Source organism: Azospirillum endophyticum (assembly GCF_016595245.1).
Taxonomy (GTDB): Bacteria; Pseudomonadota; Alphaproteobacteria; order Azospirillales; family Azospirillaceae; genus Azospirillum; species Azospirillum endophyticum.
Genome location: NZ_JAENHM010000060.1, coordinates 55452 through 110894, shown reverse-complemented (window position 1 = coordinate 110894; position 55443 = coordinate 55452). Strand labels below are relative to the sequence as shown.

At 69.3% G+C, this 55443-nt stretch carries 54 protein-coding genes and 1 riboswitch (2 of these 55 running past the window's edge); of the genes, 23 read left to right on the top strand and 31 right to left on the bottom strand.

From position 1 onward, the window contains the following. On the bottom strand, nt 1-117 hold the 5' portion of the coding sequence (locus JHL17_RS21840; RefSeq protein WP_200196383.1) for a hypothetical protein. 69 nt of this gene lie to the left of the window's left edge; the window shows 117 of its 186 coding nt (coding positions 1-117); its start codon is at nt 115-117; its stop codon lies beyond the left edge, outside the window. A 158-nt stretch (nt 118-275) separates the two neighbouring features. Here JHL17_RS21840 and JHL17_RS21835 point away from each other — a divergent pair, with 158 nt between their 5' ends. Further along, the gene (locus tag JHL17_RS21835) at nt 276-1691 is read left to right on the top strand and encodes an MFS transporter (protein WP_247893726.1); all 1416 of its coding nucleotides are present in this window, start codon (nt 276-278) and stop codon (nt 1689-1691) included. Nucleotides 1692-1696: 5 nt separating this feature from the next. On the opposite strand, the gene JHL17_RS21830 is transcribed toward JHL17_RS21835, so the two are convergent. The 4 genes from JHL17_RS21830 to metX all read right to left on the bottom strand — a co-directional run bounded on the left by JHL17_RS21830 (nt 1697) and on the right by metX (nt 4609). Then, a complete protein-coding gene (locus JHL17_RS21830; RefSeq protein ID WP_200196380.1) occupies nt 1697-2287 on the bottom strand; it encodes a PRC-barrel domain-containing protein in 591 nt (196 codons plus the stop codon). A gap of 129 nt (nt 2288-2416) precedes the next feature. Next, nucleotides 2417-2671: a DUF3072 domain-containing protein gene (locus JHL17_RS21825; RefSeq protein ID WP_200196378.1), complete on the bottom strand. Its 255-nt coding sequence runs from the start codon at nt 2669-2671 to the stop codon at nt 2417-2419. A gap of 76 nt (nt 2672-2747) precedes the next feature. Continuing rightward, complete coding sequence (metW, locus tag JHL17_RS21820; RefSeq protein WP_200196376.1) at nt 2748-3359, bottom strand: methionine biosynthesis protein MetW; 612 nt, start codon at nt 3357-3359, stop codon at nt 2748-2750. Nucleotides 3360-3379: 20 nt separating this feature from the next. After that, nucleotides 3380-4609 carry a homoserine O-acetyltransferase MetX gene (gene metX / locus JHL17_RS21815; protein WP_425599641.1) on the bottom strand — a complete coding sequence of 410 codons (1230 nt, stop codon included), beginning with the start codon at nt 4607-4609 and terminating at the stop codon, nt 3380-3382. 196 nt (nt 4610-4805) lie between these two features. On the opposite strand from metX, the gene JHL17_RS21810 reads away from it, so the two are divergent. Next, nucleotides 4806-5702 (top strand): chorismate mutase, encoded by an 897-nt coding sequence (locus JHL17_RS21810; protein ID WP_200196374.1) that lies wholly within the window; start codon nt 4806-4808, stop codon nt 5700-5702. Nucleotides 5703-5854: 152 nt separating this feature from the next. Further along, nucleotides 5855-6946: a histidinol-phosphate transaminase gene (gene hisC / locus JHL17_RS21805; protein ID WP_200196373.1), complete on the top strand. Its 1092-nt coding sequence runs from the start codon at nt 5855-5857 to the stop codon at nt 6944-6946. Nucleotides 6947-7132: 186 nt separating this feature from the next. On the opposite strand, the gene JHL17_RS21800 is transcribed toward hisC, so the two are convergent. From JHL17_RS21800 to JHL17_RS21750, 11 genes are all read right to left on the bottom strand, one after another. Continuing rightward, nucleotides 7133-8413 (bottom strand): amidohydrolase family protein, encoded by a 1281-nt coding sequence (locus tag JHL17_RS21800; RefSeq protein ID WP_200196372.1) that lies wholly within the window; start codon nt 8411-8413, stop codon nt 7133-7135. Beyond that, a complete protein-coding gene (locus JHL17_RS21795; RefSeq protein WP_200196371.1) occupies nt 8413-9336 on the bottom strand; it encodes an ABC transporter permease in 924 nt (307 codons plus the stop codon). Before JHL17_RS21795 ends, JHL17_RS21800 begins: the two co-directional genes overlap by 1 nt. 6 nt (nt 9337-9342) lie before the next feature. After that, a complete protein-coding gene (locus tag JHL17_RS21790; RefSeq protein WP_200196370.1) occupies nt 9343-10392 on the bottom strand; it encodes an ABC transporter permease in 1050 nt (349 codons plus the stop codon). Further along, a complete protein-coding gene (locus JHL17_RS21785) occupies nt 10382-11950 on the bottom strand; it encodes an ABC transporter ATP-binding protein (RefSeq protein ID WP_200196369.1) in 1569 nt (522 codons plus the stop codon). Before JHL17_RS21785 ends, JHL17_RS21790 begins: the two co-directional genes overlap by 11 nt. Before the next feature lie 17 nt (nt 11951-11967). Beyond that, entirely contained in the window at nt 11968-12978 is a 1011-nt protein-coding gene (locus JHL17_RS21780; RefSeq protein WP_200196368.1) for a BMP family protein, read from the bottom strand. A gap of 304 nt (nt 12979-13282) precedes the next feature. Continuing rightward, entirely contained in the window at nt 13283-13486 is a 204-nt protein-coding gene (locus tag JHL17_RS21775) for a hypothetical protein (RefSeq protein WP_200196366.1), read from the bottom strand. Between the two features lie 16 nt (nt 13487-13502). Next, nucleotides 13503-15209 carry a cbb3-type cytochrome c oxidase subunit I gene (locus JHL17_RS21770; protein ID WP_200196364.1) on the bottom strand — a complete coding sequence of 569 codons (1707 nt, stop codon included), beginning with the start codon at nt 15207-15209 and terminating at the stop codon, nt 13503-13505. A gap of 14 nt (nt 15210-15223) precedes the next feature. After that, nucleotides 15224-15886 (bottom strand): cupredoxin domain-containing protein, encoded by a 663-nt coding sequence (locus JHL17_RS21765; RefSeq protein WP_200196362.1) that lies wholly within the window; start codon nt 15884-15886, stop codon nt 15224-15226. Between the two features lie 82 nt (nt 15887-15968). Then, nucleotides 15969-16226: a hypothetical protein gene (locus JHL17_RS21760; protein WP_200196360.1), complete on the bottom strand. Its 258-nt coding sequence runs from the start codon at nt 16224-16226 to the stop codon at nt 15969-15971. A gap of 206 nt (nt 16227-16432) precedes the next feature. Then, nucleotides 16433-16588, bottom strand: a complete 156-nt coding sequence (locus JHL17_RS21755) for a DUF2256 domain-containing protein (RefSeq protein ID WP_200196358.1) — start codon at nt 16586-16588, stop codon at nt 16433-16435. After that, nucleotides 16585-17460 carry an IclR family transcriptional regulator gene (locus tag JHL17_RS21750; RefSeq protein ID WP_200196356.1) on the bottom strand — a complete coding sequence of 292 codons (876 nt, stop codon included), beginning with the start codon at nt 17458-17460 and terminating at the stop codon, nt 16585-16587. The genes JHL17_RS21755 and JHL17_RS21750 overlap by 4 nt, the downstream gene beginning before the upstream one ends. Nucleotides 17461-17648: 188 nt before the next feature. Here JHL17_RS21750 and JHL17_RS21745 point away from each other — a divergent pair, with 188 nt between their 5' ends. From JHL17_RS21745 to JHL17_RS21715, 7 genes are read left to right on the top strand one after another with little or no spacing between them, the layout of a single operon-like run. Beyond that, entirely contained in the window at nt 17649-18743 is a 1095-nt protein-coding gene (locus tag JHL17_RS21745; protein WP_200196353.1) for an ATP-binding cassette domain-containing protein, read from the top strand. After that, nucleotides 18740-19645: an ABC transporter permease gene (locus JHL17_RS21740; RefSeq protein ID WP_200196351.1), complete on the top strand. Its 906-nt coding sequence runs from the start codon at nt 18740-18742 to the stop codon at nt 19643-19645. Before JHL17_RS21745 ends, JHL17_RS21740 begins: the two co-directional genes overlap by 4 nt. A 7-nt stretch (nt 19646-19652) precedes the next feature. Further along, nucleotides 19653-20447 carry an ABC transporter permease gene (locus JHL17_RS21735; RefSeq protein WP_200196349.1) on the top strand — a complete coding sequence of 265 codons (795 nt, stop codon included), beginning with the start codon at nt 19653-19655 and terminating at the stop codon, nt 20445-20447. A 40-nt stretch (nt 20448-20487) separates the two neighbouring features. Beyond that, a complete protein-coding gene (locus JHL17_RS21730) occupies nt 20488-20778 on the top strand; it encodes a (2Fe-2S)-binding protein (protein ID WP_200196347.1) in 291 nt (96 codons plus the stop codon). Beyond that, nucleotides 20775-22367 carry an FAD/NAD(P)-dependent oxidoreductase gene (locus tag JHL17_RS21725; RefSeq protein ID WP_345773855.1) on the top strand — a complete coding sequence of 531 codons (1593 nt, stop codon included), beginning with the start codon at nt 20775-20777 and terminating at the stop codon, nt 22365-22367. The genes JHL17_RS21730 and JHL17_RS21725 overlap by 4 nt, the downstream gene beginning before the upstream one ends. After that, complete coding sequence (locus JHL17_RS21720) at nt 22367-23485, top strand: NAD(P)/FAD-dependent oxidoreductase (protein WP_211113514.1); 1119 nt, start codon at nt 22367-22369, stop codon at nt 23483-23485. The genes JHL17_RS21725 and JHL17_RS21720 overlap by 1 nt, the downstream gene beginning before the upstream one ends. A 47-nt stretch (nt 23486-23532) precedes the next feature. After that, on the top strand, nt 23533-24594 hold the full coding sequence (locus JHL17_RS21715) for an ABC transporter substrate-binding protein (RefSeq protein ID WP_200196343.1): 1062 nt from the start codon (nt 23533-23535) through the stop codon (nt 24592-24594). 66 nt (nt 24595-24660) lie between these two features. Here JHL17_RS21715 and JHL17_RS21710 read toward each other — a convergent pair whose 3' ends face one another. Further along, the gene (locus tag JHL17_RS21710) at nt 24661-26052 is read right to left on the bottom strand and encodes a class II 3-deoxy-7-phosphoheptulonate synthase (RefSeq protein WP_200196341.1); all 1392 of its coding nucleotides are present in this window, start codon (nt 26050-26052) and stop codon (nt 24661-24663) included. Nucleotides 26053-26345: 293 nt separating this feature from the next. Between JHL17_RS21710 and JHL17_RS21705 the strand changes: the two genes are divergently transcribed. Further along, nucleotides 26346-27707 carry an AmpG family muropeptide MFS transporter gene (locus JHL17_RS21705; RefSeq protein ID WP_345773854.1) on the top strand — a complete coding sequence of 454 codons (1362 nt, stop codon included), beginning with the start codon at nt 26346-26348 and terminating at the stop codon, nt 27705-27707. A 54-nt stretch (nt 27708-27761) separates the two neighbouring features. On the opposite strand, the gene JHL17_RS21700 is transcribed toward JHL17_RS21705, so the two are convergent. From JHL17_RS21700 to JHL17_RS21685, 4 genes are all read right to left on the bottom strand, one after another. Continuing rightward, a complete protein-coding gene (locus JHL17_RS21700; protein ID WP_200196337.1) occupies nt 27762-28664 on the bottom strand; it encodes a manganese catalase family protein in 903 nt (300 codons plus the stop codon). A gap of 320 nt (nt 28665-28984) precedes the next feature. Beyond that, a complete protein-coding gene (locus JHL17_RS21695) occupies nt 28985-29467 on the bottom strand; it encodes a hypothetical protein (protein WP_200196335.1) in 483 nt (160 codons plus the stop codon). Between the two features lie 177 nt (nt 29468-29644). Next, nucleotides 29645-31012, bottom strand: coding sequence for a glutathione-disulfide reductase (gene gor / locus JHL17_RS21690; RefSeq protein ID WP_200196333.1), 1368 nt, complete (start codon nt 31010-31012; stop codon nt 29645-29647). A gap of 104 nt (nt 31013-31116) precedes the next feature. After that, nucleotides 31117-31617, bottom strand: a complete 501-nt coding sequence (locus JHL17_RS21685) for a flagellar basal body-associated FliL family protein (protein WP_200196331.1) — start codon at nt 31615-31617, stop codon at nt 31117-31119. Between the two features lie 464 nt (nt 31618-32081). On the opposite strand from JHL17_RS21685, the gene JHL17_RS21680 reads away from it, so the two are divergent. Then, nucleotides 32082-33206, top strand: coding sequence for a nicotinate phosphoribosyltransferase (locus JHL17_RS21680; protein ID WP_200196741.1), 1125 nt, complete (start codon nt 32082-32084; stop codon nt 33204-33206). 174 nt (nt 33207-33380) lie between these two features. Here JHL17_RS21680 and deoA read toward each other — a convergent pair whose 3' ends face one another. Genes deoA through JHL17_RS21650 form a run of 6 tightly spaced genes read right to left on the bottom strand, consistent with a single transcriptional unit; the run spans nt 33381 to nt 38921 of the window. Further along, nucleotides 33381-34700 carry a thymidine phosphorylase gene (gene deoA / locus JHL17_RS21675; protein ID WP_200196329.1) on the bottom strand — a complete coding sequence of 440 codons (1320 nt, stop codon included), beginning with the start codon at nt 34698-34700 and terminating at the stop codon, nt 33381-33383. A gap of 3 nt (nt 34701-34703) precedes the next feature. Then, on the bottom strand, nt 34704-35531 hold the full coding sequence (gene deoC, locus JHL17_RS21670) for a deoxyribose-phosphate aldolase (RefSeq protein WP_200196327.1): 828 nt from the start codon (nt 35529-35531) through the stop codon (nt 34704-34706). Beyond that, a complete protein-coding gene (locus tag JHL17_RS21665) occupies nt 35528-36361 on the bottom strand; it encodes a purine-nucleoside phosphorylase (protein ID WP_200196325.1) in 834 nt (277 codons plus the stop codon). The genes deoC and JHL17_RS21665 overlap by 4 nt, the downstream gene beginning before the upstream one ends. A 15-nt stretch (nt 36362-36376) precedes the next feature. After that, complete coding sequence (cdd, locus tag JHL17_RS21660) at nt 36377-36796, bottom strand: cytidine deaminase (protein ID WP_200196323.1); 420 nt, start codon at nt 36794-36796, stop codon at nt 36377-36379. A gap of 4 nt (nt 36797-36800) precedes the next feature. Further along, the gene (locus JHL17_RS21655; RefSeq protein WP_200196322.1) at nt 36801-37775 is read right to left on the bottom strand and encodes an ABC transporter permease; all 975 of its coding nucleotides are present in this window, start codon (nt 37773-37775) and stop codon (nt 36801-36803) included. 3 nt (nt 37776-37778) lie between these two features. Continuing rightward, entirely contained in the window at nt 37779-38921 is a 1143-nt protein-coding gene (locus JHL17_RS21650) for an ABC transporter permease subunit (protein WP_200196740.1), read from the bottom strand. 181 nt (nt 38922-39102) lie between these two features. Between JHL17_RS21650 and JHL17_RS21645 the strand changes: the two genes are divergently transcribed. The 8 genes from JHL17_RS21645 (at nt 39103) to JHL17_RS21610 (ending at nt 48798) form a co-directional block, all read left to right on the top strand. Then, nucleotides 39103-39435, top strand: a complete 333-nt coding sequence (locus tag JHL17_RS21645; protein WP_200196321.1) for a (2Fe-2S) ferredoxin domain-containing protein — start codon at nt 39103-39105, stop codon at nt 39433-39435. A 242-nt stretch (nt 39436-39677) separates the two neighbouring features. Further along, nucleotides 39678-40592, top strand: a complete 915-nt coding sequence (locus tag JHL17_RS21640) for a DMT family transporter (protein WP_200196320.1) — start codon at nt 39678-39680, stop codon at nt 40590-40592. 33 nt (nt 40593-40625) lie between these two features. Beyond that, nucleotides 40626-40739, top strand: a riboswitch (TPP riboswitch). Nucleotides 40740-40822: 83 nt separating this feature from the next. Beyond that, nucleotides 40823-41971: an ABC transporter substrate-binding protein gene (locus JHL17_RS21635; protein ID WP_200196319.1), complete on the top strand. Its 1149-nt coding sequence runs from the start codon at nt 40823-40825 to the stop codon at nt 41969-41971. A 4-nt stretch (nt 41972-41975) separates the two neighbouring features. Further along, nucleotides 41976-42848, top strand: a complete 873-nt coding sequence (locus tag JHL17_RS21630; RefSeq protein ID WP_200196318.1) for a branched-chain amino acid ABC transporter permease — start codon at nt 41976-41978, stop codon at nt 42846-42848. Nucleotides 42849-42987: 139 nt separating this feature from the next. After that, entirely contained in the window at nt 42988-44706 is a 1719-nt protein-coding gene (locus JHL17_RS21625) for an ABC transporter permease subunit (protein WP_200196317.1), read from the top strand. After that, entirely contained in the window at nt 44703-45404 is a 702-nt protein-coding gene (locus JHL17_RS21620; protein ID WP_200196315.1) for an ABC transporter ATP-binding protein, read from the top strand. Before JHL17_RS21625 ends, JHL17_RS21620 begins: the two co-directional genes overlap by 4 nt. Before the next feature lie 126 nt (nt 45405-45530). After that, nucleotides 45531-46895: a hypothetical protein gene (locus JHL17_RS37735; protein ID WP_282189344.1), complete on the top strand. Its 1365-nt coding sequence runs from the start codon at nt 45531-45533 to the stop codon at nt 46893-46895. A gap of 61 nt (nt 46896-46956) precedes the next feature. Further along, a complete protein-coding gene (locus JHL17_RS21610; RefSeq protein ID WP_200196311.1) occupies nt 46957-48798 on the top strand; it encodes a chloride channel protein in 1842 nt (613 codons plus the stop codon). Nucleotides 48799-48814: 16 nt separating this feature from the next. Here the strand turns inward: JHL17_RS21610 and JHL17_RS21605 are convergent, their stop codons facing one another. Beyond that, the gene (locus tag JHL17_RS21605; protein ID WP_247893724.1) at nt 48815-49243 is read right to left on the bottom strand and encodes a TIGR02588 family protein; all 429 of its coding nucleotides are present in this window, start codon (nt 49241-49243) and stop codon (nt 48815-48817) included. Between the two features lie 28 nt (nt 49244-49271). Next, nucleotides 49272-50153, bottom strand: coding sequence for a TIGR02587 family membrane protein (locus tag JHL17_RS21600; RefSeq protein ID WP_200196307.1), 882 nt, complete (start codon nt 50151-50153; stop codon nt 49272-49274). Nucleotides 50154-50510: 357 nt separating this feature from the next. On the opposite strand from JHL17_RS21600, the gene coxB reads away from it, so the two are divergent. Genes coxB through JHL17_RS21585 form a run of 3 tightly spaced genes read left to right on the top strand, consistent with a single transcriptional unit; the run spans nt 50511 to nt 54356 of the window. Continuing rightward, a complete protein-coding gene (gene coxB / locus JHL17_RS21595) occupies nt 50511-51416 on the top strand; it encodes a cytochrome c oxidase subunit II (RefSeq protein ID WP_247893723.1) in 906 nt (301 codons plus the stop codon). Further along, the gene (ctaD, locus tag JHL17_RS21590; RefSeq protein ID WP_200196303.1) at nt 51413-53983 is read left to right on the top strand and encodes a cytochrome c oxidase subunit I; all 2571 of its coding nucleotides are present in this window, start codon (nt 51413-51415) and stop codon (nt 53981-53983) included. The genes coxB and ctaD overlap by 4 nt, the downstream gene beginning before the upstream one ends. Nucleotides 53984-53993: 10 nt before the next feature. After that, complete coding sequence (locus JHL17_RS21585; RefSeq protein ID WP_200196301.1) at nt 53994-54356, top strand: hypothetical protein; 363 nt, start codon at nt 53994-53996, stop codon at nt 54354-54356. 117 nt (nt 54357-54473) lie between these two features. On the opposite strand, the gene JHL17_RS21580 is transcribed toward JHL17_RS21585, so the two are convergent. Together JHL17_RS21580 and JHL17_RS21575 are read right to left on the bottom strand one after the other, a co-directional pair. Next, nucleotides 54474-55109, bottom strand: a complete 636-nt coding sequence (locus JHL17_RS21580; RefSeq protein WP_200196299.1) for a peptidoglycan-binding domain-containing protein — start codon at nt 55107-55109, stop codon at nt 54474-54476. 141 nt (nt 55110-55250) lie between these two features. Beyond that, nucleotides 55251-55443, bottom strand: the final stretch of a protein-coding gene (locus JHL17_RS21575; protein WP_200196298.1) for a c-type cytochrome. It continues 998 nt past the right edge of the window; the window shows 193 of its 1191 coding nt (coding positions 999-1191); its start codon lies beyond the right edge, outside the window; its stop codon occupies nt 55251-55253.

Genomic DNA, 55443 nt, shown 5'->3' with positions numbered 1-55443 from the left:
GGTGTTGGGCGTGCCGCGGTTGCCGGCGCCGTCATCGGGCGAGGCGCTGGTCGCCGGCTCGCCGGGACCCTTGTCGCTGCGGCCCTCGGGCGGGACGGGCGGGATGTGCTTGGTCATGGTGGCACTCCTTATGTTGGCTCGCGTTACCCTCCAACAGGAGGGCGGGGGAGGGGTTCCGGACCAGTGAAGACCCACCCGCGCGCTCGGCCTTCGCAATGCTTTCATGCGAAATTGCTGCGACCGCAGGGCGCCCGGCGGCCTTTATGCTGACGGGCATGTCGAACCCCTCCGCGCCGACCCTCTCCTCGCCCCAATCCGCAACCCGCAAGCCGCCCGCCGTGGCGGTCGACGGCTTGCCGATCCCGCAGCGCTACTGGGCGATGGCGGCGATGACCGTCGCGCTGATCATGGCGGTGCTGGACGGCGTGGTCGCCAACATCGCCCTGCCGACGATCCAGCGCGAGTTCGCGGTGGATGCCGCCAGCGCGATCTGGGTGGTCAACGCCTATCAGCTGGCGGTCACCGTCGCGCTGTTCCCGATGGCCTCGCTGGGCGACATCATCGGCTACCGCAAGGTCTACTGGTTCGGCCTTGCGGTTTTCACCGTGGCCTCGCTCGCCTGCGCGCTGTCGCCGAACCTGCCGCTGCTGACCGCTGCCCGCGTGCTGCAGGGCATCGGCGGCGCCGGGATCATGAGCGTCAATCTGGCGCTGGTCCGTCACATCTACCCCTCCACCCATCTCGGGCGCGGCGTCGGCTACAACGCGATGATCGTCGCGGTGTCCTCCGCCGCGGGGCCCAGCCTGGCAGCGCTGATCCTGTCGGTGGCGTCCTGGCCCTGGCTGTTCGCGGTGAATGTGCCGCTCGGGCTGGCGGCGCTGGCGGTGGCGGCGCGGGCGATGCCGGCCTCCAATCCGGCCGGGCACCGGTTCGATTGGCTGAGCGCCGCGCTGAACGCTGCCACGCTCGGCCTGCTGATCGTCGGCTTCAAGGGGGTGGACGGCAGTCAGCCCCCATGGTTGGTCGCGGCGGAGCTGGCGGCGGCACTGGCGCTCGGCGCGACCCTGGTTCGGCGCGAACTGGCGCAGGCGGCCCCCTTGCTGCCGGTGGATCTGCTGCGCCGGCCGGTTTTCGCCCTGACGGTGGTGACGTCGGTCTGCTCCTTCGCGGCGCAGAACATCGTCTTCGTGGCGATGCCCTTCTTCTTCGAGGACGTGCTGAACCGCTCGCTGGCGGAATCGGGGCTGTTGATGACGCCCTGGCCGCTGGTGGTGGCACTGGTCGCCCCGATCTCCGGCCGGATGGCCGACCGCTACGAGCCGACGCGGCTGGCCGCGGTCGGACTGGCCCTCTTCGCCGCCGGCCTCGCCTTCATGGCGCTGCTGCCGTCGGACCCGTCGAACCTGGACGTGGTCTGGCGCATGGCGCTGGCCGGTTTCGGCTTCGGCCTGTTCCAGACCCCGAACAACAAGGTCCTGGTCAGCAGCGCGCCCAAGGAGCGCAGCGGCGGCGCCAGCGGCATTCAGGCCACCGGGCGGCTGCTGGGCCAGACGCTGGGCGCCGCCACGGTCGGGCTGGTCTTCACCGCGATCGGCAAGGCGGACGGCAGCGTGGTGGTGCTGTGGCTGGGCGCCGGGCTGTGCCTCGTCGCCTGCCTGACCGGCATCTTCCGCCGCCGTCCCGCGACCTGACGGGCTTATTGACTGTTGGGCTGCTGGGCGGGCTGCTGGCTTTCGGGGCGGGTCAGCGTCGGCTCGCTGCCATAGGCGAAGGTCGGCGCCTTGGCGAAATCGGCTTCGCCGATGGTCAGCATCGGGCCGTTGGGGCCATTGCCCAGCGTCGCCGCCGGCACCGCCACCAGCTTTTCGCCCAGCCCCAGCACCTCGTTCGGCGCCAGGACGATCCGGTCCACCCGGTCGCCGGTCTGGTCCATGGTGAAATCCAGGATGCGCCCGGCCGGCTGGCCGTCGCTGGTGCGCAGTTCCGTTCCCACCATAGCCCGGGCCTGATCCGGATTGAGGGCGGCCGGCGGCAGGGCGGCGACGGGCGGCGACGAGCCCTGGGCGCCCGTGACCGCGGGGGCGGGATTCTGCACCTCAAGTGACGGGGCTTCGCCGCTGACGCCCGGCGGGGAGGTGATCTGCCCGGTCGCCGGCTGGTCGTCCGGCCGCGGCGCGGTCATCAGCGGCGGTGCGGCGGTGACGCCCGGCGCCGGGGCGGTCTGGGCGAAGGCGGTGCCGGTCAGCAGCAGCGCCGCAGCTGGAACGAGCAACAGGGGGCGGAGCATGGGGGCGACCTTTCCATTCGGATTCGGTATCGCCCTGGTTAACAGCGCAACATGCCATTGGGTTGCCGACAGAGGATCGCATATGGCTCCCTCTCCCGAGGCGGGAGAGGGCATTTGTAGCCACCCTTCTTACTTCCCGCGCCCGGTCTTGTCCTGCAGCGCGTCGATCCGCTTGGACGCTTCCGCCTTGGTCAGGCCATCGTCGAACGATTCGCCGGCTTCCTCGCTGAGCGTCTTCAGGTAGGACGCCTGGGCGCCGGTCATCGGCTCGTCGCCGGTGGTCCAGTCGTCGGGATTCTTGTCGCGGTTGGAGGTGTCTTCGCCGGTCTTCGGATTCTCGTGACCGGCATGGTCGTGGCGATCGGTGGACTGCTTGGTGGTCATGATCCGTGCCTCTCGAAGGGGAACGTATCATGAACAATGGCGAAGGCGGGAAGTTCCCGCCTTCGCCGGGAAAACATCACCCGCCGTTGCGCCGCAACAGGAAGACGCCCTGTTCGCCCAGCAGGTTGGCGAAGCCGGAATGGGCGCGGCTGGCCACCCGGCCGGCACGGTCGATGATGCGGGTCTGTTCGATGGTGATGCCCATCTCCTCGGTCAGGACGACGAAGTCGCGCAGCGTGCAGAAATGGATGTTGGGCGTTTCCCACCACTGGTAGCCCAGCTTTTCCGTCACCGGCATGCGGCCGGTCAGCATCAGCTGGAGCCGCACCCGCCAATAGCCGAAATTGGGGACCGACACGATGGCGCGGCGGCCGATGCGGCACATCATCTCCAGCACGTCGCGCGGCTGCTTCATCGCCTGCAGGGTCTGGCCCAGGATGACGTAATCGAAGGCCTCGGCCGGATAGTCCTTCAGGTCGGCCTCGGCATCGCCCTGGATCACCGACAGGCCATGCGCCACGCATTGCCGGACGCCGTCCATGCTGAGCTCGATGCCGCGGCCGTCGACGTTCTTGGCGTGGGACAGATAGTCCAGCAGGGCGCCGTCGCCGCAGCCGACGTCCAGCACGCGGCTGTTCGGCTCCACCATCTCGGCGATCAGCTTCAGGTCGTCGCGAATGTCCAGCATGGTCGGTCTTCTTGCCCCAATCAGCGCGCGCGGCGGGCGGACAGGCCGCGATGCTCGGCGCAGCCCTCCAGGAAGCCGTGGATGACCTGATGGAACTCCGGCTCGTCCAGCAGGAAGGCGTCGTGGCCCTTGTCGGTCTCGATCTCCACGAAGCTGACATTGGCGGCGACGGCGTTCAGCGCATGCACGATGGCCCGCGATTCCGAAGTCGGGAACAGCCAGTCGCTGGAGAAGCTGGCAAGGCAGAAACGCACCGGCGTCGTCTTGCCCCCCGGCCGGAAGGCGTTCGCCAGCGTGCCCCCGGCATCGGCGGCGAGGTCGAAGTAATCCATCGCCCGCGTGATGTAGAGGTAGGAATTGGCGTCGAACCGCTCGACGAAGGCCGCCCCCTGGTAGCGCAGGTAGCTTTCCACCTGGAAATCGGCGTCGAAGCCGTAGGTGACGGCCTTGCGGTCCTGCAGGTTGCGGCCGAATTTGCGGTGCAGGGCCGCTTCCGACAGGTAGGTGATGTGGGCGGCCATGCGGGCGACGGCCAGACCGGCCTCCGGCTTGGTGCCTTCCAGCAGGTAGTTGCCACCGCGCCAGTTGGGGTCGGCCATGATCGCCTGGCGTCCGACCTCGTGGAAGGCGATGTTCTGCGCCGAATGGCGGGCGGCGGTGGCGATGGGCACCGCGGCGAACACCGATTCGGGATAGGCGACCGCCCATTGCAGCACCTGCATGCCGCCCATCGACCCGCCGATGACGCAGAACAGCTTCTCGATGCCGAGATGCTCGACCAGCAGCTTCTGCGCCCGCACCATGTCGCCGATGGTCACCACCGGGAAGGACAGGCCATAGGGCCGGCCGGTGGCGGGGTCGGCGTCCTTCGGCCCGGTGCTGCCCAGGCAGCCGCCCAGCACGTTGGAGCAGATAATGAAATAGCGGTCGGTGTCCACCGGCTTGCCGGGGCCGACCAGCATCTCCCACCAGCCGGGCTTGCCGGTGACCGGGTGCTTCTCCACGACGAAATGGTCGCCGGTCAGGGCGTGGCAGATGAAGATCGCGTTGGATTTGTCGGCGTTCAGCGTGCCGTAGGTCTGGTAGGCGATCTGGAAGCCGCCGATCTCGATGCCGCTGTCCAGCCTCATCGGCCGGTCCACCGCCAGCCGCACGCGCTTGCCCGGCATGGCCGGGTGGTCGGCGACCGCCGGGTTGACCGGGGACGGGGTGACCAGGGAGGGCTGCGGCGCGGTGGGGGGCGCGGACATGTCGCTTCGGGCCTTCGGAAGCGGTTCCCGGCCTGTGTGAGGCCTTGCGGCGCCTCGGCGGGAACCGTCGGTGAGCTGGGGCGGAACGGGAGGGTATAGCTACGAAGCCGGCCTTCGGAGTGTCAATGTTTTCTTTGATTTCGCGGCGCATGCGGACTACTACTATCCGGCTCTGCATTTTATGGTTTTGTGACCCATGGCCGCCGCCCGGACCCCGCTCGACGATTTGCGCCGCGAGATCGACCAGATCGACGACGCGATCCATGACCTGCTGATGCGCCGCGCCGCCGTGGTGGAGCGCATCGGGGTGGCGAAAGGCAATGGCGTTGCGGACAGCGGCGCCCAGCCCGTGATCCTTCGTCCGGCGCGGGAGGCCACCATCCTGCGGCGCCTGATGGCCCGCCATGCCGGCTCCTTCCCCGCCCAGGTCGTGGTGCGCATCTGGCGGGAGATGATCACCGCCTTCACCCGCATGCAGGGGCCCTTCGCCGTCGCCGTCTATGCGCCGGAGGATCGCCGCGGCTTCTGGGACGTCGCCCGCGACCATTTCGGCGGTTTCGTGCCGATGACCGCCGTCAACACCCCGGCCGCCGCGTTGCGCGCGGTGTCGGAAGGGGCGGCCACCGTCGCCGTCGTGCCCTATCCGGCCGAGGACGATTCGGATCCCTGGTGGCGCTTCCTGGTGTCGGCCGATGCCGGAAGGCCGCAGGTGGTGGCGCGGCTGCCCTTCGGCGGGCGCGGCAATGCCCGCGGCGAGAACCGCGACGCGCTGGCCATCGCCGCCGTCCCGCATGAGCCGACCGGCGACGACCGCACGCTGCTGAGCATCGAGATCGGCGGCGACCTCAGCCGTGGCCGCCTGAAGGATCTGCTGGAGGCCTGCGGCCTGCCGCCGGTCGGCTTCTGCACCTGGCACCCGGCCGGCCATGCCACCGGGATGAGCGGCGGCGGGCCGTCCGTCCATCTGGTCGAGGTCGGCGACTTCGTCGGACAGGCCGACCCCCGCCTCGCCAAGCTGGCGGAACGGTCGGGCGACATCCCGGTGCGGGTCACCGTCGTCGGCGGCTATGCCGTGCCGCTGCATCTGGGCTGATCCGCGCATTCAGGGCGAGCCGGCCGAGCGCCTCCTGCCTTAAGCTGCACCCGCAGTCGGCAGGGTTGGAACATGGTCGCCGGACCTGTTCCACCCTGTTCCACTTTCATCCCAGAAACGCCCATCCAACAGCGTCGGAAGGTAAGCAGACCATGACCCAGCCGAACGGCCCGCAGCCGCGTCCGGGGATTCTCGACATCGCCGCCTATGTCGGCGGCGAGCATCAGGGTCATATCCGTCTCGCCTCCAACGAAGGGGCGCTGGGACCGAGCCCGAAGGCGATGGACGCCTATGCGGCGGCGGCCTCGACGCTGCACCGCTACCCCGACGGCGGGTCGGCGGCGCTCCGCGGCGCCATCGCCAAGCGCTTCAACCTGGATGCCGACCGCATCGTCTGCGGCGCCGGGTCCGACGAGATCATCAGCCTGCTGATCCGCTCCTATGCCGGGCCGGGCGACGAGGTGCTGTATTCGCAATACGGCTTCCTGATGTACCCGATCGGTGCCAAGTCGGTCGGCGCCACCCCGGTGACCGCGCCCGAGGACGGGCTGACCGCCAGCGTCGACAATTTGCTGGCCCGCGTTACCCCGCGCACCCGCCTGGTCTTCCTCGCCAACCCGAACAACCCGACCGGCACCTATCTGCCGGCGTCGGAGGTGGCGCGGCTGCATGCCGGCCTGCCGCCGGACGTCATCCTGGTCATCGACGCGGCCTATGCCGAATACATGAACAAGGACGACTACACCGCCGGCGAGGAACTGGTGGAGCAGTTCCCCAACGTGGTGATGACCCGCACCTTCTCGAAGATCTTCGCGCTGGGCTCCCTGCGCATCGGCTGGTGCTATGGCCCGGCTGGGATCGTCGACGTGCTCAACCGGGTGCGCGGTCCCTTCAACGTGTCGAACGCCGCCCATGTCGCCGGCGTCGCCGCGGTGGAGGACGCCGAGTTCCTCGACCGCTCCCGCAGCCACAATGAGCAGTGGCGCGAGTGGTTCTCCGCCACCGTGCGGGAGCTTGGCCTGACGGTGCACCCGAGCGTCACCAACTTCGTGCTGGTCGATTTCAAGGGCCTGCCCGCCGGCAAGGACGATGCCGAGGCCGCCCGCCAGTTCCTGAAGGCCCGCGGCATCCTGGTCCGCCAGATGCCGTCCTATGGTCTGCCGAGCTGCCTGCGCGTCACCATCGGCACCGAGCAGGAAATGCGCGCGGTGGCCGACGCGCTGCGGGACTTTTTGAAGTCCTGAAGAGGTGCCGTGAATCTCCCTCTCCCGTCCCGGGAGAGGGAAGGGGCCCATGCGGAGCATGGGAAGGGTGAGGGGTTGGGCAGGAAGCCATGTGCTTCGGGATTCTTGGGTCACCCCTCACCCTCCCCACCGCTTTGCGGCGGGTCCCCTCCCTCTCCCGGGACGGGAGAGGGCTTGGACTTAGCTTCACCCCCGGTTCAGCAGGAAATCGACGGTCTCCGGCCGCCCAGGCAGGTCGAGCTTGGCCTGCACCGGTTCGCAACGGCTGACGATCCGGCCGCGGCGCAGGACGAACAGGCGGGCGGCGCGGGTGCGGATCGCCTCCACCGGGCCGCCGGCCTGGAGCACCACCAGATCGGCGTTGCAGCCGGGCTCCAGCCCATAGCCGTCCAGATGCAACAGCTTGGCCGGGTTCACCGTCACCGCATCGAAGGCGGCCTTGATGCCGTCCTGGCCGGTCATCTGGCCGACATGCAGCCCCATATGCGCCACCTCCAGCATGTCGCCGGATCCCAGCGGATACCAGGGGTCCATCACGCAGTCATGGCCGAAGGCGACCGTCAGCCCGGCGGCCATCAGTTCCGGCACGCGGGTCATGCCGCGGCGCTTTGGATAGGTGTCGTGACGGCCCTGGAGGCTGATGTTGATCAGCGGGTTGGCGATCACCCCCAGCCGCGCCTCCGCCATCAGCGGGATCAGCTTGGAGACGTAGTAGTTGTCCATCGAGTGCATGGAGGTCAGGTGCGACCCCGTCACCCGCCCATGCAGACCCAGCCGCTGAGTCTCATAGGCCAGCGTCTCGACATGACGGGACAGCGGGTCGTCGGTCTCGTCGCAATGCATGTCGACCAGCAGCCCGCGCTCCGCCGCGATCTCGCAGAGCAGCCGGACCGAGGCGGCGCCATCGGCCATGGTCCGCTCGAAATGCGGGATGCCGCCGACAACGTCAACACCCATGTCCAGAGCCCGGACCAGCAGCTCTTCGGTGCCGGCTGAGCGCAGGACGCCGTCCTGCGGGAAGGCGACCAGCTGCAGGTCGAGATAGGGGGCGACGCGCTTCTTGACGTCCAGCAGAGCTTCGACCGCCAGCAGGCGCGGGTCGCAGACATCGACATGGCTGCGCACCGCCAGCAGGCCGCGCCCGATCGCCCAGTCGCAGTAGGCGAGCGCCCGCTCGACGATGGCGTCCTGCACCAACTGCGGCTTCAACTCGCCCCACAGCGCGATGCCTTCCAGCAGGGTGCCGCTCTGGTTCACCCGCGGCAGGCCGTAGCTGAGCGTGCTGTCCATGTGGAAATGCGAATCGACGAAGGGCGGGCTGACCAGCCGGCCGGTGGCGTCGATCTCCGCTGCCGCTTCGCCGGCCAGATTGGCTTCGACCGCGGCGATGCGGCCGTCCTTGATGCCGATGTCGATGCCGCTGCGGCCATCCGGCAGGGTGGCGCGGCGCAGGATCAGGTCGAACATCAGCGTTCTCCTTTGCGGTACGGGATCATCAGGGCGCGCGGGTAGGAGGCCCGGCGGGCCACCAGCACCAGCGCCAGGATGCTCAACAGATAGGGCATCATCAGGAACAGCTGGTAGGGCAGGATACCGCCGCTCGCCTGCTGCAACCGCAGTTGCAGCGCGTCGAACACCGCGAACAGCAGGGCGCCCAGCAGCGCCTTGCCCGGCCGCCAGGAGGCGAAGACCACCAGCGCGATGCAGATCCAGCCGCGCCCGTTGACCATGTTGAAGAAGAAGGCGTTGAAGGCCGACAGCGTCAGGAAGGCGCCGGCCAGCGCCATCAGCGCGCTGCCCGCCATCACCGCCCCGATGCGGATGGCGGTGACGTTCAGCCCCTGCGCCTCGGCGGCGGCCGGATTCTCGCCGACCATCCGCACCGCCAGCCCGACCGGCGTACGGTAGAGGACATAGGCGACGACCGCGACCAGCAGGAAGGCGAGGTAGGTCAGCGGCGTCTGGGCCAGGGCACCCGGCAGGGCCAGCGGTTGGAACGGCTCGATGGTCGGCGGGGTGCTGGCCTGCGGCAGGACGAGCCGGTAGACGAAATAGGACAGGCTGGTGCCGAGCAGGGTGACGCCGATGCCGGTCACATGCTGCGACAGGCCGAGCGGCACGGTCAGCGCCGCATGCAGCAGGCCGAGCAGCGCGCCGCAGGCGGCGGCGGCCAGCACCCCGGTCCAGAGATCGGCCCCCTGATAGACCGCCATCCAGCCGGCCATGGCGCCCAGCGTCATGATGCCTTCGATGCCGAGATTCAGCACGCCGGCCCGCTCGCACACCAGCTCGCCCAGCGTGCCCAGCACATAGGGGGTGGCGATGCGCAGCACCGCGGTCCAGAAGGCGGCCGACAGCAGGATGTCGAGGATGATCGACAGGAAATCCATGACCCCTTACCCCCGCCGCAGCCGGTAGCGCGCCAGCAGCCCGGCGACCAGCATGCACAAGAGGCTGGTGGCGACCAGGACGTCGGCGATGTAGTTGGGAACCGGCATGGCCCGGCTCATGGCGTCGGCGCCGACGAAGATGCCGGCAATGAACAGCGCGGCCCCGACGACGCCGATGGGGTGCAACTGGGCCAGCATGGCGACGACGATGCCGCTGTAGCCGAAGCCCGGCGACAGGTCGAGCGTCAGGTAACCCTTCAGCCCGCAGACCTCCGCCGCCCCGGCCAGCCCGGCCAGCCCGCCCGACAGCAGCGCGGTGCGCAGCATGACCCGCGTCACCGGCATGCCGGCGAAGGCGGCGGCACGCGGGTTGGCACCGACCGCGCGGTTCTCGTAGCCCCAGATGGTGCGGGTATCGACCAGCCACAGCAGCACCGACAGGCCGAGCGCGATGGCCAGCCCGGCATGCAGGCGGGTGCGCGCCACCAGCTTGGGCAGTTCCGCTGCTTCGACGACGGGAGCCGACTGCGGCCAGCCCATGCCCATCGGGTCCTTCAGGGCACCTTCCAGCAGCAGCGACACCAGCAGCAGCACGACGAAGTTCAGCAGCAGGGTGGTCACCACCTCGTCGACGCCGAAGCGGACCTTCAGCACGGCGGGGCCGAGCAGGGTGACGCCGCCCGCCGCCGTGCCGGCGATCATCACCAGCGGGATCAGCGCCCAGGCCGGCAGGTCGAGCATGCCGCCGCCCACCACCACGGCGGCCAGCGCGCCCATGTAGAGCTGACCCTCCGCCCCGATGTTCCACAGCTTGGCGCGGAAGGCGACGGCGGCGGCGAGGCCGGTCAGGATCAGCGGGGTGGCGCGGGTCAGCGTTTCGGTCAGGGCGAAGCGGGAGCCGACGGCCCCCTCGAACAGCAGGCCGTAGGCGCGCAGGACCGGAGCGCCGGTCCAGGCGACCAGCAGGGCGCAGAGCGCCAGCGCCGCCACCACGGCGCCGACCGGCGCCAGCAGCCGCAGGGCGAGCGGGGTATCGGTGCGCGGTTCAAGCCGCATCAACAGTCTCCGGCAGGATGTCGCGCAAAATATCCCAATGCCCGGCCATCAGCAGGCCGAGCTGGCTGACCGACACCCGGTCATGCGGCAGAAGCGGGGTGAGGCGCCCGTGATAGGCGACGGTGACGCAATCGGCCAGCGCCAGGATCTCGTCCAGATCCTCGGAGATCAGCAGGACACCGGCCCCGGCGGCGCGGGCATCGAGCAGCCGGCTGTGAACGTAGGACACCGCACCGATGTCGAGCCCGCGCGTCGGCTGGCTCGCCAGGATCAGGTCCGGGCCATGGGCCAGCGTGCGGCCCAGGATCAGCTTCTGCATGTTGCCGCCCGACAGCAGCTGCGTGCGCGCGTCGGGACCGGGGCAGCGGACGTCGAACTCCTCGATCACCTCGCGGGCGTATGTCTTCGCAGCGCCCCGCCGCAGCACGCCGAATCGAGAGAAGGCGGAATCGTGGTAGCGCTCGGCGATCAAATTCTCCCACACCGCCATGGTGCCGACCAGACCGGCGCTGTGTCGGTCCTCCGGGATGCGGGCGACGCCGCGCCGGACCATGTCGGCCGGGTCGCCATGCTCGACCACGCTGCCCTTCAAGGACAGTTTGCCGGAGTCGGGACGGATCAGGCCGCTGACCAGCTCGGCCAGCGCGGTCTGGCCGTTGCCGGATACGCCGGCGATGCCGACCACCTGATGGCGGCGCACCGTCAGGTCGGCTCCGTCCAGCAGCGGACGGCCGTGGCCGGAGGCGACGGTGATGCCCGCCAGTTCCAGCACCGGCTCGCCGGGGCTGAGCGGGGCGGGGGCCGGCGGCTTGACGCTGCGGCCGACCATCAGCTCGGCCAGCTTCGCCCGGTCGGTGGAGGCGGTAGCGTGGGTGGCGACCAGCTTGCCGGCGCGCAGAACGGCGACGGTGTCGCTGGCGGCGAAGACCTCGTTCATCTTGTGGCTGATGAAGACGACGGCCAGCCCGTCGGCGGTCAGCCGGCGCAGCGTTTCGAACAGCCCGGCCGATTCCTGCGGCGTCAGCACCGCGGTCGGCTCGTCCAGGATCAGGATGCGGGCGTCGCGGTAGAGCGCCTTCAGGATCTCAACCCGCTGGCGTTCGCCGACCGACAGGTCGCCGACCAGTGCGTCCGGCCGCACTTCCAGCCCGAAGCGCTGGGAGAGGTCGAGCAGCCGGCGGCGGGCGGCACCCCGGTCGGAGCGCCAGCGCCACAGCGATTCGGTGCCGACGGCGACATTGTCCAGCACCGACAGATTGTCTGCCAGCGTGAAATGCTGGTGGACCATGCCGATGCCGGCCTCCAGCGCGGCGCGGGGCGAACCCGGCGGCAGGGGGCGGCCGAACGCCTCGATGGTTCCCTCGTCGGCGACGTAATGGCCGAAAAGGATGTTCATCAGGGTGGTCTTGCCGGCGCCGTTTTCGCCCAGCAGCGCCAGCACCTCGCCGGCGCGGAGCGTCAGCGAAATGCCGTCGTTGGCGAGCAGCGGGCCGAACCGCTTGGAAATGCCGGCGAGCCGGAGGACGACCTCCGGCCTGCCTTTCACGGGTGATGACATTGCAGATACGCCGGATGTCACATCGTCGACTTCGGCTCGGCGTCGTTGACCTTCACGGTGAACTTGCCGTCGCGGATCTGCTGCTCGCGCTCCTTGACCTTCGCCTTGACGGCGTCGGGGATTTTCGCCTCGAAGGTGCCGAGCGGCGCCAGGCTGGAGCCCTTGTGCGCCATCATGCTGTAGGGGCCGTAATCCTCGGCCTTGTAGCTGCCGGCCTTCACCGCGGCGATGGCGCGCTCCACCGACGGCTCCATGTGCCACAGCGCGCTGGCGACCACGGTTTCCGGATATTGCGGCTGGGTGTCGATGACGTTGCCGATGGCGAGCACCTTGCGTTCCTTGGCGGCGTCGGACACGCCGAAGCGTTCGGCGTACATCACGTCGGCGCCGCGGTCGATCATGGCGAAGGCGGCTTCCTTGGCCTTGGGCGGGTCGAACCAGGAGCCGATGAAGCTGACCGAGAACTTGACCTGCGGGTTGACCTCCTTGGCGCCCTCCATGAAGGCGTTCATCAGGCGGTTCACCTCGGGGATCGGGTAGCCGCCGACCATGCCGATGACGTTCGACTTGGTCATGCCGCCGGCGACCATGCCGGACAAGTAGGCCGGCTCCTGGATGTAGTTGTCGAAGACCGAGAAGTTGGGCTCCTGCGGCTTGAAGCTGGAACCCATGACGAAGGCGGTCTTCGGATAGTCCTTGGCGACGGCGCGGGCGGCGCGCTCCACCCCGAACACCTCGCCGAAGACCAGCTGCTGGCCGGCCTCGGCATACTGGCGCATCACGCGCTCATAATCGGTGTTGGCGACCGACTCGGCCCAGACATACTCGATGTCGCCGCGGTCGGCGGCAGCCTTCAGCGCGACATGGATACGGCTGACCCACTGCTGCTCGATCGGAACGGTGTAGATGCCGGCGACCTTCACCTTGCCCTGCGCGAATGCCGGCAGGGAGCCGCCGGCCGCCGCCGCGAAAGCGACCGCGGCGACGCCGCACAGCACCGCACGGCGCGTCATTCCCACAACACCCATGCCCAGTTTCCCCATCCCCCGAACCGACATCGTTCAGTCCCCTTCGTCGCTGAATATCGTTGGCCACGTATCCTCGGCCGCGTTTTGCCGACCGCCCATCCTTGGCGGCAGGGCGGCGGGCCCGCCGGCTCCCATGATTAACCGGGAATGTTACCCGGAATCCATGGGAGCGTGCGCGCCGGACATGCAAATGCAACGGAAATGCCAGAGGCCGGGGCCGCCACCCGTCTGGCGGGGCGGCCAGCCGGCCGGTCAGAATGCTGGCATGTGATTGAAAAACAGGCAGAAGTTCCTGGCCATCCGGTCAGGATCGCGGCGTTTCCCCGGCGCTCCGTCCTTGTCCGGCGAGGGCCAGCACGGCGGCGAGCAGGAGGAACAGCAGGGCCCCTCCGCCCCAGACCCGGACATAGCCGGGCATGCCGAGGCTGGGAACGAAGGCGTAGACGGCGGCCAGGACCGCCCAGACCGCGACGATGGCGAGCATCAGGAGAATTTCATGGTTCTTCATGGCGGCTCTCCTGCGCTCAATGGCCGTGGCCGCCCCCGATGGCGGCGATCGGCAGCGACTGGATCAGTTGGAAGGCGGCGATGGTGAAGACATACATGGCCGCCACCAGGGCCGCGATGGAGACGGGGCCGGTCCAGGCGGGAGCGGTCCCGATCCGGCTTGGCTCCACCCTCCAGGCGACCGCCGTCAGGTCCGTTGCCGGGGCCTTGCGGCCGGACAGCAGGGTGCGGACGACGCCATAGACGCTGACCGACAGGGCGGCGGCGAACAGGCTGGCGCCGATGCCGACCAGAGCCATCAGGACCGGCCATGCCGCGGGTGCCAGGCCGCCATAGCCGATGTCGAACACCCGGCGCGGCACGCCCATGGTGCCGGCGGCGATGCCGGCCGCGGCGAACAGGAACAGGCCGGCGGTCACCAGGGCCGGCATGCGGGCCAGCAAGGCGGGGCGCCACAGGGGGCCGCCGTTCAGCGCCGGCAGCATCACCATCAGCGCCGCCAGGAAGGTCTGGGTCAGCACGCCGACGGCGAAGAGATGGAAATAGCCGGGGACGAAGAAGGTGTCGCTCAGCATGGGTGCCAGATCGCCCTGGATCAGCACGAAGGCGAAGGTGAGGCCGGCCATCATGTTGACCACCGCCCAGCCCATGTTCGCCATTGCCGGGTTGCTCCAGGGCAGGCCGCGCATCCAGCCGAGAAAGCCGGTGGCGCCGTGGGCCCGTGCGCTGGCTTCCAGCGACGAGACGATGATGGCGAAGGCCGCCAGCGTCGGGACGGAGACGAACAGCGACAGCAGCGATCCCACCACCCGCACGCCGTCGGACAGGGTGGGCTCCAGGAACATGTGATAGAGGCTGGTCGGCGGCACGAAGACCAGATAGGCGGCGAAGACGATCTTCGACAGCCGGGCGCCGTGGATGGAGGTGACGCCGGTCAGATGCTCGGTCAGCACGTACCAGACCAGCACCGTCGCCATCAGCGGCAGATAGTGCAGGTTGTGGAACAGGATGTGCCATTCGGTACCGTGGTCGGCCGGGAAGGGGCCGGCGCCGAGCGCCCACAGCAGGCCGGGCAGGAAGGCGTTGGTGGCGGCGATGGCGCTGACGATCAGGAAGCCGGCCCAGGCGAACAGGGCGAAGCCGACCGCGCCGAACTCTTCCGTTTCGCCCCTGCGGCGCGGTTGCAGCAGGGTGGCGATGCCGCTGGCGGCGGACGCGGCGAGGCCGGCGGCCAGCAGCAGATAGCCGAGCGCGAAGACCCCGACCGAGCGCGGATCGTCCACCGCCAGTTCCGGACTGCCGTCATAGAGCAGCGGCGTGCCGGTGGCGGAAATCCACTCGCTGACCGCGAAACCGGTCAGCATCAGGGCCGCCCCCGCCCAGGCTGCCGGGCGCAGGGCAAGGCCGCGGCCATTCTCCGCCGCCGCCAAGGCCAGCAGCAGCGCCGCCTGGATCAGGTAGAGCCAGTAGAAGAACACCGACACGCCATGCAGCGTCAGCAGCCGGTAGGCGTCGTCGGAGTAGAAGCGCAACGCCCCGGCGCGGGCGAGCGCGGTGAGAAGGCCGCCGGCAAGCCCGAGAACCAGGGCCAGCAGGGCCGCGCCGAACAGCAGGTTCAGCAATGCCTTGTCCGGCCGGGGCAGGGTGCGGATGCGCACCGTCAGGCCGTGAGCCGTCCTGCCGGGAGCGGCGGCGACGGGGGCATCTTGCGGAATGATGTCCATGATCGATCCCCCGGTCAGACGACGACGATGCGGCCCTGCATGGCGTCATGCGCCTGGCCGCAATAGACGGTGCAATAGACGAGGTACTCGCCCGGCTTGGTGAAGGTGACCGTCTGCTCGCTGACGATGTTCGGACGCAGCCGGACGATCCGGCTGGCCATGCCGAGTTGGATCGAAGCCCCGTGTGTGATGTCGTCCGCCATCATGCGGAAGCGATAGGCTTGGCCCGCCTTGAGGCGCAGCAGATCGGGGCTGTAGGCGAATCTCTGCGCCATCAGGTAGACGGTGACCGGTTCAGCGGCGGCAATGTGGTTGCCATGGCCGCCATCAGCGTGGCTCCCATTGGCAGTTCCATGGGAATGCCCGCCGGCATGGGACGCGGCATGGGGATCGACGCTGCCGTCGGGCTGTCCGTAGGTCCGCAGGAAGGCCTCATGGTCCAGGCGGAAACTCTCCGCCGTGGCCGCCGCAGGATGGCCGTCATGGCTCCCGGCAGCGCTGCCGCCATGGTCGTGCACCTGGGGGACGGGCTCGGAGGCGCGTGCGGCGGACGGCGTGTGGCCGAAGGGGAGGGGGGCGGCGCCATAGGCCGCCCAGGCGCCGTAAAGCGACACGGCGCCGAAGCCCAGTCCGGCGATGAAGCCGCGACGGGTCGTGAAATGCCTCGGATCGGGCATGATGAAATCCTCTGATCGCGTGTGGGGTCGCTGGGCACACCGCGACCGGCTGGCTGGTACGGGTCAGCCGGCGCGGGGCCGATCAGAGGCTGGTCTTGGGAGGGGGTGTTTCCGGTGCAATGCCGCGCTTGTCCGGCGTGTGGTCCGGGCGCAGCGGCCACGAGGCGTCGGCCCAGCGGGCCGGAGGCGGAAGTTTGCCGGTCGCCGGGGCTTCGGCCGCCGGGCAGCAGGGGGCGGACATGGCCAGCGTCGCTTTGTGGGCTCCGCTTCCGGCCTTGCCGCCGGTGCCGTCGCGCGTATCGCCATGGTGATGGTCGGACGATCCGGGGGGGCCGTCCACAGGCGCCATCGCTCCGCCGACCGCGCCCAACAGGAGCGCGAAGGCAAAGAGAAGAACGGCAAGGATGTGGCCCGAATGCTTCATGTCCGCCGCAAGGTCGACCGGCCGGGGGGCACTCCCCAGGCGATGCCGACTTTAGCCGATCACGGGACGCCCGCCATTGATCGACATCAAGCGAACGGCATCCTGCGCTCGGTCCCGCTCCATCAGGGCCGCCCGCGCTTTCGCGCCTCGCCCCGGCAGCGGTCGGAGCAGTATTTCACCTCGTCCCACACCCGCTCCCATTTTTTCCGCCAGATGAAAGGGCGGTTACAGACCGGGCAGATCTTGGCCGGCAGCTCGGCCTTCTTCACGCCCTTCACGCCGGGCCGCCTCCCAGGATCGCCGCCGGCCGGCGCAGGACGGGGTCGAAGGGGTTCAGCTGGCGGCTGATCGCTGCGGATTCGCGTTTGAGGATGTCGACGACCACCGGCAGCCGCTCCTCGTTCAGCCTTTCGCTGATCGTGCCGACGCTCAGCGCCGCCACGGCATGGCCGTCGCGGTCCAGCACCGGCACCGCCACGCCGGACATGCCCGGCAGCAGCCCGGTAGAGCGGCTGGCATAGCCCAGATCCCGCACCCGGGCGATCTCCGTGCGCAGATAGACCTCGTCGATGATGCCCACCCCCTGCATGCGCGGCAGGTTGAAGCGGATCACCTCCTCCCGCTCCTCCGCATGCAGGAACGCCATGATGGCGAGGCTGCCCTGGCCGACGCCCAGCGTCACCCGTCCCCCGATGTCGCCGGTGAAGGAGCGGATGGGGAAGGGCCCCTCGCTGCGGTCCAGGCAAACCGCGTCGAAGCCGCTGCGCACCAGCAGGAAGATGGTGTCGCGCAGGGTCGCCGACAGGCGCAGCAGGATCGGCCGGCAGATGTCGCGCAGATTGTTCGGATTGCCGGCCTGCGCCGCGAGACCGAACAGATCGATGCCCAGGCGGTAGCGTTTGGTCGCCTTGTCCACCTCCGCCATCCGCTCTTCCACCAGGATCTTCAGCAGGCGGTGAACGGTCGGCGGGGTGAGGTCGAGGGCCCGCGAGATGTCGGTCAGCCGCGCCCCGGTCTCGTTGGAGGACGCCAGCAGGCGCAGAATCGCCAACCCGCGCTGCAGGCTGGATTTCCCGCCCGCCTCGTCGCCGCCGGCGCCCTGTTTGGTCTCGTCGCCGCCGGAAAGGGCTTCGCGGCTATCGGCGCTCATATTCCGCTCCATCCTGAAAATCGGTGATGTTTGCTGCCCCATCTATTCCGCATATCGGAAGCTTTTGCAAAATCTTTTCTGTCCATGGAAAAAGCGGATTGACGCCATGAGGGGCTCGGCGGAACCATCGGAGCAACAGGTGAGGCCCGGAGACCGAGGCCGATTGTCGCAAGAGGGAGAATTCCCCCGTGTCGTTCCTTGAATTGAAAAACATCACCAAGCGTTACGGGCCGCTGACCGCGGTCGGCGACGTCTCGCTGTCGGTGGAGAAGGGCGAGTTCGTCTCCCTGCTCGGGCCTTCGGGCTGTGGCAAGACCACGACCCTTCAGATGATCGCCGGCTTCGTCGAACCGTCGGCCGGCACCATCCGGCTCGACGGCCGCGACATCACGCGGGCCAAGGCGAACAGCCGCGGGCTGGGCATCGTGTTCCAGAGCTACGCGCTGTTCCCGCACATGACCGTGTTCGACAATGTCAGCTTCGGTCTGGAGATGCAGCGCGTGGCCAGGGGTGAGCGCAAGCCCCGGGTGGAGGAGGCGCTGTCGCTGGTCCATCTCTCCCCCTATGCCAAGCGCTATCCCCGCGAATTGTCGGGCGGCCAGCGGCAGCGCGTGGCGCTGGCGCGCGCCCTGGTGATCCGCCCGCCGGTCCTGCTGCTGGACGAGCCGTTGTCGAACCTGGACGCCAAGCTGCGCGAGGCGATGCAGTTCGAGCTGCGCGAGATTCAGCGCAAGGTCGGCACCACCACGGTGATGGTCACCCACGACCAGGCCGAGGCCTTCTCGATCAGCGACCGCGTCGTGGTGATGGAGGCCGGACGCATCACCCAGATCGACCAGCCCTACCGCATCTACGAGCATCCGGAGACGGAGTTCATCTCCCGCTTCGTCGGCAAGACCAACCTGCTGCCGGGCAAGGTCGTCACCGCGACCGGCGCCGGCGCCACGGTATCGCTGGCGGGCATCGCCGTGCCGGTGGAAACCGCCGACCTGTCGGTGGGCGAGACGGTGACGCTGTGCATCCGGCCGGAGAAGCTGCATCTGACCGCGCCGTCGAGCGGGCTGTTGACCGGCCGTGTCGCCGACCGCTTCTTCCTGGGCAGCCAATGGCTTTATCACATCGACGGGCCGGTCGGCACCTTGATGGTGGTGACGCCGAACGACGGCTCCACCCCGGCGGAGCAGGGCGCGCCGGTCGGGCTCGAATGGTCGCCGTCGGTGGTGCGCGTCCATCGCGGCGCCATGGCTGAAGCCCCGGACGTGGCGCTCGAGGTGACGGGATGAGCGCCGCCCTTCCCGAGACGGCGCCCGCCGCTCCCGGCGACGAGACGCCGGAGCGCCGCTTCCCCACCGCTCCGCTGTTCTTGTCGGGGCCGGCAGCCTTGCTGTTCGCGGCGCTGGTGCTGACCCCGCTGTTCCTGACGGCGCTCCTGTCCTTCAACCAGTTCGACTATGCGACCGGACGGACCGGCGGCTTCACGCTGGAGCATTACCTGTCGGTGGTCACCGACGAGTATTACCTGGAAATCTTCCTGCGCACCTTCCGGATTTCGGCCCTGGCGACCGCCATCTGCGTGGTGATCGGCGTGCCGGAGGCCTACATCCTCAGCCGCATGACCAACCCCTGGCGGTCGATCTTCCTGCTGGTGATCCTGGCGCCGCTGCTGGTCTCGGTCGTCGTCCGCGCCTTCGGCTGGAGCATGCTGCTGGGTCCGGAAGGCCCGGTGAACGGCGCGCTGATCGCGCTCGGCATCGGCCGGATGAAGCTGCTCTACACCGAAGGCACGGTGGTCGTGGCGCTGGTCCACGTCATGCTGCCCTTCATGGTCATCCCGGTCTGGACCTCGCTGCAGAAGCTCGACCCGGCGGTGGAGCAGGCGGCGCTGTCCTTCGGCGCCTCGCGCGCCACGGCCATCGTCCGGGTGGTGGCGCCGCAGATCCTGCCCGGCATCCTGTCGGGGAGCCTGATCGTCTTCGGCCTCAGCGCCAGCGCCTTCGCCATTCCAGGATTGCTCGGCGGGCGGCGACTGAAGATGGTCGCGACGGTGGTCTACGACCAGTATCTCAGCGACCTCAACTGGCCGATGGGTGCTGCGGTCGCCGTCATCCTGCTCGCCGCCAACCTGATCATCATGCTGACCTACCACCGCATGGTGGAAGGCCACTACCGCCGCCGGCTGGGGTGAGGATGCCATGACCCGCAACGGACCCGTCGCCCTGTTCTTTCATACGCTGGTCGTCATCTTCATGCTGGCGCCGCTGGCCATCGTCTGCCTCGTCGCCTTCACGCCGGAAAACACCCTGTCGCTGCCGACCAGGGGCTTTTCGCTGCGCTGGTTCCAGGCGGTGTTCCACCATCCCGACTTCGTCCAGTCCTTCTGGAACAGCCTGTGGCTGGCGGTGCTGTCGGCGACGCTGGCGGTTGCCCTGGCGGTGCCGGCCTCCCTCGCCGTCACCCGCTGGGAGTTTCCCGGCCGCGGCTTCCTCAACGCGCTGTTCCTGTCGCCGCTGATCATCCCGCATCTGGTGCTGGGTGTCGCCATGCTGCGGCTGTTCGCCGTCGTCGGCGCGACGGGCAGCTTCGGCTGGCTGGTGGCGGCACACATGGTGATCGTCACCCCCTATGTGATGCGCCTGCTGATCGCCGCCATTTCCGGCTTCGACCGCAGCGTCGAGCAGGCCGCCTACTCGCTGGGTGCCAGCGAGGCCATCGTGTTCCGCCGCGTCACCCTGCCGATGATCCTGCCCGGCGTCACCGGCGGCTGGCTGATCGCCTTCATCAACAGCTTCGACGAACTGACCATGTCCATCTTCATCACCTCGCCGTCCACGGTGACGCTGCCGGTGCGGATGTACATGTACGCCACCGAATCCATCGACCCGATGATGGCGGCGGTGTCGGCGCTGATCATCGGCATCACCATGGTCGCCGTGCTTCTGCTCGACCGCGTCTATGGGTTGGACCGCATCCTGGTCGGCCAGCATTGAGCATCCGCTCCGGCCGTCCACTCCTCGGAGACCAGTCATCATGGCTTTGCTGCAGCGTGTGGCCGAACAGGGCCGGCGCGTGGTCCGCTTCACCCTCGACGGCCGTCCGGTGGAGGCCCTGGAAGGCGATACCGTCATGACCGCCATGCTCACCAACGGCGACCGGCTGCGCCGGGCGGAGTTCGCCGACAGCCCGCGCGCCGGCTTCTGCATGATGGGCGCCTGCCAGGATTGCTGGGTGCGGACGGAGGAGGGCGAGCGCCTGCGCGCCTGCGGCACCTTCATCGCCGAGGGCATGCGCCTTCTGAGCACCGGGGAGTGGACGTCGTGAGCGAACTCCTCCCGCCGGTCATCGTCGGCGCCGGCCCGGCCGGCATCCGTGCGGCGGAACGGCTGGTCGCCGCCGGCCTGCGTCCGGTGGTGGTGGATGAGGCGGCACGCTGGGGCGGCCAGATCTACCGCCAACCGCCGGATGGCGGCTTCACCCGGCCGAAGACCGCATTGTACGGCTTCGAAGCGGGCAAGGCCGACGCGCTCCACCGCGCCATGGCGGCGATCCGCGACCGCGTGGACTACCGGCCGCGCACGCTGGTGTGGAACTGCGAGGCGGGTGCCCTCGACCTGCTGAGCGAGGGAGCGAGCGAAGCCTTGCCCTTCAGCCATCTGATCCTGGCGACGGGTGCCACCGACCGCGTGCTGCCCTTCCCCGGCTGGACCTTGCCCGGCGTCTTCACGCTTGGCGGCTCGCAGGTCGCGCTGAAGTTCCAGGGCTGCGCCGTCGGCCGGCGGGTGGCTTTCCTCGGCACTGGGCCACTGCTCTATCTGGTCGCCTACCAGTATCTGAAGGCCGGGGTCGAGGTGGCGGGGGTGTTCGACACCACGCCCTTCGCCGCCCAGGCCCGCGCCACCGCCGGCATGCTGCGCGACCCGGCGACGCTGGCAAAGGGGCTGCTGTTCGTCGGCTGGCTGCGCGCCCACGGCGTGCCGATCCACAACGGCGTCCGTCCGGTGCGCGCCGAGGGCGCGGAGCGGGTCGATGCGCTGGTGTGGCGCGATGCGCGCGGGCAGGTGCGGCGCACCGCGTGCGACGCCGTCGCCTTCGGGCTCGGCCTGCGGTCCGAGACGCAACTGGCCGACCTCGCCGGCTGCCGCTTCCGCTTCGACGAGGCCGACCGGGCTTGGCTGCCGGAGCGGGACGGGGCAGGGCGCAGTTCGGTTCCCGGTGTCTATCTGGCCGGCGACGGCAGCGGCATCGCTGGCGCTGACGCAGCGGAACTGGCGGGGGAGCGCGCGGCGCTGGCCCTGCTGGAGGATCTCGGCCGGCCGGTCGAGGCCGCACGGGTGAAGGAGCTGGACGGCCGGCTCGCCCGTATCGTCGCCTTCCGCCGCAGCCTGTCGGCCGCCTTCCCCTTCCCGGCGGACTGGGCCGACGCCATTGCCGACGACACGATGATCTGCCGCTGCGAAGGCGTCACCGCCGGTGCCGTGCGCGAGGTCGCCCGCAGCGGACAGGCCCGCGAGATGAACCGCGCCAAGGCGCTGACCCGCGCCGGCATGGGCCGTTGCCAGGGCCGCATGTGCAGCGCCACCACGGCGGAACTGCTGTCCCGAACGCTCGGTACCGGCCCCTACGGCGTCGGCCGCCTGCGGGCACAGCCGCCGATCAAGCCGCTGCCCATCGCGACCGTTGTTCCCTCTCCCCCCCGGGGAGAGGGTCAGGGTGAGGGGGATGCATTGCGAGGCCCCGGTCGGTCAACCGCGCTGTTCCAACCCGCAACAAACGCTCCGCCACGCATCCCCCTCACCCAACCCTCTCCCCGCTTTCGGCGGACCGAAGGTCCGTCTGTCGCGTCAGCGCAAACTTCGTTTGCGCATGAGCGGGGGGGAGAGGGCACTGACGACGGGCGGGAGGTCGCGTGATGCGGGAACGGATCGATTGCGACGTCGCCATCGTCGGCGGCGGGATCGTCGGCGGGTCGGCGGCGCTGTTCCTGCGGCAGGCCGGCCTGTCGGTGACGCTGCTGGAGCGCGACTGGTGCGGCGCCAAGGCGAGCGGCGTCAATTTCGGCGGCGTGCGCCGGCAGGGCCGCCCGCTGGAGCAGCTGCCGCTGTCCCAGCGCGCCCATGCCATCTGGGGCCGGCTGCCGGAGTTGCTGGGCACCGATGCCGAATACATCCGCTCCGGTCATCTGAAGCTGGCGCGCAGCGAACCCGATCTTGCGTCCCTGATCGACTACCGCGAGCGCACCCAGGGCTTCGGTCTCGGGCTGGAGATCGTCACGGGCGATGAGTTCCGCCGCCGCTGGCCGGCGCTGGGCGACCGCGCCATCGGCGGCTCGCTGTGTCCGGAGGACGGCCACGCCAACCCGCGTCTCGTCTCCCCCGCCTTTGCCCGCGCCGCGGCCAAGCTGGGTGTCGTGGTGCGCGAACAGACGCCGGTCGACCGGGTCGAGAAGGACGGCGACCGCTTCGTCCTGCTGAGCGGCGACGTTCTGGAGGTGCGCGCCCGCTTCCTGCTGAACACCGCCGGCGCCTGGTCCCGGCGGGTGGCGGAAGCCTTCGGCGAGCCGGTGCCGCTCGAATCGCTCCACCCCAACATGGCGGTGACGGAGCCGCTGCCCCGCTTCCTCGACGTCAACATCGGGGTGGAGGGCGGCGGCGTCTATGGCCGGCAGGTGCCGCGCGGCAACATGGTGGTCGGCGGCGGGCGCGGCTTCGCACTGGACGCCGATCGCGCCCGGCCGCAGCGCGACGCCGTGCTGACCCTGATGCGCGACGCAGCGGAGCTGTTCCCGCAGCTGCGCCACGCCCACGTCATCCGCTGCTGGACCGGGGTGGAGGGCTACACGCCCGACCGCAACCCGATCATCGGCCCCAGCCGCACCACGCCCGGCCTGTTCCACGCCTTCGGCTTCTCCGGTGCCGGTTTCCAGATCGGCCCCGGCGTCGGCCAGACGCTCGCCGAACTGGTAACCGCCGGCGAGACCGCGATGCCGCTGGAGCCGTTCCGCATCGACCGCTTCCCGCTGACCACCTAAACGCCGACCGCCTAAAATCCCATCCCTTGGCCCTTTGGAGGACGTGCATGCCCACCTTGCGTTCCCTGTCTCTCACCGGTCTCGCCACGGTTGCCATCGCGGCCGCCGCGTCGCTCGCCACTCCCGCTGCCGCCCAGACCAAGACGGTCTACATCGGCATGAATGGCGGCACGATGGAGAAGACCTACACCGAGAACGTCTTCCCCGCCTTCGAGAAGGCGACCGGCATCAAGGTGGTGGTTGTCCCCGGCACCTCGTCCGACATCCTGGCCAAGCTGCAGGCCCAGAAGGACAATCCGCAGATGCACGTCGTCTTCCTGGACGACGGGCTGATGTACCGTGCCATCGGCATGGGCCTGTGCCAGAAGATGGACAGCTCGCCGGTGCTGAATGACGTCTACCAGTCCGCGCGCCTGAAGGGCGACATGGCGGTCGGCGTCAACATGGGCATGACCGGCCTCGCCTATAACAAGGCGATGTTCGACGAGAAGGGCTGGGCGCCGCCGACCAGCTGGATGGATCTGGCCGACCCCAAGTACAAGGGCAAGATCGTCGTCCAGTCCGCCGCCAGCAGCTCCTTCGGCCTGCACGCCTTCCTGATGTACAACCGCATCAAGGGCGGCACCGAGGCCAACGTCGATCCGGGCTTCACCACCTGGCGCAAGACCATCGGCCCGAACGTGCTGGAGTACATCCCCAGCTCCGCCAAGATCGCCGAGATGGTGCAGACCAACGAGGCGGCCATCTTCCCGCTGACCCCGACCGGCGTCGGCAGCCTGAAGGCCAAGGGCATCCCGGTGGAATACGCCCAGCCCAAGGAAGGCTCGGTCGTCCTGATGGTCGGCGAATGCGTCGTCGCCAAGAACCCGGACAACGAGGCCGCGCAGAAGCTGGCCGCCTACCTGCTGGGGCCGGAGGCGCAGCTCGCCGCCCTGCAATACGGCGCGCAGATCCCGTCCAACACCAAGGTCGCGGCGCCGGCCGAGGTGGCCGACGAGATGAACAAGTTCCAGGGCTACATGAAGAACGCCGTCACGGTGGACTGGGACGTCATCAACGAGAAGCGCCCGGACTGGAACCAGCGCTGGAACAAGGAAATCGAACGGTAACCGGAAAATGGAAAGGGGGGCGCAAAACGCCCCCCGATCTTTTTCGCCCGATTTTCCGAGGGACGCCTATTCGGCAGCCACCGCCGCGCGGCGCCGGGCCTCGCGGGACTGGCGGCCTTCCTTCAGCTTTTCCGACAGCAGGAAGGCGAGTTCCAGCGATTGGCTGGCGTTCAGGCGCGGATCGCAGGCGGTGTGGTAGCGGAGCGCCAGGTTGTGGTCGGTGATCGCCTGGGCGCCGCCGGTGCACTCCGTCACGTCCTGGCCGGTCAGTTCGAAATGCACGCCGCCGGCATGGGTGCCTTCGGCCTGATGCACCTCGAAGAAGCCTCTGGCCTCGGCCAGCACGCGCTCCACCGGGCGGGTCTTGTAGCCGGTGGTCGACTTGATCGTGTTGCCGTGCATCGGGTCGCAGGACCACACCACGGTGCGGCCTTCGCGCTGGACCTTGCGCAGCAGCGGCGGGAACTTCTCCGCCACCTTGTCGGAGCCCATGCGCACGATCAGCGTCAGGCGCCCGGCCTCGTTGGCCGGATTCAGGATGTCGATCAGGCGGATCAGCTCGTCCGGGTCGGTGGTCGGACCGCATTTCAGGCCGATGGGGTTCTTCACCCCGCGCAGGAACTCGACATGGGCACCGTCGGGCTGGCGGGTGCGGTCGCCGATCCACAGCATGTGGGCCGACACGTCGTACCAGTCGCCGGTGGTGCTGTCGATGCGGGTCAGCGCCTGCTCGAACGGCAGCAGCAGCGCCTCGTGGCTGGTGAAGAAATCGGTCTCGCGGATCTGCGGCGTCGTCTCCGCGGTGATGCCGCAGGCGGCCATGAAGGCCAGCGTCTCGTCGAGGCGGGTGGCCAGCTCCTGGAAATGCTCGCCGGCCGGCGACTTCTCGACGAAGCTCAGCGTCCACTGATGGACCTTGTGCAGGTCGGCATAGCCGCCCTGGGCGAAGGCGCGCAGCAGGTTCAGCGTCGCGGCGGCCTGGGTATAGGCCTGCATCATGCGTTCCGGATCGGGAACGCGGGCGTCGCTGGTGAAGTCGAAGCCGTTGACGATGTCGCCGCGGTAGGACGGCAGGTCCACCCCGTCGATCGTCTCCATGTCGGCAGACCGCGGCTTGGCGAACTGGCCGGCCATGCGACCGACCTTGATGACCGGGATCGAGGCGCCGAAGGTCAGCACCACGGCCATCTGCAGCAGGACGCGGAAGGTGTCGCGGATGTTGTTGGGATGGAATTCGGCGAAGCTCTCGGCGCAGTCGCCGCCCTGCAGCAGGAAGGCCTGGCCGGCGGCGGCGTCGGCCAGCTTGGCCTTCAGCCGGCGGGCCTCGCCGGCGAAGACGAGCGGCGGATAGGAGGACAGGCGCTGTTCGACCGCCTCGACCTTCGACTGGTCGGGATAAGTCGGCAACTGCTTCGCCGGTTTCGTCCTCCAACTGGCGGGTGTCCAACGCTCGACCATGACGCGCCTGCTCTTCCTTGACGATTGCGGAACGGGGGCCGGGCGGGCGGCGAACGACCGGCGGCGAGACCCGTGGGAGGTACTCTATAGCGCGACTCGCGGTAACTTTTCCACAGTTTCGACCCGCGTCCCGGCAATGCTGTGCCGTCGGGATAGGCCGTCCGCCACCGGGGGTGATTTCAGATGAAAGGAAATTCGCGTCGTCCCCGATGCGTATGGGCTGCTGGCGGCGGATGCCCGCGGCCTTTATACATCGGGGGCGACCGACCATGCCCGAGAGAGGAGCCTCCCCGGTGAAAGCGACATCCTGGCGGGCAACGCGCCTGTCCTCCTGGGGGCAGGCCCTGGCGGTCTACCGCGACCCGCGCGTGCTGGCGATCCTGTTCCTGGGCTTTTCCGAAGGGCTGCCGCTGGCGCTGACCGGCGCCACGCTGAATGTCTGGCTGACCGAGCAGGGCGTCAGCAGGACCAACATCGGGCTGTTCGCCCTGGTCACCATGCCCTATGCGCTGAAATTCCTGTGGGCGCCGCTGATCGACCGGCTGCGGCTGCCGGGGATGACGCGGCTGTTCGGGCGGCGGCGCGGCTGGGCGCTGACGGCGCAGGTGGCGCTGATCGCGGCATTGCTGGGGCTGGGAACCACCGATCCGGGGCGGGATCTGTGGTGGACGGCGCTGTGCGCGGTGCTGGTCGCCTTCTGCTCGGCCAGCCAGGACATCGTCGTCGATGCCTATCGCGTCGAGGTGCTGGAAGAGCATCAGCAGGCGGCCGGCGCCGCGGTGCTGGTGCTGGGCTATCGCTTCGGCATGATGGCGGCAGGGGCGGGCGCCCTCTACGTCGCCGAGTTCTACGGCTGGCGCACGGCTTACGAGGTGATGGCGGGGCTGGTGCTGGTCGGCATGGCGACCATCCTGCTGTGCCGCGAGCCGAAGGAGCCGCCGCCGAGCGCCCGCGAGCGGCTGATCGCCGAATGGCTGGCGCATCGGCCGCATCTGTCGGGACGCAGCGCGGTGGTGCTCGCCTGGATCTACGGTGCCGTGGTGGCGCCCTTCGCCCAGTTCATGGAGCGGCGCGGCTGGATGCTGATCCTGGCCTTCATCGCCAGCTACAAGCTGGGGGAGGTGCTGGCCGGCCAGATGTCCTCCACCTTCTATATCAGCCTTGGGTTCACCAAGGCGGAGATCGCCACCGTCAGCAAGCTGTTCGGGCTATGGGCGACGATCGCCGGCGGCCTGCTGGGCGGCCTGCTGGTCGGCAAGGTCGGGGTCCTGCGCGGCCTGATGATCGGCGGCATCCTGCAGATGGTGTCGAATGCCGGCTATGTCTTCCTGGCCTGGAGCGGCAACGACGTGTCGATGCTGGCGGTGACCGTGGCGGTCGAGAATGTCTGTGCCGGCATAGCGACCTCGGCCTTCGTCGCCTATCTCTCCAGCCTGTGCAACGTCGCCTATACCGCGACGCAATATGCGCTGCTCTCCAGCCTCTACAAGCTGGGCGGCGACCTGTTCGGCGCCTCGTCCGGCTGGCTGGCGGAGCGGATGGACTGGGTCAGCTTCTTCCTGCTGTCGATGGCCGGCGCCGTACCGGCGCTGTGCCTGCTGGTCTGGCTGATGGGCCTGCACCGCCGCGAGGGAGCCGCCGTCCCCGCCCAGTGATCGGCATGGCTGGACGGGGACGGCTTCGCCGAAGGAGCTTCAGGTCTTGGCGGATCAGCCCTTGGTCGTCGACTTGGTCTTGCCGGCGCCCGGTCCGGCGCCCAGGTCGGCGCCGGTGATCGGATCGGAATCGGGCTTCGACATGGTGCGGGCGGCCACGGCGTTGACGGCCGCCAGTTCGGAGGCGGCGAGCTTGACCGTCGGGTTGCCGTCGCCGCCGTTGACCGGGGCGTCGCCCATCTTGACGTCCACGAACTCCCACTGGGCGCCCTGGTTCCAGGGCCCGCGCATGTCGCCTTCGCCCTGGCTCGTGTTGTAGTACTTGTCGGTGTATTCCGGCTTGCCCGGCAGCTTGCCCGGCGGGAAGTTGTTGTCGATGGCGTAGAGCGCCTTCTCGAAGCTCTTCTGGTGGGCGATCTCGCGGGTCATCAGGAAGCCCAGCGCATCCTTCACGCCCGGATCATTGGTAACGTTGATCAGGCGCTCGTAGATGATCTTGGCGCGCGCCTCGGCGGCGACGTTGGAGCGCAGGTCGGCCGTCGGGTCGCCGATGCTGTCGATGTAGCCGCCCGTCCACAGCTGACCGGCCGAGTTCACCAGGGCCGGGCCGCCGCCATACAGCAGCGACAGGGTGTGGCTGCCGTTGCCCTGGGTGATGTTGGCGTAGAGATCGGCGGTCTCCTCCGCTCCCTCGGCCAGCTTGCCCTTCGCCCCCTTGGTCAGCATGGCGACGATCGAACCGATGATCTCCAGGTGGCTCAGCTCTTCCGTCGCGATATCGATCAGCATGTCCTTGCGACCGGGATCCTCGTCGGCCAGACCCTGGGTGAAGTAGCGCATGGCCGCGGCCAGTTCGCCCTGCGGGCCGCCGAACTGCTCAAGCATCAGGCTGGCGAGCACTGGATTCGGCTCCGACACGCGAACCGTGTACATGAGCTTTTTATTATGCATGAACATGCGAGGGACTCCTCCTGCCTCAGATGGCCCGCTTTGCGGGGGGGCCGCGGATCGGAGCGACCGGGACCAAGCCGTTTCGTGGCGGTCGCCGCGCAGGATGCAGGAGCCGGCAGGACAGGCCGTTCCGGATCGCTCTGGTGTCCTTAACCCAGGATCTTTAGAAGCGTTCCAGAGAAAATGCCTGTTTCGGAGTGCTATGACGGACGGATCGTAACGCTGACGGGAGGGATCGCCTTCCGTGTAGGGCTCGGCGGTTGGGCGGGCGCATCCACCCCGGCATGGCGCCGTACGGATACTCCCGCCCTCCCGGCCGTAAGCCGTTACTGAGCTTGCGCCCGGCAGGCTTCCAACGCGGAGATCGCCTTGCGGGTATCGTCCAGGTAATAGGTGTAGGCGTAGTCGTCGCCCTTGCCGTCGATTTCCATGTAGAGTTCACGGCCGTTCATCAGGGCTTCGATCGCCTTGGAGGTGGCCGGGATGCCGACGACGGCCATCGTCTTGTCGATGGCGGCACCAGGAACCTTGTCGCCCCATTTCTTGTCGACCGACAAGGAGATGTTGAGATCTTCCTTTTCCTTGAGCTTCCAGGCGGAGTCACTGAACATCAGCACCATGGCCTGGCCTTTGCTGGTATAGGCCAGGATGATGCCGGCAGTGTCCTTCGAATCGGTCTTCCATTCCTGGCTGATGGCGCAGTCCTTATCGATCTTGACGTCCCAAACGCCGATCTTGGTCTGGGCGTGGGCGGTGCCGACCGAGGTAACCGCCGCGAGACAGACGGCCGCTGCAAAAATTCCGCGCATGTTTGGGGTCATTTCCTAGGAAAATTGTTCGTACCACTATGGTATGTACTGCAATCGAGATAAATCCAGGGTTTTCAGGTCCGAGGCGTGGAAATCAACGGGTCCAGGAGCGGAAGACTCCGCTCCTGGACCCGTTGTGGAACTCCTGCCGTTGTCGCGTGGGGAAAGGCCGGTCGTTCAGATCGTCTTTTCCGGCTCCGCCTTCTCCCGCATCAGGACGAATTCCTCGGCGGTCGAGGGGTGAAGCGCGATGGTGCGGTCGAAGTCGCGCTTGGTGGCACCGCAATTCAGCGCGATCGCCATCGACTGCATCATCTCCGGCGCGTCCATGCCCATCATGTGGCAGCCCAGCACGCGCTGGCTTGCGCCGTCCACCACCAGCTTCATCAGCACCCGTTCGTCCCGCCCGGACAGCGTGTGCTTCATCGGACGGAAGCCGGCCTTGTAGATGTCGACCTGCGGGTATTCGGCGCGGGCCTGCATCTCGGTCAGACCGACGGTGCCGAGCGGCGGCAGCGAGAACACCGCGGTCGGCACGTTGTCGTAGCCGATGTGCATCGGGTTGTCGTTGAACAGCGTTTCGGCCAGCGCCCGTCCCTCGGCGATGGCGATGGGGGTCAGCGCCATGCGGTCGGTGACGTCGCCGATGGCGTAGATGTTGTTGACGGATGTGCGCGACCATTCGTCGACCGGGATCGCGCCGGAGCCGCTCAGGGTGATGCCGACCTCTTCCAGCCCGAGATTCTTCGTGTTCGGGCTGCGGCCGGTGGCGGCCATCACGAGGCCGGCCGAATGCTCGCGGCCCAAATGGTCGGTCAGCGTATAGCCGCCGGCACCCTTGATCAGCTTCGCCGGCTTGCAGCGCGAGATGATGGTGATGCCGCGCTTGCGCATCTCCTGCGCCAGGGCCACGCGGATATCGTCGTCGAACCCGTTCAGCAGATCATCGCCGCGGATCATCAGCGTCACGTCCGCGCCCAGCCCGCGGAAGATGCTGGCGAACTCGACGGCGATGTAGCCGCCGCCGATGATCAGCACGGAATGGGGCAGCGTCTCCAGGTGCAGCGCCTCGTTGGAGGTCGCGGCATGCTCGATCCCCTCGATCGGCGGCAGCGACGGCCAGCCGCCGGTGGCGATCAGGATGTTGCGGGCGGTGTAGCGCTTGCCGTCGACCTCCACCGTGTGGCGGTCGATGATCCGGCCGAACCCCTCGAAGAGGGTGACGCCGGAGTTCTTCAGCATGGTGATGTAGATGCCGTTCAGCCGGTCGATCTCGCTATCCTTGCGCGCGATCAGCGTTTCCCAGTCGAAGGACGGCATGGGCGCGCTCCAGCCATAACCGGCCGAATCCTCGAAGCCATCGCGGAACTGGGCGGCATAGACCAGAAGCTTCTTCGGCACGCAGCCGCGGATCACGCAGGTGCCGCCGACGCGGCTGCCCTCGCAGATCGCGACCTTGGCGCCGTAGGACGCGGCACGCCGGCTGGCGGCGACACCCCCGGACCCCGCCCCGATGGTGAAGAGGTCGAAATCGAACTCGGCCAAGGCCGTCTCCTTCCGCAACTGGACCCATATCTCAAGAGAGGTTTCCACGAATGATCGCGGTCCGAAAGGATATGGGGTCGAGGCGGGTATTGGGAAGCGCGCCGTCAGCGCAGCAGCATGTCCTGGATCAGCACTTGTCGAAGCTTCAGCGGCCGCATGGTCTTGTTGGCGACGTAGCGCAGGGCGTCCTTGATATAGGCCGGCCCTTCCGCCCCGCGCAGTTCGGCGGGATCGACCTCCAGCAGGCGCCGGCTGATGGCGTCGGCGATGTGCGGCAGGTGAGGCGTGACCGTTTCCAGCGGGGTCGCCGGATCGAATTCCAGGACCGCCCGCAGGCGCAGCTCCTGCAGACGACGGCCGTCGTTCAGCGTGACGGTCAGGGTCGGCAAGGCGGCGTAGACGGCCGGAGCCGATGCCGCCGCGATCCGGGGAGGGGCGTAGGCGCCTTGGGCGGGAGCCGGACGCAACAACAGCGCGCCGCCGGCCCCGGCGCCGGCAAAGGCGATCATCAGTCCCAGCAACGCCAGAACGATCCTGTTGCCGGTCCCGTCGAAGGAGGGCAGGGTGTTCCGCTCGGAGCCGGCGGACATTGATGACTTGCTCATGCCGCCCTGCTGGAGTGTTGCCGCCTAGTCGGTGCGGGAACTTTAGAAGCGCGGAAGTGGTAGGTCAAATAAAGGTATTTTATCTGGTTTTTCCTCTGATTGTTGAAGGATGTGAGGCGAACGACTGCGGCGTCGCGGCGATGATTTTCAGGAGAATTCGCGTCATCCGCATGATGACGGGCGCAGGGCGCCCAGACGGAAAACGCAATGCAGCCATCCGCTGCCGGTCGACGGGGCGGCAAGCCTCTTCCCCCGCTCCCCTTGGGCGTATAATGCTGGAATTCCACCACAACTGGCCGGCCGCCTGTTCGGCGGCCCGGCCATCCATGACGAAGCATTGCACGGCCATGCGCAGACACATGCGCAGACGGAGGCGGAAGGCGAGGGTGACGGGTATGAGCGACAGCGATAACCGGTCGGCTGGCGGCCGGTCAGAAGGCGGTCGGCCGGCCGGCAACGGGCCGATGGCCCTCCACCCATCCTCGTCCGCTGTCCCCGACTGGACGGACACCTATTTCCGCCGGACCAAGGAAGCGGTGGGCAAGTTCGGCGACAAGACCGTCACCTATGCCATCTTCATGCGCCGCCCGGTGGTCTGCGCCCCCAGGCTGGCGGTGGAGTGGCTGGAGGCGGTGGCGCGCGAGCGCAACACTAGTTTCCAGATCGAGTTGAACTATCCCGAGGGAAAATGGGTCGGTGCCGGCGAGCCGATCATGTACATCACCGGCTCCTTCTACCATCTGGTCGATTGCGAGACGATCCTGCTGCAGAAGCTGGGGCCGGCCAGCGTCGCCGCCTACAACGCCTTCACCATGTGCGCCGACCTGCCGAAGGTCGCCTTCCTCGCCATGGACGCCCGCCACTGCGCCGGGACGGAGATGGCGGAGATGATGGCCTATGCCGCGTCCGTCGGGTCCGACCGCGCCAGGCGCAAGGTCGGTGCCAAGGGCTTCATCGGCAACGCCACCGACGCCACCGCTCCCTATTTCGGGCAGGCCAAGGGCATGGGCACCATGCCGCATGCCCTGATCGGCTATGCCGGCTCGACCGTGCGTGCGGCGGAGATGTTCCACGAGACCTTCCCCGAGCTGTCCCTGACCGTGCTGGTCGATTATTTCGGCCGCGAGATCACCGACGGGTTGGAGGTCTGCCGCCGCTTCCCGCAGCTGGCCGCGGAAGGCAAGCTGGCGCTGCGGCTCGACACCCCCGGCGGCCGCTTCGTCGAGGGGCTGGACCCGCCCGGTTCCTATGCCGTGCTGGAGCGCCACGCCCCGCATGCCATCCGTGGCTATCGCGACGAGACCCAGCTCCGCTACCTGATCGGCACCGGGGTATCGGCCGCCGCGATCCACTATGTGCGTGAAAGGTTGGACGAAGCGGGATTCCCGGCGGTGAAGATCGTCGCCAGCAGCGGCTTCGGCCCGGCCAAATGCCGCCTGATGGCGGAAGCCGACGCGCCGGTCGACGTGATCGGCACCGGCAGCTACCTGCCCGAACGCTGGACCGAGACCTACGCGACGGCCGACATCATCGAGTATGACGGCGAACGCCGCGTGAAGGTCGGCCGCGAATTCCTGTTCCGGCGGTAGCCGTCCCGAACGAGAATTCTCCCTCTCCCGCCCCGGGAGAGGGAAGGGGCCCAAGCGCAGCTTGGGAAGGGTGAGGGGTGATCCAAGGATCAAGTCCATGTTCGGATAGCCCCTCACCCTCCCCGCCCTCGGCGGGTCCCCTCCCTCTCCCGGGGCGGGAGAGGGCGTTATCTCTCACCCCAAACGCTTCGCGATCAGCCGCCCGCGCACCGGTGCGGTGTCGGTCACCGTGACCGAGGCGAGCAGGCGGCGCTCCGCCTCGGCTGCCCGCTCTTCCGTACGGGCGTGCAGGATCGCCAGCGGACGTTCGCCCGGTCCCACCGCATCGCCCAGCCCGGCGACCTCGTCGAAGCCGACGGCGAAGTCGATGGCATCGGTCGTCCTGGTCCGGCCGCCACCCAGCGCCACCACCGCCATGCCGACGCCGCGGGTGTCGATGGCGCCGACGACTCCGGCATGGTCGGAGAACACGGGGCGGACGATGGGCGCGCGCTCCAGATGGCGGTCCGGCTGCTCCAGCAGGTCGGCAGGTCCGCCGAGCGCCGCCACCATGCGGGCGAAGCGCTCCGCCGCCGCGCCGCTGGCGATGGAGCGGTCAGCCATGGCCCGGCCGGCGGCGGCGTCCGGCGCCAGCCCGCTCAGCGCCAGCAATTCCGCCGCCAAGGCCGCGGTCACCTCGTAGAGCCGCGGTTCGGCCGGCTCGCCGCGCAGGATGGCGAGGCATTCGCGCATCTCCAGCGCGTTGCCGGCGCTGTGCCCCAGCACCTCGTTCATGTCGGTCAGCAGGGCCACCGCCGGCAGGCCGGCGCCCTTCGACACGGTGACGATGCTGTCGGCCAGCGCTTCGGCGTCCTCGAAGCGCTGCATGAAGGCGCCGCTGCCGAACTTCACGTCCATCACCAGCGCATCCAGCCCTGCGGCCAGCTTCTTCGACAGGATCGAGGCGGTGATGAGGTCGAGCGATTCGACCGTGGCCGTCACGTCGCGGATGGCGTAGAGCCGCTTGTCGGCCGGGGCGATGTCGTCGGTGGCGCCGATCACGGCGCAGCCGACCTCCTTCACCACCCGGCGCAGCAGGTCGTTGTCCGGCTTCGCACGATAGCCGGGGATGCTCTCGAACTTGTCGAGCGTGCCGCCGGTGTGGCCGAGGCCGCGTCCCGATACCATCGGCACGAAGCCGCCGCAGGCTGTCAGCATCGGCGCCAGGATCAGGCTGACCTTGTCGCCGACGCCGCCGGTCGAATGCTTGTCGATCACCGGACCGGGCAGGTCCAGCGACCGCCACTCCATCACCGTGCCGGAATCGCGCATGGCACGGGTCAGCGCCACCCGCTCGTCCAGGCTCATGCCGCGGAAGAAGACGGCCATGGCGAAGGCCGAGGCCTGGGCTTCGGACACGCGGCCGTCGGTGATTCCGCGGACGAAGTCCTGGATGGTGGCGGCGTCCAGCGGTTGGCCGTCGCGCTTGGCACGGACGATCTCCTGCGGGAGCATGCCTCAGTAGCCTCCCGCCGGGGCCGGTTCGCGTTCGCCTTCCCGCTCGCCGTGCCCGGCCGACGCCAGCAGCGCGTCGAGCAGGCTTGAGGCGCCGAAGCGGAAGGTCTGCGGCGTCGCCCAGCCATCCCCCAGGATGTGGTCGGCCAGCGCCAGGTAACGTGCGGCCTCCGCCGCGTCGCGGATGCCGCCGGACGCCTTGAAGCCGACCGGCTTGCCCGATTCATAGATGCTGTCGAGCATCACCGCCGCCGCCGGCAGGGTCGCGGCCGGCTGGGTCTTGCCGGTGGAGGTCTTCAGGAAGTCGGCCCCGGCGGCGATGGCGTCGCGCGCCGCCCAGGCCAGCAGGTCGGCGTCGGGGAAGGCGCCGGATTCCAGGATCACCTTCATCAGGGCCTTGTCGCCGCAGGCCTCGCGGCAGGCCTTCACCACATTGATCGGCTGGGTGCGGGCGCCGTCGATGAAGGCCTTGTAGGGAAGCACGACGTCGATCTCGTCGGCCCCGTCGGCGATGGCCCGCCGGGTCTCCGCCGCCACCGAGGCCGCGTCCGCCTCGCCGGTCGGGAAATTCACCACGGTGGCGATCTTCACCGGCGTGCCGTCCAGCGCCTTGCGCGCGGTGGGGACGAAGCGCGGCCAGACGCAGACTGCGGCGACCGGTCCCACCGGGGTGACGGCGCGGGCGCAGAGATCCTCCACCACCCGGTCGCTGTCGTCGCCGTTCAGGCTGGTGAGGTCGAGCATGCCCACGGCCCGACGTGCCAGATCGGCGTCGGACGGGGCGTTGGCGCTGGCGTCCAGCGCGCTTTGCAGGTCGGCAGACAGTTTCATGACCGGGACCCGTCCTTTTCGTGAAGGCGTTCGAGGAAACCGACCAGCAGGCGTTCCAGGTCGGCGGCTGCCGCCGATGCGGCGGTCAGGGTCTGGTGATGGTCGACCGGCCCGTCGCCGAGCCCGACCCCCAGGTTGGTGACGACCGCGCAGCCGACGACCCGCAGGCCGCAATGGCGCGCGACGATGCATTCCGGAACGGTGGACATGCCGACGGCGTCGGCACCGAGCAGCTTCATCATCCGCACCTCGGCCGGCGTCTCGAAGGACGGTCCGGGATAGGCGGCATAGACGCCTTCCGCCAGGTCGATGGCGAGGCTCGCCGCCACCTCCTTCAGCAGGCTGCGCAGCGCCGGGTCCCAGGCGTCGGTCATGCTGGGGAAGCGCTCGCCGAAGGCCTCGTCGTTCGGGCCGGTCAGCGGGTTGGCGCCCAGCAGGTTCAGATGGTCGGTGATCGCCATCAGCCGGCCCGGCCCGACCTCCAGCCGCAGCGAGCCCACCGCGGCGGTCAGCACCAGCGTGTCGCAGCCGGCCAGCTTCAGCGCCCGCACCGCGGTCTTCAGCGCATCGAAGCCGTTGCCCTCATAGGCATGGACTCGGCCCTGCATGCAGGCTACCTCGACGCCGCCGAGCTTCCCGACCACCAGCCGTCCGGCGTGGCCGGACACGCTGGGGATCGGGAAACCGGCGATGTCGGTGTAGGGGATGGGAACGGAGTCGGCGATGCGGTCGGCGATCCCGCCCAGGCCGGAGCCCAGCACGATGCCGACCCGCGGCCGATGGCCGGGAGCGCGATGGAGGATGTCCGCGGCGGCGCGGGCTGCGGTCATGTCGGGGAACTCCGCTCAGAAGGCTAAATTGGTCGGGCCGAACGATTCGGGCAACAGCGTCTCCAGCGAAAAGCTCCGCCGCAGGCCGGCCGGGTCGCAGATGTGGATCGGCGTCTCCGGCGCCGCGAACTCGCGGATGCGCTGGCGGCAGCCGCCGCAGGGGGTGCAGATCTCTTCGGCTCCCGCCTCGCCACCCATCACGACGATGGCGCGGATGCGGCGGTCGCCGGCGGTGACCATGGCGCCGATGGCGGTCGCCTCCGCGCACTGCCCTTGCGGGTAGGCCGCGTTCTCCACATTGCAGCCGGCGAAGATGCGGCCCGAGTCACCGAGGATGGCGGCGCCCACCCTGAAGCTGGAATAGGGAGCGTGGGCGTTCTCGCGGGCGGCGCGGGCCGCTTCGATCAGTTGCGCAAGCTCGGGTGTGTCGGCCATGGCCTCAGCGTTCCTTGACGTAGGGGATGCCGCTCGCCTTCGGGGCGACGGCCTTGCCGACGAAGCCGGCCAGCAGCAGGACGGTCAGCACATAGGGCAGCATCTGGATGAACTGCACCGGGATGACGCCGATGCCGGGCAGCACCACCCCCTGGAGGCGGACCTGCACCGCATCGGTGAAGGCGAACAGCAGGCAGGCGAACAGCGTCGGTCCCGGCCGCCATTTGCCGAAGATCAGCGCCGCCAGCGCCAGATAGCCCTTGCCGGCGGTCATGTCGCGGACGAAGCCGGCGCCATGGCCGGTCGACAGGTAGGAGCCCGCCATGCCCGTCAGCACGCCGGTCACCAGCAGGGCCTGATAGCGCAGTTTCGCCACCGACAGGCCGGCGGTGTCGACCGCCGCCGGGTTTTCACCGACCGCCCGCAGCCGCAGCCCGAAGCGGGAGCGGTAGAGCACCCACTGGGTGGCTACCACCAGGACCAGCGTCACCCAGATCAGCACGTTGTTGCCGTCGAACAACTCGCGATAGATCGGCCCGAGGACGGGGATGCCGGCCAGCGCCTCCACCCCCGGCAGTTCGACGGCGGGGATGCGGGCCTGGGCGGGCAGGAGCGGGGTCTGGCCGCCCTGCTGGAACCAGGCATAGGCCAGCGTCGGCGCCAGCCCGGCGACCAGGATGTTGATCGCCATGCCCGACACCACCTGGTTGCCGTTGTGGGTGATGCAGGCGAAGCCGTGGACCAGCGCCAGCGCCACCCCGGCGGCGATGCCGGCCAGCAGCCCGAGCCAGGGGTTCAGCGTGGCGGACGCGACGGCGGCGGAGAAGAAGGCGCCGGCCAGCATCTTGCCTTCCAGCCCGATGTCGACCACGCCGGCCCGTTCGCAATACAGGCCGGCGAAGGCGGCCAGCACCAGCGGCGTCGCCACGCGGATGGTGGCGCTCAGCAGCTGCAGCGCCAGAAGAAGCGCATCCTCCATCGCTCAGCCCCTCCCCGCATTGCTGGCCGCGACTGTGCCGCGGCGGCGGAACAGAGCCTCGACCTGCGGCTTGAACAGGTTTTCCATGGCACCGGCGAACAGGATGACCAGCCCCTGGATGACCATCACCAGTTCGCGGTTGATCGTCGGATATTCGAAGGACAGCTGGCCGCCGCCCTGGGCCAGGACCCCGAACAGCAAGGCCGCCAGAATGATTCCGACCGGGTGGTTGCGCCCCATCAGAGCCACGGCGATGCCGACGAAGCCGACGCCGCCGGTGAAGTTCAGGATCACCCGGTGCTGCACGCCGAGGATTTCGTTGACCCCGACGAAGCCGGCGAGCGCGCCGGAGATCAGCATGGCGACGACGATGTTCCGTGCCGGCGAGATGCCGGCATAGACCGCCGCCCGCTCGTTCCGGCCGACGGTGCGCAGCTCGTAGCCCCAGCGGGTCCGGCGCAGGAAGACATGGAACAGCAGGCAGCAGGCCAGCGCCCACAGGAAGGACAGGTTCAGCGGCGAGGCCGGGATCGTGATGCCGAACCAGCCGAGCGCCCGGTCCATCGACGGCAGCCAGACGCCGGGATCGAACTCGCGGGTCTCGGGCGACTGGCTGCCCGGGCGGATCAGCACGTCCACCAGCAGCCAGGTCATGATCGACGCGGCGATGAAGTTGAACATGATCGTCGTGATGACGATGTGGCTGCCGCGCTTGGCCTGCAGCCAGGCCGGGATGAAGGCCCAGGCGGCGCCGAACAGGGCCGACGCCAGCACTGCCAGCAGCGCCACCACCGGCCAGGGCCAGCCGGTCAGCGCCAGCGCCACCAGTCCGGCGCCGAGCCCGCCCAGATAGGCCTGCCCCTCGCCGCCGATGTTGAACAGCCCGCAATGGAAGGCGATGGCCACCGCCAGCCCGGTGAAGATGTAGTCGGTGGTGTAATAGAGGGTGTAGCCGATGGCCTCCGGGTATCCCAGAGCCTCCGACAGCAGCAGCGACAGCACGTCCACCGGGTTCTCGCCGATCACCAGGATCACCAGCCCCGACAGCACGAAGGCGGCGAGGAGGTTGAGAACCGGCAGCAGCGCATACCCGACCCAGCCCGGCACGGCGCCCGGCTGACCCTTCCCCGACCCGCTCAGCAGCACCGGCGTCTCCTGGATTGCCCCGCCGGGATTCTTAACCGCCAACGCTCTGCCGACCAAGCGTTTCGTCGCGCCGGAAAACCGATCAACGCTGGGGAATCGGAAGCGTCACAAATCTCTTGCCGCATCGCAACATTCCGGCATTCTATATCCATATATATTTTATGGTCATGGAGCATGCCCGATGCCGCTCGACATTCCGCAGACCTTCCGCCACCACGTCTTCTGCTGCGCCCAGCAGCGCCCGCCCGGCCATCCGCGCGGCAGCTGCGCCGCCAAGGGCGCGCATCCGCTGTGGCAGCGGCTCGACCAGAAAATCCAGGCCAAGGGGCTGACGGATGTCGGCATGGCGATGACGGGATGCCTCGGCTTCTGCTCAGCCGGCCCGCTGATGGTGGTTTATCCCGAAGGCATCTGGTACCGCCCGGAAACGGTGGAGGACATCGATGAGATCGTCGATTCGCATCTGATGGAGAATGCACCCGTCGAGCGGCTGGTGATGGTGCTGACGCGGTGAGGTGTAGGCTTCGATTGCCCCCTCCTAACCTCCCCCGCTGGGCGGGGGAGGGACTTCCGCTGCCTTCCCGGACAAGCACTTACCCCCTCTCCCGCCTAGCGGGGGAGGGCTGGGGTGGGGGCAATCGAAGCCGACACTTCCAAAACCCCACGCCTACCAGACCTGCGGTTGCGGCATTGGGACGCGGGGGCATTTGCCCATAATGTGGGCAACCCCCGCCATCGCCTGTCCGAATCGATCCCATGACCGACGCCGAAACCGCCGACCTGCTGCCTGCCGAGGCCGATTCGGTTCCCTATGCCGTCGGCTGCTTCCTGGGGGCGATCCTGCTGTTCGCGGCGATGGACACGCTGATCAAGGTCCTGACCGCCGACTATCCGGTGCCGCAGCTGATGTTCGTCCGCTCGCTGGTCGCCTTCCTGCTGGTCGGCGGCTACACCTTGACCTGCGGCGGCGGGATCGCGGCGATGCGGACGCGGCGTCCCCTGGGCCATGTCTGGCGCGCCTTCGCCGGGCTGATCTCCATGGGCTGCTTCTTCTATGCCTTCCGGGAACTGCCGCTTGCCGACGTCTATGTGCTGAGCTTCGCCGGGCCGCTGTTCATCACCGCGCTGTCCGCCCCGCTGCTGGGGGAGCCGGTGGGCTGGCGCCGCTGGGCTGCGGTGGTGGTCGGCTTCGGCGGCGTGGTGGTGATGGCGCAGCCGTCGGCCGGGGCGCCGCTGGTGCCGGTGCTGGTCGGGCTGACCGCCGCCCTGTTCTACGCGCTGGCGGCGCTGGCGGTGCGCGGCCTGTCGCGGACGGAGACCAGCGCGTCCATCGTGCTCTATCTGCTGCTGACGACGACGGTGGTCAGCGGCGCGCTGGCCGTGCCGGTCTGGACGGCGCCGACCGCCTTCGCGCTGGGGCTGATGGCGCTGGTCGGCGCGATCGGCGCCGGGGCGCAGGTCCTGCTGACCCAGGCCTTCCGCCGGGCTCCGCCGGCGGTGGTGGCGCCCTTCGAATATACCGGCATGGTCTGGGCCAGCCTGTTCGGCTGGATGGTGTTCGGCGACCTGCCGACCGTGCCGGTCCTGGCCGGCGCCATGGTCATCATCGGCAGCGGTCTCTACATCCTGCATCGTGAAACCCTGGTGGCGCGCCGCCGGCTGGGTTCTTGACAGGACGGGGCCGGCGGCGACACTCTCGCCGCCTGTTCACGGCTGGGGTGCCCGTGCGGATGCCGGTTCGGCGGCCGTGCGGGCTGAGACACACCCATCGAACCTGATCCGGGTCATGCCGGCGAAGGGAGCCGACCGGAACCAGACGGACCTGCTGCAAACCTGCCGCAAACGCCCCGTCCCCTCCGCGTCGCCTCCGTCGCCGGCGCGTGTTGAGGAGTTTTTCGGTCATGCGGCGCGCGCTTCCCCTTCTGATCGGCCTGCTGGCGGCCTCATCCATCCTGTCCCCGGCCCTATCCCCGGCGGCCCGTGCCGACGATACGCTGTCCTTCCCGGTGCTGGTGCCGCTGACCGGCTTCCTGTCGCTGGAGGGCACTAGCCAGCGCAACGGCGCCGTCCTGGCGCTGGGGCAGACCCCGGCCGGCGTCGCCATCGCGTCCGAGGTCGTCGACACCGGCACCTCGCCCGAGGCGGCGGTGACGGCGCTGGAGCGGGCGGGCGGCCGCGGTACCGTCGGGGCGGTGGCCGCCAGCATGCTCGGCACCCAGATGCTGGCGATGCTGCCGCTGGCCCAGGAGCTCAAGCTGCCGCTGGTCACCGTGTCGGGCACCGCCTCGATCACCGAGCAGGGCAATCCCTGGGTCTTCCGCTTTTTCCCCGGCGATGCCGTGACCAAGGCCGCCCACGCCCGCTACGTGGTGGAGGAACTGGGCAAGCGGCACCCGGCGGTCATCTACCAGACCACCGCCTATGGCCAGAGCGGCAAGACCCATCTCGACGCCGCCTTCAAGGCGCTGGGCGTCACGCCCGTCTTCGAGGAAGGGGTGGACCCGGCGGCCAAGGACCTGCTGCCCGTGCTGACCAAGGCACTGGCCGCCAAGCCGGACGTGCTGGTGCTGCACCTGCATTCCGGCCCGACCGCGTTGCTGCTGCGGCAGGCGGCGTCCAGCGGCGTGGCGCTGCCGATCGTCGCCGGCTCCGCCATGCACCAGCCGAGCACCGCGGCCTTGCTGGAGCCGGCGGAGCTGAAGGGCGTCTGTGCCGAGACCGCCGCCTCGCCGATCTCCGGCGGCACCCCGGAGGTCAAGGCCTTCACCGACGCCTACCGCGCCGCCTTCGACAAGGAGCCCGACGCCTTCGCGCTCGGCCAGTATGACGGCATGACCATGGTGCTGGAGGCGGTGAAGGCCGGCGCCCGCAGCCCGGACGCCATCCGCAAGGCTTTGTCCGCCGAGACGTTCAAGGGCCTCGCCATGACCTACAAGTCCGACGGCAAGGGCAACATGGCCCATTCCGCCGTCATCGTCTGCTATGACGGGACCAGCCGCGTGCCGGTGCTGGCGAAGCGGTACGACGACCCCGCGCTTGCGGCGAAGTGAGCGGATGGCGGCGCTTCAACTGCTGGTCAACGGGGTGGCGCTGGGGGCGGCCTATGCCTTGGTGGCTCTCGGCTTCGTGCTGGTGTTGAACGCCACCTCGGCGGTGAATTTCGCCCAGGGCGACCTCGTCATGGCCGGCGGGCTGCTGGCGGTGGCGCTGGCGCCGCTGATCCCGCTGCCGGGCATCGTCCTGCTGCCGGTGGTTCTGGTGCTGATGGCGGTGCTGGGGCTGCTGCTGGCGCTGGCGGCCTATCTGCCGCTACGCCGCCGGCCGCCGGTATCGGTCTTCATCAGCACCATCGCCGTCGGCATCATCCTGCAGAACGGCGCGGCCATCCTGTTCGGGCCGGAGCCGCGCGCCGCGCCGCCGCTGTTCGGCGACGACACCCTGCGGATCGCCGGGCTGGCGGTGCCGGAACAATCGCTCGCCATCGTCGCGGTGGCGGCCCTGCTGATCGGGGCGCAGCAATGGGTGTTCGCCCGCACGCAGCTCGGCCGCCGTCTTCGCGCCACGGCGCAGGATCCGGAGATGGCGCGCGCCTGCGGCGTGCCGGTCACCGCGATGATCCTGGTGACCTTCGCCATCGGCGCCGCCTGCGCCGGGGCGGCCGGGCTGCTGCTCGCCAACCGCTATTTCGTCACCCCGACGGCGGGTGGGGACCTGATCCTGAAGGCCTACATCGCGGTGACGGTGGGCGGCTGGGGGTCCGTGCCGGGGGCGGTGGTGGGGGCGCTGCTGATCGCGCTGTTCGAAATCGGGGTGTCGTCGGTGCTGTCCTACCCGATGGCGCTCGGGGCCTTGTACCTGACTCTGCTGGCGATCCTGGTGTTCCGTCCGCAAGGACTGTTCGGCGAAGCGGTGCGTCGCCGTGGCTGAGCGATCCTCCCCATTGGAGATTCCCTCTCCCCCCCGGGGAGAGGGTCAGGGTGAGGGGGTTCCGTCTGCCGGACGATCCTCGCCGCGCATCCCCCTCACCCCAACCCTCTCCCCGGGGGGGAGAGGGAGCAGGGTCGGGGTGGAGAGCGTCGTGCTGGGGACCGGCGCGCTTGCCCTCCTGGTCTACGCGCTCGCCTTCGCCTCCCCCTACGGCCTGCGCGTCCTGACGGTCGCCGGCGTCTATGCGCTGGCGACCTTCGGCTTCCAGATCGTCTTCGGTCTCGGCGGCGCGCTGTCGCTGGCGCAGGGCGCCTTCTTCGGGGTCGGCGCCTATGTGACCGGCATCCTCGGCAGCCGCTACGGGCTCGGCTTCGAGGCGACCTTCCCGCTGTCGATGCTGGTCCCGCTCCTGCTGGCCCTGCCGGTCGGTCTGGCGGTGCTGCGGCTGGAGTCGCATTACTTCGCGCTGGCGACGCTGGGGATCGCGCAGGTGCTGCATCTGCTGGCGGTGAACCTGCCGGATTTGACCGGCGGCTCCAACGGGCTGGCCGGGGTGCCGCCGGCGGTGCTGTTCGGCTGGACGGTGCCGCGCGGGCTGCCGATGGCGGGGCTGGTCTGGGGGCTGGTGGCGCTGGGCGGGCTGATCGGCTGGCGGCTGGCGCGCGGGCGGCTCGGCCGGTCGCTGACCATGCTGCGCGACGATGCGCTGGCGGCGGCGACGCTCGGGCTCGACGTCGGGCGGTTGCGGCTGGCCGCCTTCGGCATCAGCGCGCTGTTCGCCGGGGCCGCCGGAGCGCTGGCCGTCCACACCCAGCGCGTCGTCTCGCCGGAGGTGCTGGAGTTCCCGGTCATGGTCTCCATCCTCACCATCGCCATCGTCGGCGGGCGCGGGCGGATGGCCGGAGCGGTGCTGGGGGCGGTGCTTCTGCTGCATCTGCCGGAATGGTTCCGTTTCCTGGAACGCGGCTATCTGGTCGTCTACGGCGTGGCCCTGCTGGCGACCGTGGTGCTGGCACCGGACGGGTTGACCGGGCTGCTGGACCGGATCGCCGCCCACCGGATCGCCGTCCGCCTGTTCGGCCGCAAGCCCCGCCCCCTGGCGGCGGCGAAGGAGCCGCCGCTCCCGCCCGCCCATCCTTCCGGTCTGTCGGTGGAGGGTTTGCGGAAGTCCTTCGGCGGCGTGCGCGCGGTGGATGGCGTGTCGCTGGATCTGCGGCCGGGCATCATCACCGGGCTGATCGGCCCCAACGGGTCGGGCAAATCGACGGTGATCAACCTGCTGTCCGGGCTCGAGCGGCCGGAGGCCGGACGGGTGCTGCTCGGCGGGCAGGAGGTCACCGGTGCCCGCGCCGACCGATTGGCCCGTGCCGGGCTGGCGCGCAGCTTCCAGGCTGCGGCGCTGCCGGACGAAGCGGGCGTGCTGGAGGCGGTGGCCGCCGCCCGCCTCGCCGTCGATCCCGACGCCGCGACCGCAGAGGCGCATGCCCGCTGGGCGCTCGACCGGCTGGGCGTCGGCGGCCTTGCCGGCCGGTCCTGCGACGGGCTGCCGGCGGCGCTGCGGCGACGGGTCGAACTGGCCCGCGCCCTGGTCCGCCGCCCGGCGGTCCTGCTGCTCGACGAGCCCGCGGCCGGGCTGACCGACGGCGAGAAGGCCGAACTGGCGGCCGTGCTGCGCGATCTGGCGGGGGAGGGGATGGCCGTCCTGCTGGTGGAGCATGACATGGGCTTCCTGCTGCCGCTCGCCGGCCGGGTCCTGTGCCTCGACCGCGGACGGGTGATCTATGATGGGCCGGCCGATGGCGTGCGCCGGAATTCGGCGGTTGCGGAGGCCTATCTCGGCCCGGCGGGTTCGGCATGACCATGTTGCTGAGCGTCGATGGCCTGACTGCCGGCTATGGCGGAGCGCGCGCGCTCGACGGTGTATCGCTGGGTATCGAGGCGGGGGAGACGGTGGCGCTGCTCGGTGCCAACGGAGCCGGGAAATCGACGCTGCTGAAGGCGCTGCTCGGCCTCGTGCCGGCGCGGGGCGCCCTGCGCTTCGACGGTGCCGATCTCGGCGGCCTCGCGACGGAAGCGCGGGTTCGGCGCGGCATCGGCTATGTGCCGGAGGGGCGGCGGGTCTTTCCCGGGATGAGCGTGCGCGACAATCTGGAGGTCGCCGGCCTGCCCGCTGCCCGCGACCGCGCCCGGGACGTCGAGCGCGTCTTCGCCCTGTTCCCCGATCTCGCCGCCAAGAGCGGGGAGCATGCCTGGCGCCTGTCCGGTGGCCAGCAGCAGATGCTGAGCCTGGGGCGTGCCCTGATGGGCCGGCCGCGCCTGCTGCTGCTCGACGAACCGTCGCTCGGCCTGTCGCCCAAGCTGGCCGACGAGGTCTTCGCCGCAATCGGCCGCATCGCCGCCGCCGGCACCGCCGTGCTGCTGGCCGAGCAGAGCGCCGTGCGTGCCCTGAGGGTCGCTCCGCGCGCCATATTGCTGCGGCTGGGCCGCGTCGTTGGCGACGGGCCGGTGGCATCGCTGTCGGAGGAGGCGCTGCGCGACGTGTTCTTCGGAGGGTGAGACGACGCCCCTGCGTGTCCCGTGCAACAGGTGTCTGCCTCCTGCAACAGGTGGGGCGGTTGGGCTTGCGGATGGGGACGGGCACGGATAGCTTCGCCGCCGCAACCATCTATGGATTACCTCGTGATGATCGCCCGCTTTGCCGCTCCGCTGTCCGCGCTTCTCCTGCTGGGTGTGGCGTCGGCTCCGGCGGTGGCCGAACTGGTGCCGGTCCAGCCGACGATCCCCCCCGCCGCCTATTACGGACTGCCCGAACCGGAGGCCGAGATCGTCGTCCCCGGCGCCCCGGCGCAGGACGCCAAGCCGGCTGGGAAACCGGCCGAGAAGCCAGACGGCAAGCCGGGCTCCGCGCCGCCGCCCAAGCCCGACGGGCCGGGCGAGCTGATCGAGAGCTGGGACGGCGGCGCCGCCAAGAAGAAGGACGGCAGCTTCGCCTATTGCGTGGTGGAGGGCGAATTCACCTCCGGCCATGTCCTGATGTTCGCCCGCAGCCCGAAGGGGGAGACCAACATCGGCATCGGCATCCCCGGCGCCGACCTGCCCAAGGACGGCGAATGGCCGGTGACCATCGAGGTCGACAAGAAGCTGAAGCGGGAACGGGTCGCCATCGCATCGCAGCCGGACATGCTGGTGGTCTCCACCGGCAAGGACGAGGACCTGATCAACGCCCTGATGGGCGGGAACGAACTGGTGGTGTCGTCGGCGACCGACCGCATCGTCTTCAAGCTGGCCGGCACCAAGAAGGTGCTGGGTGACCTGAGGACCTGCGTCGACAAGGGCGGCAACGTCCCGCCGATCAAGGTCGCCGCCGGCCGCCCGGCCGAGAAGAAGAACCGCTTGCCGGAAGGGCTGGACAGCCTGCTGACGGCCGCCGGCGTCCATGACGCCGAACTGGTGCCGATGGACAAGGTGCCGCAGGACCGCCGCCCGGCCGACGTCGCCTGGCGCTTCGGCCCCATCGTCGGCGGCATCCGCGAACGTGCGGTGGGCGAGGGCGCCAAGTTCGAGGAACTGTCGGACGGTTTCGCCGACGCCATGAAGCAGCGGTGCGAGGGGACGCCGACGGTCAGCCTGAACCCGTCCGAACAGGCCGGTTCGGTCTGGCTGCGCACGGGATCGGTCGATTGCGCCATGCAGCAGGGCAAGCTGCATGTCAGCTTGAACTTCCTGCTGTCGCAGCGCCGGCTGTTCACCGTGATCTTCCACGAGGCCGGCGAGCCCGACGTCGTGCTGGCGGACAAGGTCCGCGACAATCTGGCCCAGGTGCTGCGCCGCGCCGGAACGGCGCCGCCCCCGCCGCCCGCGCCCCCGCCTGAGCCCCAGGCCGGCACGGAAGCGGCGCCGGTTCAACAGAAGCCGGTCCAGCAGGCGCCCGCAACCCAGACCTCCCCGGCGGCTCCGCCTGTGCCCGCCCCCGCTCCATCCGCTCCGTCGGCTCCCCCGCCGGCGACGGTGAAGCCGCAGCCGAAACCGCAGCCGGCCAAACCCTGACGGAACTCACGCCCGTCCAGCCCATTGTCCCCGTACGGAAGTCCCATCGATCAGCGTGACAATGCCTGACAACTCCGCCTCCCTCGACGGCGTGGGCGACAACGCCCGCGCCGGAAGCGACCCCTATGCGACGCTCGATGCGTCCGCCGCCACCACCGTGTCCGACCGCTGGAGCGTGCGCAACAGCGCGCTGGCCGTGGTGGTGCTCGCGGCGCTGGTCGGCGGGGCGGTGGGGCTGGCGGTCGGGCTTCTGCACGAAGCGGTGCTGCTGATGCAGGCGCTGGTCTTCGACCTGCCGGAGGGCGAGCGGCTGGGGCAGGGTGCGCCCGACCTGCTGCGGACGCTGGGTGTCCCAGCGGTGGGCGGGTTGCTGCTGGGCCTCCTGTCGATGCTGGTGCGGCGCTGGCGTTCCAACGCCATCGTCGACGCAGTGGAGGCGAATGCGCTCTACGGCGGCAAGATGTCGCTGATCGACAGCTTGCGGCTGACGGTGACGACCGCCCTGTCCAACGCCTCGGGCGCGTCGGTCGGCATGGAGGCGGCCTATACCCAGGCCGGTGCCGGGCTGGCGTCGGCGCTGGGCCAGCGTCTGCGGCTGCGCCGCGCGGATCTGCGCACCATGGTCGGCTGCGGGGCCGCGGCCGCCATCGCCGCGGCCTATCATGCCCCACTCGCCGGCGCCTTCTACGCCTTCGAACTGGTACTCGGCGGCTATACGCTGGCGGTGCTGGCCCCGGTCGGGGCGGCGGCGGCGCTGGGGGTGGCGGCCTCGGCCCTGCTGACCGGCGGCGAAATGCCGCTGGCGCTCGGCCGGCCGGTGCAGATCGCCGGCTGGGATTATGCCGCCTGCGGCGTCGTCGGCTTCCTCGCCGGCTGGCTGAGCATCCTCGCCATGCAGGCGGTGACGGTGGCGGAACGCGGGTTCAACCGCCTGCCGGTTCCGCGCTGGGCGCGTCCCGCCATCGGCGGGCTCACGGTCGGCGCGCTGGCCCTGGCGGTGCCGGCCGTGATGGGCAGCGGCCCCGGTGCCGTGCCTCCGGAACTGGCCGGCGGCGCGCTGGCGCTGGCCTTGACGCTGGTGGCGAAGATCCTGGCCTCGGCCCTGTCGCTGGGCTCGGGCTTCCGCGGCGGCCTGTTCAGCGCCTCGCTGTTCATCGGCGGGCTGTTCGGCGGCCTGCTGGGCCAGGCCACCGCGGCTTTCATGCCGGGGCTGGGGATCGACAGCGGCCTGCTGCTGCTGGTCGGCATGGGGTCGGTCGCCGCCGGCGTCGTCGGCGCGCCGGTCACCATGGTGCTGCTGGTGCTGGAGACGACGCAGGATCTGTGGGCGGCGTCGGGCGTGCTGATCGGGGTGGTGCTGTCGACCACCGTGGTGCGGCAGGCCTTCGGCTATTCCTTCGCCACCTGGCGCTTCCACCTGCGCGGCGTACCGATCCGCGGGGCCTACGACATCGGCTGGCTGTCGGAGCTGACGGCCTTCCGGCTGATGCGCCGGGATGCCAAGACGGTACCCGCCAGCCTGACGGTGGAGGCGCTGCGCCGCCTCTACCCGCTGGGCTCGACCAAGGCGGTCTTCGCGGTGGACGAGACGGGCCGCTATGCCGGCATCGTCGACATGTCGGTCATCCACGATCCCGACCAGAGCGCCGCCGCCACCGAGACGCGGGTCGGGTCCTTCGCCCGCAATGCCGACGCGGTGCTGATGCCCGGCGACGATGCCCGCACGGTGCTGAACCGTTTCGGCAGCGAGGAGGTGGAGGCCTTGCCGGTGCTGTCGTCTCCCACCGACCGGCGGATCATCGGCTATGTGACGGAGTCCTTCGCGCTCCGCCGCTACTCCCAGGCGCTGGAGCGGCAGCGCGGCGAGGATCTGGGCGAGCGCGGGCTTTGGGGCCGCGACTGAGCGGGTTCCCCGTCGGTCAGGGCTCGCTGTAGCCGGTGGGAAAGATCCTCAGCTGGAGCCCGGCGGGATCATGCTGGAAGATCAGGCCGCCGTAGCGTTCGGAGTAGGGCGGCAGATAGTCGAACTGGGCCTCGGCCGCTTCCACCACCCGGTCGCCCGCCCGCAATTCTCCGCGCACCAGCAGGGTGGCGGCGGTCGCGGCGGTCCGGTTGCGGATCTGGAACCGCACGGTATGGCCGAGGCCGCCCGCCCGCGTTTCCACCACCGTCACCTCCATCTCCCCCGGAACCGAGCCGTGCTCGCTGAGGGCGTACTGCACCATGTAGGCGATCATCGCGGCGATCAGTAGCGCGCCGATGCCGGCCAGCACCCATTCCAGCGGAGAGGTCGGCGGTGCGCGCTCCGCCCCGCCGTTCGGTCGTGACTCGTCGCCGGTCGTTTCCATCGGCTCCCTCATCGGATCGCAGGATCAATCACAGGATCAGGCGGGCCGCCGCGGCGCCGATGGCGCAGGGGAAGCCCAGGACCACGGTGGCGCTGAGGATCTCGGCCAGACCGGTGCCGTCGGTCCGGCCGAAGGTCCACAGCAGATAGAGGCAGATCGCCAGGACGATGACGTAGCCGACGACGGTGAAGCGCAGGAACAGGCTCCAGAACCCGACGTCGCCGGGCGGCTTCGACCCGCCGGGGAATTCCACCGCATAGACGAAGGCGTGCATCAGCACCAGCGACAGCAGCAGAAGCGCCAGTTCCCGCCACGGGTCCATCATGTAGGACAGCAGCACCATCTCCTCCGTCGGGGCGACGTTGAGGCCGAGGAACAGCGCCCCCACCGCCATCAGGAACAGTTCCTGCGGATAGGTCATCGAGGATTGCCGCTGCAGGCTCTCGCTGCTCTTCTCGCCGAGCTGGTCGCGGGCGAGCATGGCGCCGATGGCGGCGGGGAAGCTCTGCAGGGCGATCTTGCCGATCACCTCGCGCGCCGGCATATCGGCGGACAGCACCTTGAAGATGACCAGGATGACGGCCGACATCACCACCGCCACGGCGATGGCGACGAAGGCATCGGCGACGTCGTCGCGCAGCCTGGCGTTGGCCTTGAAGCCGCTGACGACCGACAGCCCGATCAGAAGCGGGATCATCAGGACCAGCAGCAGGACCAGCCGCCAGGGCGTCATGGTGAAGCCGATCCACCACATCTCCATGGTCATCAGCATCGGCAGCGAGAAGATCAGCGCCCCGGCGAAGGCCCGCGCCAACCCGACGAGGAAGGAGCGGTTGTCTTCGTAGACGGGCCTGTCCGAAGCCGCTCTGCCCGGCAAAGCCGCATCCTTCCGGCCGGTTTCGGCGGTCATTCGTCGTCTCCCCGACCGTTGCAGCCCAACCCCGCGGCGATCATCGCGGCGGCTTTTCCACCCTCAACGCTCACGGCCACGCACAGGTTTCCCGGAGTGATGTGGGAACTTCGGATTGCCCACGAAACCGCCGAGCCTCGGCTCTGTTGAGCGGAGGGGGAAAAGGCCTCGGCCCGGCAGAGGCCGGTAAGGGGCCGGGTGATCAGGGAAGGGGTGGGCATGGTCTGGCCGGGGCGGCACCGCGGGGGATTCACAACGGCGCCCGCCACGGCGCCCACTGCGGCGCGATCCGTTCCGCCGCCGGTCTTGCCGGCGGCAGTCCTCGCTCTTGTCGGATGCGAGGGCCGCCAGTCGGCATTGGACGCCGCCGGGGTCGGCGCACAGGAGATCCTGGTCACCGGCTGGATCCTGTTCGCCGGCGGCGGCGCGATCCTCATGGCGGTGATGGCGCTGGCGCTCTACGCCGCGCTGGTCCGGCCGGAGCGCTTTCCCGGCCGCCGCGCCTGGGTGATCGGCGGGGGCATCCTGTTCCCGGTCGTCACCCTGACGGCACTCCAAATCCATGAATATGCGCTCGCCCGCCGGCTGGCGATGCTGGCTCCGGAGCCGGCGCTGGTGGTGGAGATCACCGGCTACATGTGGTGGTGGGACGTCCGCTATCGTGTGCCGGGGCAGGAGCCGCTGCGCGCCGCCAACGAGATCGTGCTGCCGGCCGGGCGGCCGGTGGAGCTGCGGGTCGCCAGCGCCGACGTCATCCATAGCTTCTGGGCGCCGTCCCTTGCCGGCAAGATCGACATGATCCCCGGCCATGTGAACCGGCTGCCGATGGTGGCGCAACGGCCGGGGCTCTACCGCGGCCAATGCGCCGAATATTGCGGGGCGCAGCATGCCCTGATGGCCTTCGACGTCCGGGTCCTGCCGGCCGGCGCGTTCGACGCCTGGATGGCGGACCAGCGGCGCCCGGTGCCGGAACCGGCGACATCGGTGCTCGCGCGCGGCCGCGACGCCTTCTTCGCCTTCGGTTGCCAATCCTGCCACGCCGTGCGCGGAACCGAGGCGTCGGGGCTGGTCGGTCCCGACCTGAGCCGCCTCGGCGCCCGGCCCTCGCTCGCCGCCGGGACGCTGCCGACGCGGGTGGAGACCATCGCCGCCTGGATCCAGGGCGCCCAGCACATCAAGCCCGAGAACCGCATGCCGTCCTTCGACGTGATGGACGGCGAGACCTTGGATGCCATGGCCGCCTGGCTGGAGAGCCTGAAATGACCCCGCCCCCCCACCATCCTGCCCCCCAGCTTGGCGAACCGCTCCGCGACGCGGTCTCCCCCAGCCTTCCCAGCCCCACCCCGCGCCCTGCGGGGGAGGAGGAGAGGCTGCGCCGCCTTTGGCGGCTGCCGCGGGGGATCGCGCTGCTGACGGCGGTGAACAACACCAAGGTCGGCGTCTGGTACATCGGCACGGCGCTGCTGTTCTTCCTGGTCGCCGGCATCCTGGCCCTGGTGATGCGGCTGCAGTTGGCGGTGCCGGACAACGATCTGCTCGACCACAACACCTACAACCAGTTCTTCACCGTCCACGGCACCGGGATGATGTTCCTGTTCGCCGTCCCGATCGTCGAGGCCATCGGCGTCTATCTGCTGCCCTCCTTCCTGGCGGCGCGCGACCTGCCGTTCCCCCGGCTGTCGGCCTTCGCCTTCTGGGCCTATTTCTTCGGCGGGATTTCCTTCTTCTGCTCCCTGATCTTCGATGTCGCCCCCGACGGCGGCTGGTTCATGTATCCGCCGTTGACCAGCTACGAGCATTCCCCGGGCATCAACGCCGATTTCTGGCTGCTCGGCATCGGTTTCATCGAGATCTCGGCCATCGCCGGCGCCATCGAGATCGTGGTCGGCATCCTGCGCACCCGCCCGCCCGGCATGACGCTGGACAAGCTGCCGATCTATGCTTGGTCGATGCTGGTGATGGCGGGGATGATCATCTTCGCCTTTCCCGCCGTGATCGTCGGCACCGCCCTGCTGGAGATCGAGCGCAGCTTCCACTGGCCCTTCTTCATCGCGGAGAAGGGCGGCGATCCGCTGCTGTGGCAGCACCTGTTCTGGTTCTTCGGCCATCCGGAGGTCTACATCATCTTCCTGCCGGCCGCCGGGCTGGTGTCGATGATGGTGCCGACCCTGGCCCGCCGTCCGCTGATCGGCCATGACCTCGTGGTGCTGGCGTTGGTCGGGACCGGGTTCTTCAGCTTCGGCCTCTGGGTCCACCACATGTTCGCCACCGGCATCCCGCCGCTGTCGCTCAGCTTCTTCTCGGCCGCCAGCATGGCGGTGGCGGTGCCCAGCGGCATCCAGGTCTTCGCCTGGATCGCCACGCTGGGGGCGGGGCGGGTACAGTGGACTGCCGCGACCTTCTTCCTGTTCGGCTTCCTCTTCATCTTCGTCCTGGGCGGGCTGACCGGGGTGATGGTGGCGGTGGTGCCCTTCGACTGGCAGGCCCATGACAGCTACTTCATCGTCGCCCATCTGCATTACGTGCTGATCGGCGGCATGGTGTTCCCCGTCTTCGCCGGGCTGTACCATTGGTGGCCGACGCTGAATGGCCGGCTGCTGTCGGAGCGGATCGGGCGCTGGGCCTTCTGGCTGATGTTCATCGGCTTCAACGTCGCCTTCTTCCCCATGCACATCAGCGGCCTGCTTGGCATGCCGCGGCGGGTCTACACCTATCCCGGCGATCTCGGCTGGAACCTGCTGAACATGGTGTCGACGGTCGGCGCCTTCGTGCTGGCCCTCGGCGTGCTGCTGGTGCTCGTGGACATGGCGCGGAGCGCGCTGGGCGGGGATAAGACGGCGCCCGAGAATCCCTGGAACGCCGGAACGCTGGAGTGGCTGCCGAACGAGCTTTACGCCACCCGCAGCATTCCGCACGTCACCAGCCTTCATCCCCTGTGGGACAATCCCGACCTGCCGCGCGAGGTGCGCGAGGGCGCCCATTACCTGCCGGGCGCCCCGACCGGCCGGCGCGAGACCATCGTCACCAGTCCGATCGAGGCGAAGCCGCAATATCTGATGCCGCTGCCGGGGCCGCACTGGGCGCCCTTCCTGGCCGGGCTGTTCACCGCGGCCCACTTCATCGGCCTGACGCTGAAGCTCTACTACGCCTCGCTCGTTCCGGCGGTGCTGGCGGTGGCGATGGTGATCTGGTGGCTGTGGGGCCTCGACAAGGGTGCGGACCACCCGCCGCAGGATGTCGGCGGCGGCTGGCGCGTGCCGGTCTATGTGCAGGGGCCGAAGAACCATTCCTGGTGGGGCATGGTGGTGCTCCTGCTGGTGGACGGCACCGCCTTCGCTTGCCTGGTCTTCACCTACCTGTTCCTGTGGACCGTCAGCCCCGACGTCTGGCCGACCGGTGACGGGCTGCCGGGACTGCCCTGGCTGGCCGGCGGGCTGGCGCTGTGGGCGCTGGCGGCGTTCGCCATCGGCCGGGCGCGTGCGGCGATCGACCGCAACCGGCACGGCCGGGCCCGCATCGGGCTGGTCCTGGCCTGGACCGCCATGGTCGGCGGCATCCTGCTGGACGCCCAGGCGCAGATCCAGACGGGGCTCGTCGGGTCGGCCAGCGCCTATGGCGCCATCGCCTATATGCTGGTGGCCTGGCAGGGCTTCCACGTCGCGGTGATGACCCTGATGCTGGGTTACACGCTGGCGCGCTCGGTCGCCGGCCTGCTGCATTCCGAACGGCGGGTGACCTTCGACAACACCATGCTGATGGGCTGGTACAGCGCGGCGCAGGGGGGAACCGCCCTGCTGCTTCTGCACCTGTTCCCGCGGCTTGCGATCTGAGGGGGAATCCATGGCGAGCCGCAGTTTCCCCGTTACCTTCGCCGGGATGCTGGCGCCCTTCCTGGTCTGGGCGGCGCATTTCGGCGTGGTCTACGGCATCAACGGGCTGGTCTGCGCCCGGACGCCGGAGGGGGCGTCGCTGTTCAGACTTCCGCTGTCGATGGCGCTGGTCGGCATCGCGACGCTTCTCGCCCTGGGCTGGGTGGCGATCCTGCTGGGGAAGGCAGTGCAGGGAGCCGGGCCGGCCGGCCACGTCGCGGCCGCCGACCCGCGCCGCTTCGCCCGCTGGTTCGTCATCGCCGGATCGGCCTCGGCGCTGGTGGCGATCCTGTGGGTCGCGATGCCCGCCCTTCTGGTCCCCGCCTGCGGTTGAGGCGGGCGTCCCGAGACGTTAATCCTGCGGAAAACCAAACGTTTTCGGCCCCCCGGACGCTTCGACAAGCATCCGGGGGGCCAAACGTCGGCGGCGTCCGCTTTCTGGGAGCTGCCGTTACTGCTGGGTGCCGTTCGGGGTGGTGGTGGAGGTGCCGTTGGGGGTGCTGCCGGGCATCGTGTTGCCCGGCGTCGTGCCGGTGGTGTTCCCGGTGGAGGTGCCGGAAGTGCCCTGGCTGTTGCCGCTCAGGTTCAGCGCGGCCATGGTCCGCTGGTCGGCGCGGCCGGTGGCGCGCAGGCCGTTGTCGCGCTGGAACTTCATCAGGGCGTTGCGGGTGCCGGCGCCCCAGACGCCGTCGACGGTGATGTCGCGGCCGTCGTTGCGATCGTTCAGCGCCTGCTGGATTTCACGCACCTGCTCGTGGCTCAGGTTGCTGCTGGAGGCCATGGCGCCCGAGTGGTGGCCCGAACGGCGCGTCGAATTGCCCGACGTCTCGTCCTTCACCTCGGCGGTGGCACGGTCGGTCACGCGGTCGGTCTTCTTGCTCAGGCTCTCGTCCATGCTGTTGCCGGCCACCGCGCCGCCGACGCCGCCAACCACCGCGCCGACCGGGCCGCCGACCACGGCACCGGCCACCGCACCCGTGCCGGCGCCGGTCGCCGTCCGCGAGGTATCCGTGCTGCCGCAGGCGCTGAGCGCGAACAGGGCGCCGGCCGCGGTGGCGGTCATGACGATCTTCGAAATCCCACGCATGGTTGCCATCCTTCTCGATTACGATTCGATGTTGGCGACCCGCCGCCCGGTGCGGCCTGTACTGTCCTGCCGCACGGCAAGCGACAGCTGGGTCATGCGATGAACAATCAACAGCGGGCCTTCTTGTTCCCTGACGTCGTCTCACGATTTTCCGTCGTCGTCCTTCACCATGGCGCGTTCGGGGGCCCGGCGGGAGTAATACTCCGCCACGGCGTCGATCTGCTCGTCGGTCATGCGGCGGACGGAAGCCTCCATGATGCGCGACAGCGCCGTGTTCCCCCGCGCCCCGTCGCGCCACAGCCGCAACTGCCCGGCGATGTAGGAAGCATGCTGC

What these genes read in the sequence shown, in the direction of transcription:
- JHL17_RS21700 (WP_200196337.1), bottom strand. Translation starts at nt 28,664, where the DNA reads ATGTTCATGCATAATAAAAAGCTCATGTACACGGTTCGCGTGTCGGAG.
- cdd (WP_200196323.1), bottom strand. Translation starts at nt 36,796, where the DNA reads ATGGCCGACACACCCGAGCTTGCGCAACTGATCGAAGCGGCCCGCGCC.
- metX (WP_425599641.1), bottom strand. Translation starts at nt 4,609, where the DNA reads ATGTCCGCGCCCCCCACCGCGCCGCAGCCCTCCCTGGTCACCCCGTCC.
- JHL17_RS21695 (WP_200196335.1), bottom strand. Translation starts at nt 29,467, where the DNA reads ATGCGCGGAATTTTTGCAGCGGCCGTCTGTCTCGCGGCGGTTACCTCG.
- JHL17_RS21735 (WP_200196349.1), top strand. Translation starts at nt 19,653, where the DNA reads ATGACCCGCAACGGACCCGTCGCCCTGTTCTTTCATACGCTGGTCGTC.
- JHL17_RS21785 (WP_200196369.1), bottom strand. Translation starts at nt 11,950, where the DNA reads ATGTCATCACCCGTGAAAGGCAGGCCGGAGGTCGTCCTCCGGCTCGCC.
- JHL17_RS21790 (WP_200196370.1), bottom strand. Translation starts at nt 10,392, where the DNA reads ATGCGGCTTGAACCGCGCACCGATACCCCGCTCGCCCTGCGGCTGCTG.
- hisC (WP_200196373.1), top strand. Translation starts at nt 5,855, where the DNA reads ATGACCCAGCCGAACGGCCCGCAGCCGCGTCCGGGGATTCTCGACATC.
- JHL17_RS21640 (WP_200196320.1), top strand. Translation starts at nt 39,678, where the DNA reads ATGACCGACGCCGAAACCGCCGACCTGCTGCCTGCCGAGGCCGATTCG.
- JHL17_RS21630 (WP_200196318.1), top strand. Translation starts at nt 41,976, where the DNA reads ATGGCGGCGCTTCAACTGCTGGTCAACGGGGTGGCGCTGGGGGCGGCC.
- JHL17_RS21620 (WP_200196315.1), top strand. Translation starts at nt 44,703, where the DNA reads ATGACCATGTTGCTGAGCGTCGATGGCCTGACTGCCGGCTATGGCGGA.
- JHL17_RS21635 (WP_200196319.1), top strand. Translation starts at nt 40,823, where the DNA reads ATGCGGCGCGCGCTTCCCCTTCTGATCGGCCTGCTGGCGGCCTCATCC.
- JHL17_RS21580 (WP_200196299.1), bottom strand. Translation starts at nt 55,109, where the DNA reads ATGCGTGGGATTTCGAAGATCGTCATGACCGCCACCGCGGCCGGCGCC.
- JHL17_RS21715 (WP_200196343.1), top strand. Translation starts at nt 23,533, where the DNA reads ATGCCCACCTTGCGTTCCCTGTCTCTCACCGGTCTCGCCACGGTTGCC.
- JHL17_RS21775 (WP_200196366.1), bottom strand. Translation starts at nt 13,486, where the DNA reads ATGAAGAACCATGAAATTCTCCTGATGCTCGCCATCGTCGCGGTCTGG.
- JHL17_RS21795 (WP_200196371.1), bottom strand. Translation starts at nt 9,336, where the DNA reads ATGGATTTCCTGTCGATCATCCTCGACATCCTGCTGTCGGCCGCCTTC.
- JHL17_RS21605 (WP_247893724.1), bottom strand. Translation starts at nt 49,243, where the DNA reads ATGGAAACGACCGGCGACGAGTCACGACCGAACGGCGGGGCGGAGCGC.
- JHL17_RS21825 (WP_200196378.1), bottom strand. Translation starts at nt 2,671, where the DNA reads ATGACCACCAAGCAGTCCACCGATCGCCACGACCATGCCGGTCACGAG.
- JHL17_RS21765 (WP_200196362.1), bottom strand. Translation starts at nt 15,886, where the DNA reads ATGCCCGATCCGAGGCATTTCACGACCCGTCGCGGCTTCATCGCCGGA.
- JHL17_RS21645 (WP_200196321.1), top strand. Translation starts at nt 39,103, where the DNA reads ATGCCGCTCGACATTCCGCAGACCTTCCGCCACCACGTCTTCTGCTGC.
- JHL17_RS21655 (WP_200196322.1), bottom strand. Translation starts at nt 37,775, where the DNA reads ATGGAGGATGCGCTTCTTCTGGCGCTGCAGCTGCTGAGCGCCACCATC.
- deoA (WP_200196329.1), bottom strand. Translation starts at nt 34,700, where the DNA reads ATGCTCCCGCAGGAGATCGTCCGTGCCAAGCGCGACGGCCAACCGCTG.
- JHL17_RS21665 (WP_200196325.1), bottom strand. Translation starts at nt 36,361, where the DNA reads ATGACCGCAGCCCGCGCCGCCGCGGACATCCTCCATCGCGCTCCCGGC.
- JHL17_RS21835 (WP_247893726.1), top strand. Translation starts at nt 276, where the DNA reads ATGTCGAACCCCTCCGCGCCGACCCTCTCCTCGCCCCAATCCGCAACC.
- JHL17_RS21610 (WP_200196311.1), top strand. Translation starts at nt 46,957, where the DNA reads ATGCCTGACAACTCCGCCTCCCTCGACGGCGTGGGCGACAACGCCCGC.
- JHL17_RS21800 (WP_200196372.1), bottom strand. Translation starts at nt 8,413, where the DNA reads ATGTTCGACCTGATCCTGCGCCGCGCCACCCTGCCGGATGGCCGCAGC.
- JHL17_RS21780 (WP_200196368.1), bottom strand. Translation starts at nt 12,978, where the DNA reads ATGGGTGTTGTGGGAATGACGCGCCGTGCGGTGCTGTGCGGCGTCGCC.
- ctaD (WP_200196303.1), top strand. Translation starts at nt 51,413, where the DNA reads ATGACCCCGCCCCCCCACCATCCTGCCCCCCAGCTTGGCGAACCGCTC.
- metW (WP_200196376.1), bottom strand. Translation starts at nt 3,359, where the DNA reads ATGCTGGACATTCGCGACGACCTGAAGCTGATCGCCGAGATGGTGGAG.
- deoC (WP_200196327.1), bottom strand. Translation starts at nt 35,531, where the DNA reads ATGAAACTGTCTGCCGACCTGCAAAGCGCGCTGGACGCCAGCGCCAAC.
- JHL17_RS21740 (WP_200196351.1), top strand. Translation starts at nt 18,740, where the DNA reads ATGAGCGCCGCCCTTCCCGAGACGGCGCCCGCCGCTCCCGGCGACGAG.
- JHL17_RS21585 (WP_200196301.1), top strand. Translation starts at nt 53,994, where the DNA reads ATGGCGAGCCGCAGTTTCCCCGTTACCTTCGCCGGGATGCTGGCGCCC.
- JHL17_RS21730 (WP_200196347.1), top strand. Translation starts at nt 20,488, where the DNA reads ATGGCTTTGCTGCAGCGTGTGGCCGAACAGGGCCGGCGCGTGGTCCGC.
- JHL17_RS21600 (WP_200196307.1), bottom strand. Translation starts at nt 50,153, where the DNA reads ATGACCGCCGAAACCGGCCGGAAGGATGCGGCTTTGCCGGGCAGAGCG.
- JHL17_RS21710 (WP_200196341.1), bottom strand. Translation starts at nt 26,052, where the DNA reads ATGGTCGAGCGTTGGACACCCGCCAGTTGGAGGACGAAACCGGCGAAG.
- JHL17_RS21750 (WP_200196356.1), bottom strand. Translation starts at nt 17,460, where the DNA reads ATGAGCGCCGATAGCCGCGAAGCCCTTTCCGGCGGCGACGAGACCAAA.
- JHL17_RS21720 (WP_211113514.1), top strand. Translation starts at nt 22,367, where the DNA reads ATGCGGGAACGGATCGATTGCGACGTCGCCATCGTCGGCGGCGGGATC.
- JHL17_RS21830 (WP_200196380.1), bottom strand. Translation starts at nt 2,287, where the DNA reads ATGCTCCGCCCCCTGTTGCTCGTTCCAGCTGCGGCGCTGCTGCTGACC.
- JHL17_RS21680 (WP_200196741.1), top strand. Translation starts at nt 32,082, where the DNA reads ATGGCCCTCCACCCATCCTCGTCCGCTGTCCCCGACTGGACGGACACC.
- JHL17_RS21770 (WP_200196364.1), bottom strand. Translation starts at nt 15,209, where the DNA reads ATGGACATCATTCCGCAAGATGCCCCCGTCGCCGCCGCTCCCGGCAGG.
- JHL17_RS21810 (WP_200196374.1), top strand. Translation starts at nt 4,806, where the DNA reads ATGGCCGCCGCCCGGACCCCGCTCGACGATTTGCGCCGCGAGATCGAC.
- JHL17_RS37735 (WP_282189344.1), top strand. Translation starts at nt 45,531, where the DNA reads ATGATCGCCCGCTTTGCCGCTCCGCTGTCCGCGCTTCTCCTGCTGGGT.
- JHL17_RS21685 (WP_200196331.1), bottom strand. Translation starts at nt 31,617, where the DNA reads ATGAGCAAGTCATCAATGTCCGCCGGCTCCGAGCGGAACACCCTGCCC.